Origin of the sequence: Pseudogracilibacillus sp. SO30301A (genome assembly GCF_037072025.1) — a bacterium.
Classification (GTDB): Bacteria; Bacillota; Bacilli; order Bacillales; family Amphibacillaceae; genus Pseudogracilibacillus.
This window is the reverse complement of record NZ_JAXHDD010000020.1, coordinates 1-57,671: the sequence shown is the minus strand read 5'-3', so window position 1 is coordinate 57,671 and position 57,671 is coordinate 1. Positions and strand designations below refer to the sequence as shown.

Below are 57,671 nucleotides of genomic sequence, written 5' to 3'. Positions count from 1 at the left end.
CTAGCTTTATTTATACAATTTGCGTTGCATATGTTTTTCTCCATTGTATGAGAATAGTGTATTTTTATCTTCTACAAAAGTTTCTATATGAACTGTTCTTCCCCATAATTCGTAAATATAAGAAAGAACATTTTCTAAATAAGGTATATCTAATTCAATACCTTCATAACTATGAACTAGATATAATTCACCATTCCGTAAATAATCTCCATCCTCTACATAAATATATGGGAATCCACCATTTACTCTTGCAGTAATAAGCTGCTCTCTAATTTCTTCATAGTCTTTATCAGTAATTCGATATGCATTTCCTTGTTTTTGAAATAAGTACATATCTTCTTGTTTAACAAGATCTTTCGTTAAATAATTGCGAATAAATGACGTATCTGATTCTATTTCTCTTACTTCAAATATCATCTTCCGACCAGAATTAGGTTTTACACCTATTTGTTTCATTTCTTCAGTCGGATTTTCATACCGTTTTTCAATGTCTTCAAAAATTTTTAAACCTAGATAGTATGGATTTATTTGTGTTCTAGATGGTTGCACGACACTAGCATTTAACTTTGCAAATTCAATTGTTTCATCAGGAGTTAAATTCATTTCTCGTAAAATTCGTTGATGCCAATAGGAAGCCCAGCCTTCATTCATTATTTTTGTCTCAAGCTGTGACCAAAAATATAGCATTTCTTCTCGCATCATTGTTAAAATATCACGTTGCCAGTCTTCTAAGTTTCGACTATACGCTTCAATAAATAAAAGTAAATCCTTTTCTGGCTTTGGAGGGATTTTTTTTTCGTTTTTTTGGATTATTTTTTCAGTAGATTGATTATCAAGTTCCCAGAGATCATCATAAGGCGTTTTTGGTCGGTTCAGTACAGTTTCCTCTGTATTTGGTGCAAGACCGGGCTTTAACCTCGCTCTCGTAATCGAAGGGTCTATATGTTCCTGAATGGATAAAACAGCATCTAGAAAATTTTCCACTTCATCTTTTCCATGAGTCATTTCATAATGAGCAATTCGTTCTGCAGTTGCTGACATACTGTCGACCATATCACGTCTTGTATTGGAAAAACGAACATTATTTTTAAAGAAATCACTATGTGCAAGTACATGGGCAATAATTAGTTTATTTTGAATTAAACTATTTGTGTCCAGTAAAAATGCATAACAAGGATTTGAGTTAATGACAAGCTCATAAATTTGACTGAGCCCCAAATCATAATGAAGTTTCATTTTGTGAAATTGTTTACCAAAACTCCAATGGGTAAATCTAGTAGGCATTCCATAAGCACCAAATGTATAAATGATATCGGCTGGACAAATTTCATATCGCATGGGAAAGAAATCCAGTCCAAACCCCTTTGCGATTTCAGTGATTTCTTCAATGGCATTGTGAAGTTCTTTCATTTCATCCAAAGGTATTCCTCCTTAGTAAAAAACTTAAGGCTCTCGCTAAATTAGCTGGCGAAAGCCTAAGTTGTTATCAACTTAAAAAAAGCGATCTTATGTGAATGATATCAATTAGCAGTAACTTCTTCTTTACGAAAGAAACTTTTTAAGGCATGGTATACATCCTGTTTTTCCTTTAAAATATAATGTCTGAACTTTGGGTTATCGATCCTACGATAGGCACTCATTAAAGTAGAATATCTTCTATAAGCATTTACCTCTCCATATCCGAACATATTTGCGACCTCCATTATTTCTTCAATAAGCGTTAAACAATTAGGATTATCTGATGTTAAGTTATCGCCATCTGAAAAATGAAAGGGGTAAATGTTATATCTACTCGGACTATATCGATCATCAATTAACTCTAATGCTTTTTCATAAGCTGAAGAACAAATTGTTCCACCGCTTTCGCCTTTATAGAAAAACTCTTCCTCCGTTACTTCTTTTGCTTTTGTATGATGGGCAATAAATGCAATTTCAACAGATTCATATTTGGTACGAAGAAATCTAGTCATCCAAAAGAAGAAACTTCTAGACATATGTTTTTCGAAATTTCCCATAGAGCCACTAGTATCCATCATCGCAAGTACAACGGCATTTGATTCATGTTTAATTTCTTCATTCCATGTTTTAAAACGTAAATCATCGTTTGAAATTGGTGCGATCGTTGCTTTCCCTTCTGTTGCGTTTCTTTTTAATGCTGATAATATCGTTCGTTTTTTATCGATATTCCCCATTAGTCCTTTTTTCCGTACATCATTAAACTCAATTTTACTTGTTTTAATTTCATTTGATTCTTTTTCTTTTAAATTTGGTAATTCCAATTCATTGAAAAGAATACCTTCAATTTCCGCAATAGAAACCTCAGCTTCATAATAATCAACGCCAGGTTCATCTCCGGCATTTTTACCTTTACCTGGTCCACTTCCTTGGCCAGAAGCTTGATCTGGGTCTTGAGCTACAACGTCTCCAATATTGCTGTCTCCATCTCCTTGACCAACGTGTTTAGATTTTTCATGATTATATCGTATTTTATACTCATCTAAAGAACGGATTGGTATTTTAATGATATCTCGACCGTCTGATGTAACAATGCTTTCTTCACTAATCAAATCTGGTAAGTTATTTTTAATCGCATCTTTTACTTTATCCATGTGACGTTGCTGGTCTTGATACCCTTTACGGTGGAGGGACCAGTTTTCTTGGGAGATGACAAAATTATCTTTTTCATCCATTTTTTTCTCCCTCCTACTATTAATAAGTTGTTATATTCTATGCATTGGGAATGAATTTATTGTCAATAAACATCTATCTACGAAAGTAAAAAGAAAAACAAGACTTCGTTACGAATCAGCCTTGTTTTTCTGTCATGTTACCGATTTAATAAACTTCCAACATACTGCAATAGTTCATTGGCCGAGACGGAGTTGTACCCATGTTCATCTATTAGTCTTGCAATTACTTCATTAATTTTCTTTAGCTGTGACTCATCAGGAGTTTTAGATGTTGTCGTTATTTTAACGACATCTTTTAGATCAGCAAATAATTTTTTCTGAATCGCTTCTTTTAATCGTTGATGGGAATTATAATCAAACTTTTTACCTTTTCTAGCAAAGACAGAAATTCGAATTAAAATTTCTTCACGGAAAGCTTTTTTAGCATTTTCTGAAATCCCAATTTGTTCTTCAATGGAACGCATTAATTTTTCATTTGGACTCATTTCTTCTCCGGTTAAAGGGTCCTTCAATTTATTGTTGTTACAGTATGCTTCAACATTATCGAGATAATTGTCCATCAATGTTTTTGCCGATTCTTCGTAGGAGTAGACGAATGCTTTTTGTACTTCCTTCTTGGCAATTTCATCGTATTCCTTTCTGGCTACAGCAATGTAATTTAAATATTCTTCCTTATCCTCCTGCGTAATAGAAGGGTGCTGATCCAATCCTTCTTTTAAAGAACGTAAAACATCAAGAGCATTTATTGATTTTACTTCTTTTCTGATGATAGCTGAAGAAATCCGATTAATAACATAACGAGGGTCAATACCGGTGAGCCCTTCATCTGGAAATTCATTTTTCAATTCGTCTACATTGATTTTATTCCCATCTTCAATATTTTCGCCGTCATATAAACGCATTTTTTTAATTAAGTCAATTCCTTGTTTTTTAGGTTTTTTCAGTCTAGTTAACACCGAAAAAATAGCTGCTACTTTTAATGCATGTGGGGCAATATGAATATCTTTCATGTCACTTTGTCGAATCATTTTTTTGTAAATGCGTTCTTCATCACTAACTTTTAAGTTATAAGGAATCGGCATCACAATTATTCTAGAGTGAAGAGCTTCATTTTTTTTATTGGAAATAAATGTTCGATATTCTGCTTCGTTCGTATGTGCAACGATAAGTTCATCTGCTGAAATGAGCGCAAATCTACCTGCTTTAAAGTTTCCTTCTTGGGTTAAAGATAATAAATGCCATAAAAATTTTTCGTCACATTTTAACATTTCTTGAAATTCCATCATTCCTCGATTTGCTTTATTTAATTCTCCGTCAAAACGATATGCTCTAGGGTCTGATTCTGAACCATATTCCGCTATTGTAGAAAAATCGATACTTCCAGTTAAATCGGCAATATCTTGAGATTTCGGATCTGATGGACTGAACGTTCCAATGCCAACTCGTTTGTCTTCTGAAAAGAAAATCCTTTCAACCATGACATCTTCAATTCGTCCATTATACTCTGTTTCTAAGCGCATCGTATTTAAAGGGGATAAACTTCCTTCAATTTTAATACCATATTCTTCATAAAAATCATCCCGCAAATGATTTGGAATGAGATGAAGCGGGTCTTCATGCATCGGGCAACCTTTAATTGCATAAACAGCACCTTCGTCCGTTCGTGTATAGTTTTCAAGGCCTCGTTTTAATAGTGTTACAATGGTTGACTTCCCACCACTTACCGGTCCCATCAGTAAAAGAATTCGTTTTTTTACATCAAGTCTTTTGGCCGCTGGATGCAAATATTCTTCTACTAGTTTTTCCATAGCATCTTCAAGTCCAAAAATTTCTTCGCCAAAAAAATTGTATGATTTCACACCATCTTTTTCAGTGATTCCGGCACTTTTAATCATATTGTAAACTCGTGAGTGTGCAGTTTGTGCAACCTCGGGCTGCTGTTTAACAATATCTAAATATTCAGCAAAAGTACCTTCCCATTTTAACCTCTCTTCTTCTTCACGGTGACTTTTTAGCTTATTTAAAATATCCATTTTTTAATCCCTCCACCCAATCGAGGTTTATACAGCTTATGCAAAAGGAAAGGTATTGATGCAAGTATGTAGCTTTCTTATAATCAATGAAAATAGTATTAATCTTCCTAAAATATAATTGTTTTGGTGGTCTTAGGGATGTACAATAAAATAAATAAACATTTTTAGGAGGTCAATGTGAAACTAAATTTTACAAAGATGCACGGTTGTGGGAATGATTTTATTATATTTGACAACCGCAAGACTATTTTGAAAAATAACAACCTACCCCAATTTATTAAAAGGATATGTGAAAGGAAATTTAACATTGGTGCAAATGGGGTCATGTTCGTGGAAAAATCCAAAACAGCTGATTTTACCTTACGTTATTTTAATGCCGATGGATCAGAAGGAGAGATGTGTGGAAATGGCGCTCGTTGTATTGCTCGGTTTGCATATGTAAACGGGATCGCTCAGAAAAATATGTTGTTTGATACGTTAGATGGTAAGTATAAAGCGAAAATTTTGGAGGATGGAGATGTAAAAATCTTTTTTCCCCCAATTGATATTAAAGATTTTTTGTTTAATCAAACATTGTTACTGGACAGAGAAGAGGTATTTTATCATTTCGGTTCTGTCGGTGTTCCTCATACAATTGTTCATGAAGAAAAAATATTCCAGATAAGTGATGAAAATTTTACTTCGTGGGCAAGTCGGATAAGAAACCATAAAAACTTTCCGAAAGGGACAAATGTAAATGTTGTTCAAATTGATAACAAACATCAAATTAGTGTGAGGACATATGAAAGAGGGGTGGAGGAGGAAACGATGGCGTGTGGATCAGGGGCAACTGCCTCGGCAATTATTTCTTCAGTTGTACATAAAACTAAATCACCTGTCCAAGTCCGAACAAGGGGAGGTGATCTGATGATTGATTTTACTATCGATCAAGATAGGATTGAACATATTTCACTAACCGGCAATGCGGTTATTGTTTATGAAGGGACGATTAACGAAAGTTTTTAAAAAAATACGAAATTATTGCGAGGAGTAGTGAATATGAAAGATAAATTTCAAGCTTACCGGTTTCCTATTATTTTATTAACATCTATTATTATAGGCTCTATTATTGGTTTAGTATTTGGTGAAAAAGCTAACGTCATTAAACCTTTTGGGGATATTTTTATTAATTTATTATTTATGGTAGTTATTCCTCTAGTCTTTTTTTCTATTTCATCAGCAATTGCTAATATGGATAGTATGAAAAGACTAGGGAAAATAATGGGCTCGATGATGACGGTTTTTATTTTGACAGGTATTATCGCATCCGTATTTATGTTACTGGCAATACTTATCTTTTCTCCAGGTGGAGGCGTTGATATTCCTTTAGAAACTCCGGACGATGTAGAAAGTGTTACATTATCAGAACAGCTCGTAAATACATTTACAGTACCAGAGTTTGTCGATTTATTTTCGAGGTCAAATATGCTTGCTTTAATAATTTTCTCCGTTCTTGTTGGTGTATCGACCGGATTAGTGGGGGAGCAGGGAAGGCCATTTGCTAAATTTTTATCCGGTGGTTCCGAAGTCTTTATGAAAGTGGTACAAATTATCATGTATTATGCTCCAATCGGATTAGGTGCTTATTTTGCCTCCCTAATCGGTGAATTTGGAACTGCGTTGATTGGCGATTATGCAAAAGCAATTATTATTTATTATCCTGTTTCCATCTTGTATTTCTTTATTGGATTTACATTATATGCTTTTATTGCTGGTGGAAAAGAAGGAATCATCCGTTTTTGGAAAAATATACTTGCTCCTGCGGCAACAGCACTAGGAACTGGAAGTAGTGTAGCAACGTTGCCAGTGAATTTACAGGCAGCGAAGCGAATCGGTGTGCCAAAGGATATTCGAGAGACAGTTTTACCACTTGGTGCAACTATTCATATGGACGGGTCTTGTTTATCTGCCATGTTAAAAATTGCTTTTGTATTTGGAGTATTTAATATGGACTTTTCAGGGATTGGCACATTCATTACAGCAATTGGAATTTGTTTATTATCCGGTATTGTAATGAGTGGAATTCCCGGTGGCGGTTTTATTGGCGAAATGATGATTGTAACTTTATATGGACTACCGATTCAAGCATTACCGATTATTTCAGCTATTGGTGTTGTTGTGGATCCGCCCGCTACGATGGTAAACTCAACTGGTGATACCGTGGCGAGTATGGTAGTGACGAGACATTTAGATGGGAAAGAATGGATAGAAGTAGCAGAAGTGGAATAAGGAGTGTTCAGGGAGGCTAGGATAGACCAATTTTTATAAAAAGCCGCATCTTAATAGTGCACATTCCCCACTAGTAAAAATGTATTGTCATAATAAGCGATCAGTTACGCTAAAATCGTAAGGGGGGATGTCACTAATTCATATAGCAATAGCAGGATGTACTTCAATGTATGGGATCTGAAAACATTATTTATAATCGAAATAACATGAATTATTAAAAATGTAGAATACACACTTAAATGTCTTATACCCTTTTGGTTGAGTATTTTTGACAAAGTTATGTCGAATATGTAAAAAATCAAAAGCTCGTTTGAACAATCTGTCATTATATGTTATGTTCATAATAAGGACTTGTAATATTTTGTTTCTTTACTTGATCTTAAAGATTTATAGATTAAAAGATATCTACCAATCTTTTGTCAAAGATCAGATATATTTGCGACAAATTGTCGCTAACAAAATTAATCGATGGAGGAGATTGATTCATGGCACTACCAAGGTATATTACGGACATTGATCAAATTACACAAATACCTGAATCAGAGCGTGAAAAATTAAAAGCGATTACAGACAAGTTTGTCTTTCGGGTAAATGATTATTATTTAGGTTTAATTGATTGGGAAGATCCAAATGATCCAATTAAGAAGCTAGTTATCCCAAATACAAATGAATTAGCAGATTACGGTCGCTGGGATGCTTCTGATGAAGATACAAACTATGTTGTTCCTGGTTGCCAACATAAGTATACGACTACTGCTCTGTTAGTTTGTTCTGAAGTATGTGGGGCATATTGCAGATATTGTTTTAGAAAACGCCTTTTTAGAAATGATGTTAAAGAAGCAATGATCGATGTGGATCCGGGAATTAAGTACATTAGTGAACACCCAGAAATCAATAATGTTTTACTCACTGGTGGAGACCCTCTCATTTTAGCTGCAAGAAGATTAGATATGATTTTCACACGTCTCCGTGAAATCGATCATGTTAAGATTATCCGCGTTGGCTCCAAATTACCTGTTTTTAACCCAATGCGCATTTATGAAGACCAAGAATTGCTCGATGTCATCCGCAAACACTCTACAAAAGATAAACGTATATATATAATGGCACATGTGAATCACCCGCGTGAAATAACAGAAGAAGCATATAAAGGATTCCAAGCATTACATGATGCTGGAGCAATTGTCGTTAACCAAACTCCGGTATTAAAAGGAATTAACGATGATCCGGATGTATTGGGAGAATTAATGGACAAACTATCATGGGCTGGAGTTACCCCTTATTATTTCTTTATCAATCGTCCAGTCAGAGGAAATGAAGATTTTGTATTAACGTTAGAAGAAGCTTATAATATTGTTGAAGGCGCTAAAGCAAAAACGTCTGGACTCGGAAAAAGAGTTCGACTGTCAATGAGCCATACAGCGGGTAAAGTAGAAATATTGGCGATTGAAGATGGAAAGGCATATTTAAAATTCCACCAGTCACGCGATGGAAACTACGGTAAATTTATGGTCTTAGATTGTCCAAAAGATGCAGCTTGGTTCGATGACTTACCAGGAAATGAACTGTACTGGGATCGACCAGAGAAAAAAGTTGAAGAAGTAGTGTCTGTAAATAAAATGAGTGATATGCCAGAGCGACGCAGACGTCGTCGGAAGAGCAGTTGAACAAAACCAATTAATTTTAATAAAGGAAATTAGGCATAGGAGAATCTAAACTATACAATCTTCAAATTTGTATTAGTTCGGATTCTCCTTTTTACTGCTTTTGAAAAATCGTATTGTTCTTTTTCGTGCGACATAACTCTGTATATTATTGAACGACTTGAAATCTTAACGAATGGCTATATGTAGGCGAACCTAGTCGGTATCTTCGAAGTCAACTATGCATTTTCCGTTGTTCTTTTTGTTTGATCGCCTCATTTAAATCTGATCTGTTTTTAAATAACATTTTTAGATATGCTATGATATATGGTGGAATGAAAGAATTTTTAGTAAAGGATTGATACATATGCTTGACCTACTGAAATCTCACATATCAATTAGAAAATACAAGAATATACCAATCTCTGATGAAAAATTTAAAGAGTTATTACATGCTGCTCAACATGCAGCGAGTTCTCATTTTGTCCAAGCTTACTCTGTTATTCAAGTAAAGGATCCTGCAAAAGTTGAAGCATTGGGTAAGCTTTCCAAGAATGAACGCCAATTTGAAACTGCGGCATTATCGTTGTTGTTCTGTGCTGATTTAAAGCGGGGACAAAAAGCAGTTCAATTACACGATAAAGATATTATTGGGGATACAGTGGAAGACTTTTTGGTTGCTGTAATTGATACCGCACTTTTAGCGCAAAACTTTGTAGTTGCCGCTGAATCAGAAGGCTATGGCATTTGTTATATTGGAGGAGTCCGAAATAATCCGAAAGAGATTAGTGAATTATTCAAGTTACCAGATTATGTCATACCTCTTTTTGGAATGACCGTCGGTGTTCCCGATCAAGAAAATGAGGTTAAACCAAGAATGCCGGTAGAGTCTATCATTCATATTGATCAATATGATGAGACAGAGCAAAATGAACAGCTCATTGCATATGATAAGGTTTTTAATGAATACTATAAACGCAGAACTAGAAATAAAAAGGATATGACCTGGACGGAGACAATGGCAGATTTCTGGCCGAACAAAAGACGAGCTCATATGAAAGAATTTATTCAGTCAAAAGGTTTTTTGCAAGAATGAAAACAAAAAGTATTTACTTTAGTATATGGTTAGTCCACAAAAAGGAAGTTTTCTAAAAAGGGGAATTCAAAAACACAATATATAGTAACTATTTTACTGTTTCAATACCATATATAGTATAAAAAATAAATGAATGACCTTTTTGGGAGTGAACCAGTATATAGTATTTTTACTATAATTCTTTTAGAATGGTTACATCTTCCTTCAGATCGGCACATTATTTCCAAAAATGGCACATCTTCCTTCAGATCGGCACATAATTTCCAAAAATGGCACATCTCGCTTCAGATCGGCACATAATTTCCGAAAACGGCACATCTTCCTTCAGATCGGCACATAATTTCCGAAAACGGCACATCTTCCTTCGGATCGGCACATAATTTCCGAAAACGGCACATTTTCCTTCAGATTGGCACATAATTTCCGAAAACGGCACATCTTCCTTCAGATTGGCACATGATTTTCGAAAACGGCACATCTCGCTTCAGATCGGCACATAATTTCCGAAAACGGCACATCTTCCTTCAGATCGGCACATAATTTCCAAAAATGGCACATCTCGCTTCGGATCGGCACATAATTTCCGAAAACGGCACATCTCGCTTCAGATCGGCACATAATTTCCGAAAACAGCACATCTTCATTTTTATAAATCAAATAAACTAAAGCTATTATTTGACCGATTTTTAGTAGACATAAGTCGGTGGAAACCTAAAATTTGAAAACTAAAGTCGGTCTTTTTAAGGTGGATTTATAACCTAATTAATAAGGTTATAATTTAAGTAAAGATAATGATAATGATTAATAGGTTTAGGCAAAATAGTAAACTTTTGTAATAATCTTTTATAAGAAAATTTAAAAAAGGGTTGCGGATTAAATTATATTCAATTATAATACGTTTAAGGAAAGCGCTTTACTTTACTTAACTTAAGAAAGAATGAGGGATAATATGAATAGGTTAAATTGGGGGGTATTGGGTGCAGCTAATATTGCTTATGATGAAGTTGTACCTGCAATACGTAGATCGAGTGTTGGGAACGTAATTGCTGTTGCTTCTCGTAACAAGGAAAAAGCTAAGCGCTTTAATGTTTCTAAAATATATGATACATATGAAGAGCTGCTTTTAGACGATCAAATAGATGCAGTATATATTCCATTGCCAAATGCACTTCATAAAAAATGGGCGATTAAAGCGATTGACGCAAATAAGCATGTATTAGTGGAAAAGCCCGCAACGATTTCCAAAAAAGACATGGAGGAAATCTATGAAGCCACTAAGCGAAATAATGTAGTTTTTATGGAAGCTTTTATGTATCAGTTTCACTCACAGCATGAATATGTAAAAGAATTAATGGCATTGGGAGTAATTGGCGATTATCAATATGTTAAAACTCATTTTTCTTTCCATCTTGATAACGAAAATGACATCAGGTTAAATCGTGAACTAGGTGGTGGGGCTTTATGGGATGTTGGTTGTTATGGAGTTCACGCTCTGACTCAAATTATTGGTATGAAGCCAACACAGGTATCAATGGTTGGTAAAGTAGATAACAAACATAATGTGGATACAACCTCAGTTTGTTTTTTTACGGATGAGAATAATCGATCTGCAGAGGTTAGCTCTTCATTTGAAGGTTCTTTTTTAGATCGTTACGAAATTTTTGGTGAAAAAGGGGCTATATTAGTTGAATCTGCGTTTAGACCTGATGTTTCGAAAGATGGTGCTGGAAAGGTGAAAGTTACTAATCTTGAAGGTCATGTAATCGAGAATAAATCATTTACGGATGACCAATATTTAAAGCAAATCGAACATTTCCAGAAATGTATTCTAAATAATCAGAATCCAGCGTATAAAGCTAAAGATTCTCTTGAAATAATTAATTATATTGAAAAATCTTACCAATCATTACATAATAGTTCTAAATCAGTAAATTTATAGTTATCATTAAACAAAATTTGAACTGTAACATGATGGGGAGATTAAAATGAAAGTAACAATATATGATGTAGCAAAGGAAGCTAATGTGTCTATTGCAACTGTCTCAAAAGTAATTAATAATAAAGGGCGGATCAGTGATAAAACGAGAAAAAAAGTTAAAACAGTGATGAAACAATTAAACTATCATCCTAATATTTTTGCTTCAGCATTAATGGGTAAACAAACAAAAACTGTCGGGTTATTAATTCCAGATATAGCCAACCCTTTTTTCTCAGAATTAGCAAGAAGTATAGAAAATCGAGGTCATGAAAAAGGTTATAATTTAGTTATTAGTAATACGAATTATGATAGTGTTAAAGAAGATCAATATTTATCTTTACTTAAACAAAAAAGTGTAGATGGATTTATTTTGGCATCCGGTTTTGAGAACCTTGATAAAGTTCAAGGATTAATGAAAGAAGATATTCCAGTGGTGATAGTAGCCCGAGATTTCCCAATGTTTTCCGTAAACGCCGTTGCACTTGATGATTTTATGGGTGGATATTTAGCAGCTGACCATTTAATAAAACTAGGTCATCAAAATATAGGAGTTATTGCCCGTGATTTATGGAGTAATCGTGAAAGATTAAGAGGTTTTAAACATGCATTAAAGGAGAAGGGGTTAGAGATAAATTCTAATTTTGAATATATAAAAGGATTAGATCACGTCCAGGCTGGAAAAAAATTAACACAGAAATATCTAACTAGTGAAGAATGCCCTTCTGCCATATTCGCCTGTAACGATTTACTAGCAGCTGGAGTTATTCAAATGGCGAAAGAACTAGGATTCAAAGTTCCTGAAGATTTATCCATTATTGGATTTGATAACACTGCTATTGCAACTATTATTGAACCACCTTTAACTACAATAGCTCAACCAATTGAAAGTATGGGAAAAGAAGTGATGGATCTGATGATATCAGTTATAAAAGGAGAAAAAACGGATAAGAGTCGAATAACACTTCTTCCTTCTTTAGTCAAAAGAAAGTCTACTGAAGCAATAAAAATAAAAGGTAAAAAATGAAAATTAAAAAAAATTCTTGATTCTTCTGAAAACTTATAATATAATACGTTTTAAGACTGAAAAAGATAAAGCGCTTAACTATAAAAGGAGGTGTTTTACCTGGTAAAAAGTAACTGTATAGTTGTTCAATCAGGAGGACCAACAGCTGTTATTAATAACTCGTTAGCAGGACTTATAGACAGTATTGAATATTCAAGATTCAAAGGAGAAGTTTATGGCGCTATTGGTGGGATTCAAGGTTTACTTGAAGAAAGATACATTAATTTAACTTCCTTAAAAGATGATGACAAGTTTCGATTAAGATGGACGCCAGGTGCAGCCCTTGGCACTTGTCGTCATAAAATAACATTTGATGAAGTTGAAAATATAATAAACAGTTTTAAAAAGCATTCCATCCACTATTTTTTCTATATTGGCGGAAACGGTTCCATGTATGTAGCGAATATTATTAATAATATTGCAATAAAAATGGGGTATTCTTTAATTGTAATTGGTATTCCAAAATCTATCGATAATGATTTATTGGGGACAGATCATTCACCTGGTTACGGAAGTGCAGCAAAATTTCTAGCAACATCTTTGTTAGATGTGAAAATGGATGTTGCCAGTTATAAGGGAGGCAGAAGAGTAACCATAATAGAAGCGATGGGTAGGCACACTGGATGGTTAGCCGCTGCTTGTTCGTTAGCTACCTTTCAACATGATGAAAGCCAAACATTTATTTATATTCCGGAATCATCGTTTTATCTAGAGAAATGTATTAATCAAATTAATGAATCATACAGAAATAAAATGGATACTTTTTTAATCATTTCTGAAGGGATTAAAAACGAGAATGGTCAAATAATCAATGAAAATGAAATAGAATATGATTCTTTAAATCGTCCCAAACTTGGTGGTGTATCAAATTATTTAAATCAAGTTATTGAAGCCGAAACAGGCATCCAAACACGATCGATAACTCCTAGCATATGGCAACGAAGTAGCATTTTATTATCATCAAAAACAGACGTGGAAGAAGCGTATGAGATAGGGAAAGCTGCGTGGGATTATGCAATGAAAGAATATTCAGGTGTAATGATTGGAATGGAGCGAGAAAAGGATTCAGATAATAACTATATAGTTGTTTATAAGGAGAAACAGTTAGAAGAGGTTGCAAGTAAGGAAAAGTTTGTTCCTTTAAAATGGTATGATGAAGTTAAGAATAGGATGACAGATGATTTTATAAGTTATGTTAAACCGTTAATTCAAGGAGAAATGATTGTTCCGATGACAAACGGTTTACCAAAATATAAATATGTCATTTAATTTTTAATCAAATAGTTAAGCGCTATACCTAATTATTTAACTGAGGATGAGAAAATTGTCTAATACTATAAATTGTGCAGTCCTAGGAACTGGAAGATTAGGTTATGTTCATGCTAAAAATCTAGTTGAACATATCCCTGGAGCTAATTTAAAAACAATAGTTACTTCTAGAATGGAAAGTGCTGAGAAGGCTGCAAAGGAGTTAGGGGTTGAAAACTGGACAAATGATGTACTAGATGTTTTGGAAGACGATGGGGTTGATGCTGTAGTTATTGTGACACCGACAAAAACACACGTAGATCTAATTAAACAAGCTGCAAAACACAAAAAACATATTTTTGTTGATAAACCAATAACTGAGACAGTAAAAGAAGCGGATGAAGTTATCCAGGAGGTTCAGCAAAATAAGGTTATTTGTCAAGTTGGTTTTATGAGAAGATTCGATCCTTCTTATCAAGAGGCAAAGAGAAGAATAGAAAATGGAGATATTGGTAGACCTGTTTATTTCAAAGGGCTAAGTAGAGATCCAGGGTCTCCCCCAGAATCATATATAAAAACTAGTGGAGGAATATTTATAGATTTATGTATACATGAATATGATATTGCTAGATTTTTACTAGATAGTGAAGTGAAATCCATTCAAACTTTCGGTGAAATTCATAAACATCCGTTCATGCTTAAATATGGAGACGTTGATCAATCACTGTCATATCTTCAATTTGAAAATGGAGCTTCTGCGGACATAGAAGGAAGTAGAAATTCATCTTTTGGATATGATATTCGTGGAGAAGTTGTTGGAACAGAAGGAATGATTCAAATTAGTTCTATTCAGTACCATAATAATATAATACTAACTAAAAATAAAACCTATTATGATAATATTCCTGATTTTCGGACAAAATTTGAAACTGCTTTCATAAAAGAGTTAGAGCATTTTGTAGAATGTGTTCAACATAACAGAAAACCAATTGTAAATGAAACAGATGGGAAGATAGCTTTACAAATTTCGGAAGCAGCAAAAAAGTCATTTCAATTAAAAGAAAGAATTTATATATAACATTAGGAGTTGAAATTAATGAAAACAGTTCGATTAACAATGTCTCAAGCGTTATTACAATTTCTAGATAATCAATACATTCATTTTGATGGAGATGAAAGAAAGTTTATAAAAGGTGTTTTCGGAATTTTTGGTCACGGCAATGTGACAGGTATGGGGGAGGCTTTAGAAAATCATACAGGTGATCTAACTTATTTACAAGGGAAAAATGAACAAGGAATGGTTCATAGTGCGACAGCTTATTCCAAACAAAAAAACCGACTAGAAATTTTTGCATGTACAACATCTATTGGTCCGGGTGCGTTAAACATGGTTACAGCGGCAGCAACTGCAACAGTTAATAGAATTCCAGTGCTTCTATTACCAGGAGATATTTTTGCAACACGTCAACCTGACCCAGTGTTACAACAAGTAGAAGATCCGAGAGACTATACAATTTCAGCAAATGATGCATTTAAACCTGTAAGTAAATATTGGGACAGAATTACACGTCCTGAGCAACTAATGACAGCAGCATTAAATGCAATGCGCGTATTAACTGATCCGGTTGATACTGGCGCTGTAACACTCGCATTACCGCAAGATGTTCAAGCGGAGGCATATGATTATCCAGTAGATTTTTTCAAAAAACGTATTCATTATATTGAAAGAAAAATTGCATCTGAAGATTCATTTGACCGTGCAGTTGAACTTATTTCGAAAAAGAAAAATCCAGTAATAATCGCTGGTGGTGGGGTTCATTATTCTATGGCAACAACAGAGCTTGCAAATTTTGCAGCAGATTTCAATATCCCAGTTGGAGAAACCCAAGCAGGAAAAAGTGCCTTATCTTGGAAGCATGAATTTAATATGGGAAGTATTGGAGCGACTGGTTCTTTAGCTTCAAACACTTTAGCAAAAGAAGCTGATCTTATTATCGCAGTTGGTTCAAGACTAACAGATTTTTCAACTTCTTCAAAAGTAGCTTTTGCCAACCCGGAAGTAGAATTTTTAAGTATTAATGTAAGCGGATTTGATGCAATGAAAATGGAGTCTCACATGCTTGTAGCTGATGCAAAAACAGCAATCCAAAAGTTATCGGAAAAATTAAAAGAAAGACATTATCAAAGTGCTCATAATCTTGATAGATTAAAAACATTAAAAGATGAGTGGACAGGAATAGTAGATCAATATTATTCACAAACAGTTGAAGGCGGATTATCTCAAACTCGAGTTCTCGGTGAAATTAATAATTTCATTGATGAAAGAGATATCATTACTTGTGCGGCAGGTAGTATGCCTGGTGATTTACACCGTTTATGGAGAAATACTGAACCAAAAACATACCATATGGAATATGGCTTTTCATGTATGGGTTATGAATTAGCAGGTGCACTTGGAATAAAAATGGCTGCTGATGAAGATCAAGAAGTTTATGCACTCGTTGGGGATGGAAGTTATTTAATGCTCCATACAGAACTTGTTACTAGTATTCAAGAAAACAAAAAAATAACAGTATTACTTCTTGATAACAACGGGTTCCAATGTATCCATAATCTTCAAGTTGGTCAAGGTAGTGATGGGTTTGGTAATGAATTCCGTTATCGTTCAACCGAAGATAATCGATTATCAGGAGAGTATTTAAATATTGACTTTGCCGCAAATGCTAGAAGTTTAGGAGCTAAAGGATATACTGCCCGAACTTTAGATGAATTACAAGAAGCATTAGAAAAGGCAAAAAACGAAACCGTATCTACTTTAATTGATATTAAAGTATTGCCAGGTACATGTACTGATGGATATGAATCATGGTGGCATTTAGGAGTAGCGGAAGTATCAACAAGTGAAAAAGTAGAAAAAGCACATAAAGAAATGGAGACTAAGAAAGCAGAAGCAAGAAAATATTAATAATATAATTGGAGGAATACGTTTTGTCTAAACTTTTAGTAAAACCAAAACAAACTAGAGATCAAGATGGTAATGTAATACGGATTACGCCTGAGTCAGCCGGTTGGGATTATGTAGGTTTTGAAGTGTACAAATTAAAAACAGGCGAAACCTTTGAAAAAAGTACAGGTGATCGTGAAATGGCTGTCGTTCTTTTATCAGGACGGGCGAATGCTCAAACTTCAGAAAAATCTTGGGATAATATTGGAGAGCGAATGAGCGTATTTGATGAAACACCTGCATATACCGTTTATATTCCGAATGATGATGAAGTAAAACTTAAAGCTTTAACAGATTTAGAGATTGCCGTTTGTACAGCTCCAGGAAAAGGAACGTATGAAGCAAGACTCGTTCGTCCAGAGGATGTCCATGTGGCTAAACGTGGTTCAGGTAGTATGGAAAGAGAAATCCATGGTGTTATTCCTGAAGAGGAGCCGGCTGATAGTTTATTCGTAATCGAAGTATTTACGCCAGCTGGAAACTGGTCAAGTTACCCACCACATAAACATGATCAAGATAACTATCCTGATGAAACGTATTTAGAAGAAACATATTATCATAAAATTAACCCGGCAGAAGGTGGATTTGCAGTTCAACGAGTTTATACAGATGATCGTGAACTCGGTGAAACTATTATCGTTAATGATGGCTGTTCTGTATTAGTCCCTAAAGGACATCACCCATGTTCAGCTCCTCCAGGTTATGAACTATATTATTTAAATGTAATGGCTGGACCAATTCGTAAATGGAGATTTACAAATGATAAAGACCATGAATGGTTGACGAAATAAAATCTCAAATAGAGGTTTTAGGTCAAGAGTTATTAAAAATAGTTTAGATATAGGACATCTATAGCTAAACCCCTTATTTCAAGTCAGGAGGGAACGGTATGGCAATAGCAAATCTTCCGTTTAAATTGGGGATTCACCCAATCAATTGGGTTGGAGAAGATGTTTTAGAACATGGTGATTTTTATACGTATGAACAAGTAATGAGTGAAATTTCGTCATTAGGTTTTACAGGAACAGAGGTTAGTAGAAAATTTCCGAAAGATCCAGTCGATTTGGAAAATGCGTTAAAAAAATACAATTTACAACTGACTACACAATGGAAATCTGTTTTCTTTTCAGATCCAACAAGGCATGAAGCGGAACTAGAATCATACCGAAAACATGTTGAATTTTTAAAATATTTTGATTGTAAAGTTGTAAGTACAGCAGAAATTGGTGGATCTATGCTAAATCAGGATCCGCGTAGAAAACAAGATGAAACATATGTTGAAAGATTAGATGACGATGGTTGGAAATACTTAGTCGAAGGTTTAAATAAAGCTGGTGAAATTTGTAAAGAAAACGGGATGGACCTAGTATACCATCACCATGCAGGCACAGTTGTTGAGCAACCAGAAGAAATTGATAGATTAATGGAAATGAGTGATCCAAACTTAGTTTCATTACTGTATGATACAGGCCATGGATATTACGGAGCTAACGATCCAGTTGAGCTACTTAGTAAATATTACGATCGAATAAAATATATACATTTAAAAGATATAAGAGAAAATGTCTTGAAGCAAGCCCGGGAAGAGATGTTTAGTATTCGACAATGTATACGGAGTGGGGTATTTACGGTTCCAGGCGCAGGATGTTTAGACTTTGAACCAGTGTTTAAAATCCTAATCGAAAAAGGTTATGACCGTTGGGCGTTAATTGAGGGGGAGCAAAACCCTCTTAAATATAACCCACATGAATATGCGAAGCAATCATTAGAGTACTTAGAAAATATCTTGAAGCAAATTGTTGATTAAAAGATAAACAAATTAAAACATAACAAGTAAGCGTTTTATTAAGAAAACTTTTGAACTTAAAGTTTAAGTTAAGCGCTTAAGTAATGGAGGGCAAAAAATGAAGGAAGAAATACGTTGTGCAGTCTTAGGTCTTGGTCGGCTTGGATATTGGCATGCTGAAAATATCGCATCAAAAGTCCAAGGTGCAAAACTTGATAAAGTAATCGATCCATTAAAAGGAAAAGCGGAACAAGTTGCACGGGATTTAAAAGTAGCTAGCTGGTCCGAGAACCCGAATGATGCTTTTGAAGATGAGAACATCGATGCAGTTATCATCGTTACACCAACGAGTACACATGCAGATATGATAAAAAAAGCTGCACAACATGGGAAACATGTTTTTGTTGAAAAACCTTTAACACAAAATATAGAAGAGGCGGACGAGGTAATTCAAGTTATTGAAGAAAATAATATTTGTTGCCAAGTTGGTTTCATGAGAAGATTTGATCCAGCATATGTGGAGGCGAAAAGAAGAATAGATGCTGGCGATATTGGAAAACCACTTTATTTTAAAGGGGTAAGTAGAGACGGTAATGTTCCACATGAAGAGTTTATTAAATATAGTGGCGGTATATTTTTAGACGTAGCAATTCACGATTATGACATTGCCCGATTCTTAATGAATGATGACGTTCATTCGATTCATTCAAGCGGAAATATTTTACTAGAGTCAAATCAGTTTATGGAAAATTATCATGATGTGGATCAAGGGATGTCCATAATTCGTTTTAAATCTGGTGCTGTAGGAGATATTGAAACGATGAGAGTAGCTCCTTATGGCTATGATATTCGGGGTGAAGTTGTTGGAACAGATGGTGCAATCCAAATCGGTTCCATGCGCCAAAATGATATTAAACTTTTTAAGACAAACGAAACTAGTCATGATCTAGTTCAAGATTTTCCGACGAGATTTAAGGATGCATATTTATTTGAAATGGTGCACTTTATTGAGGCAGTTCGTAACGATGAACAACCATTATGTACCGCAATAGATGGGAAAAAGGCACTTGATATTTCTATCGCGGCAACGAGATCGTTTAATAACGGGGAAACAGTGTTGTTGAAACATTAAACCGAATAAAATGATAAAAAAATCAGGAGGTTTATAGTATGACAACATCTAAAATAAATTGGGGGATTTTGAGTACTGCATCAATTGCACAAGAACAAATGATACCAGCAATCCTACAATCAAAAAATGCAAATGCACTTGCAATTGCAAGTCAAAATGGAAAAGAACGTATCGTAGCAGAAAAGTTTCAAATCCCTAGAGCTTATTGTACTTATGAATCATTATTAGAAGATTCTGATATCGACATAGTTTACGTCCCACTACCTAATAGCCTTCATTCAAAATGGGTAAAAGAAGTCGCAAAAGCTGGTAAACATGTATTGTGCGAAAAGCCAGCATCTTTAACAGAAAAAGAAACGATTGAAATGATAAAGGTATGTGAGGAACATAATGTAATATTTATGGAAGCGTTTATGTACCAATTTCACCCTCAACATAAAAGAGTACGCGATATTATTGCAACAGACGAAATAGGTGAAATAAAACTTATTCATTCAAGTTTTTCATTTTTATTAAATGAAATTGTAGGAAATTTCCGAATGAATCGAAACCTTGGTGGAGGTAGCATTTACGATGTTGGTTGTTACAGTATCCATGCGATTAGAACAATTACAAATAGTGAACCAAAATTTGTAAAAGCAATTTCTAAAAATTTAACAGGCTATGATGTAGATATCTCAGCAATAGTGGTGATGGAACTTGGTAACGGAGTACAAGCATATTTTGATTGTGCAATGGATATGCCAAGCCGCCATATGTATGAAGTTATAGGAACGGAAGGTACGATCACTGTCTCGAAAGCGTTTATAACTCAAACCGATGGCGAGGGAATTATAACTGTAACTAATAAAAATGGTTTAAAACGCGAAGAAATTATTTATGGTCACAGTTATACGCTTGGAGTTGAGCATTTTTCGGACTGTGTATTAACAAATAAGGAGCCAATTTATACAAAAGACAATACGATTAAAAATATGAGGGCAATAGAAGCTTGTATTAAATCATTAGATACAGGAAGTACAATTATTATTGATTAAAAAGGAATGTAAGATATGTAGTTAGGGGTGAGTTGGTATGATACTAGAATTAAAGGATATTAATAAGTCTTTCTCAGGGGTTCAAGTACTATATAACATTAATATTGATGTAAAGCCTGGTGAGGTTCATGTTCTTTTAGGTGAAAATGGTGCTGGAAAATCTACAATTATTAAAATTATCACTGGTGCCTATGAGAAAGATGTTGGAGAGTTGATATGGAAGGGGAAACCGCTCGCGGTAACTAAACCGAGTGACTCCATTGATGCAGGTATTGGAACAATCTATCAGGAGCTTAACTTAATACCTCAACTTTCAATTATGGAAAATATCTTTTTAGGACATGAAATGAAAAAAGGCAGTAAATTATCATTACTAGATCGTTCCGCAATGAGGAAAGAAGCTAAAGAGTTAATGGAACGGTTAGGACAAAATGTTAGCCCGGAAGAATTAGTACAAAATTTAGGGGTCGGACAACAACAATTAGTTGAAATTGCTAAAGCGCTATCGCTAAATTGTGAACTGATTATTATGGATGAACCGACATCAAGTTTAAGTGAACGTGAAGCTGAGCAATTATTAGCTACTATTGAAAGATTAAGAGAACAAGGAATGACGATTATATATATTTCACACCGTCTTGAAGAAATAAAACGGATTAGTGATCGAATTACAATCTTACGAGATGGACATAAAATCAAAACAGTTGAAACTAAAACTACTTCCATTGATGAAATGATTGCACTCATGGTAGGTCGTTCATTGGATAATAAATTCCCCAAAATTGATTTTAAAAAAGGGAAAGAAATATTAACTGTAAAAAATCTAAAATTAACGGAAGACTCACCGGAGATAAACTTCTCAGCTAATCAAGGTGAAATATTAGGAATATCGGGACTGGTTGGTGCAGGTCGGACGGAACTTGCTCGAGCAATATTTGGAGCAGACCCAATTGTATCGGGTGATGTATATATTGCAGGAGAAAAACAAAAGATTCGTCATCCAATCGATGCAATTAAGGCAGGCTTAGCATTTATTACAGAGGATAGAAAAGAAGAAGGCTTATTTCTTGATCAATCGTTAATTTTCAATAACACGATTGCCAAGATAAATAAAGTTAAGAAGAACGGTCTTATAAATATACAATCACAAAAAGACGTAACAGATAAATATGTTAAAGACTTAAGTATTAGACCTAATAACGTAAATCTTTTAGCAAGATATTTAAGCGGTGGAAATCAACAAAAAGTAGTAATAGCAAAATGGCTGTTTACAGATGCAAGAGTTTTTATTTTCGATGAACCAACTAGGGGAATTGATGTGGGCGCAAAAGTCGAAGTGTACAATTTAATGAACTATTTAGTTGAAAATGGCGCTGGTGTTATTGTTATTTCTTCGGAGTTACCCGAAATTCTCGGTATCTCAGATAGAATTCTCGTGATGAATGAAGGAAAAATTACAGCGGATATAAGCAGAGATGAAGCAGATCAAGAAGTAATTATGAAAGCTGCGACAGGAGGTTAAATAATAATGAAAGAACAAACTGAAGTCATTCAGCAAGGTGATGTGGAAGAAAAGAAAAAAAATAAATACGACTTTAAATATATTGTTAATAAATTTGGTGCTTTATTTGGTTTGATAATACTATCTATTACTCTTGCTATTTTATCACCAAGTTTCCTTAAATTAGACAACCTAATGAATATAGCTAGACAGTCATCCATTAACGCACTAATCTCAATGGGTATGTTATTACCAATTTTAACCGCTGGTATTGACTTATCTGTTGGATCAATACTAGCATTCTCTATCGTCGTAACAGGTGTTGTAACAGTGATGTGGGGCATGCCCCCAGTTTTAGGAATATTTGTTTGTTTATTAGTTGGTGCTCTAGCAGGTTTATTAAATGGATTGTTATTGACGAAATTAAGATTACCTCATCCGTTTATTTCAACATTGGGTACGATGAATGTTTTTCGAGGACTTGCATTAATCATTACTGGTGCTACACCAATCTTTGGATTTGCATATGTAATTAATTTTACAGGTCAAGCAAATGTAGGTTTTGTTCCTGTGAGTTTTATTTTAGTTATAGTTGTGAGTATTATTTTCCATATTTTCCTTACTAGAACAGCAACAGGAAGATATATTTATGCAATTGGTGGAAATAAAGAAGCTGCAAGACTTTCTGGAATCCCAGTAGACCGTGTACTAATTAAAGTCTATACAATAAGTGGATTAATGGCTGGTCTTGCTGGATTAGTTCTTATTGGAAGAACAAACGCAGCATCTCCAATAGCTGGATTAACATATGAATTGGATGCTATTGCCGCTGTAATCATTGGTGGTGCAAGCTTCTTCGGTGGGGTTGGAACAGTTTGGGGTACTTTAATTGGGGCGATGATTATTGCTGTATTACGTAATGGTCTTAACTTACTTGGTACATCTACTGATGTTCAAACAGTTGTCATTGGTATTGTAATTATTTTAGCTGTGTTCGTTGATGTTTTACGTAGACGCTCTAAAAAATAAAATTTAAAAATAAATATTTTCCATGTAATTAATTTTATACACTTGAAAGGGGAAGGAATTAATTTATGTAATTTACATGGATATTTTTATTTAATATTTTTGATAAATATACGAGGAGTGTTAAGATGAGGAAAAAAATGTTATTTGTTTTTATAACTGCACTGCTTATGTTGACTGCATGTTCATCAAATGATAGTTCTAGTTCAATTAATAATTCTAGTAATGAAGGAAATGAAAAAAAATCAACAGAAGAAACAAATGAAGAAGATTTGAAAATTGGTGTAGTTCTAATGACTTTAAGTTCTGAGTATTGGAAAATCCATATGGCTGGAGCTCAAGATGCAGCAAAGGAATTAGGTGTTGAAATTGAAATTCTTGGACCAGCGGAGGAAACCTTATATGAACAGCAAGTAAAAATGGTTGAAGACTTAATTTCCACTAAAGTAAATGGTCTCGTTGTTGCACCAAGTCTTCCCGAGGCGATGTTACCAGCGCTTCAAAAGGCACACAATGCCAATATTCCAGTAGTTTTGGCTGATGCAAATGTAAATGAATTTGAGGATAGGGTAAGTTTTATCGGAACAGAAAACTATGAAGCTGCATTTAAAGGTGGAGAGTATATTAGTGATCGATTAAATGATGGTGATAAAGTTCTGATCGTTCGCGGCCAAATGGGAGCAAAAGTTCATGATGAAAGAACTGAAGGTTTCCAAGCAGCTTTAGAAGGTAAGAACATTGAATTTATCGTTCAAGACGCTCAAAGTGATCGTGTAAAAGCGGTTAATATTGTCGAAAACGTTCTCACAGCAGATCCAGATATCAAAGCGGTATTCGCAACTTCTGACGAAATGGCTTTGGGTTCATTTAAAGGGTTAGAAAATAAAGATAGTACACATATTCCTTTAATTGGCTTTGATGGTACTCCAGATGGTCTGCAAGCAGTTGTAGATGGTCAAATGGTAGCTAATATAGCCCAAGATCCGTATAGAATGGGTTATTTAGGGGTGGAATCAGCTGTAAAAGCGATTAAAGGTGAGTCGGTAGAAAAACGTATTGATTCAGGTGCCGAGGTTTATACAAAAGACAATGTAGAGCAAAGAATTCATGAAGTAGAAGGTTATTTAAATAATTAATATTAACTATGGGGTGTGATTCATGCATTTATCGATATGTAGTTGGATTTTTGGGGATGAACCAATTGAAAGAGTTCTTAAATTCATCAAAAAAAGTGGTTATGATGCGATAGAACTTCAAGCAGCGATGGCACTTACTCATACAGAGAAAATTAAACAAATTGTAAACGATTTACAATTAAAAATTGATGGACTTACAGGTGATGCTGCTTGGCCGGATGAAACAAAAGACTTGGCTAATGGTAATCCGACCAATCGAAAAATTGCAGTTGAATATTTTAAAGAACAAATTAAAGTTTGTAACGAATTCGGTGGAAAATACATTGTAATTTGTCCATCCGCTGTTGGAAAGACGCACCTTATTGGCAAAGGAACGGAAGATTGGGATTGGGCAATTGATTCAGTGAAACAATTATGCGAAACAGCAAAATTGGAAAATGTTGAATTAATTATAGAACCAGTTAACCGTTATGAAAGTTCTATTTTAAATACAGCCGAAGATGCTTATCGTTTTGTAAATGAATTAAATCACCCGAGTGTGAAAATGCTTGTGGACACATATCATATGAATATTGAAGAAGTTGATATGCTTTACGCAATTGAAAATGTATCTGATAAATTAGGGGTCTTTCATCTTGCAGATAATAATCGGCAAGGTGTAGGATTTGGTCATATTGATTTTGAAGCAGTATTCTCAAAACTAAAGGAAATCAATTATGATGGGCCTCTTGTTCTTGAGTGTATGGCACCTGGAGCAAACCCGTTCGCAGCTAATAAGGAATCAATGGATGATTTATATCTTTACTGTGAACGTACAGTGCAAGTATTACAGGGAATGTTAAGTAATTAAATTATTTATAAGGAGAAAAAGTTATGTTATCAGCAATTTTTGAAGATGTAGGAAAGTTAACATTGAAAGAAGTAGATATACCAGAATTATCTAATGCTGATGAAGTGAAAATTAAGGTAGAGGTAGCAAGTATATGTGGATCTGATATTCATATTTTATCAGACCCTCCTACACACCCTGCAACTCCTGGTATTATTCAAGGACATGAATATATTGGTGAAGTTATTGAAATTGGTAATAATGTTCAAAATGTCGAAGTTGGCGATCGAGTAATTATTGACCCGACAACAGTTTGCGGACATTGTTATTACTGTCAAACAGGTATTCAAAATGTTTGTGAAAACTTTTCCACAATTGGAATTTTTAAAGATGGTGGCTGGGCTTCCTATAGTGTGGTTCCTTCTAAAAATGTCTATAAAATATCGAAGAAAGTACCAGTTGAAATAGCTGTTTTGGCTGAACCGCTTTCATGTGTAATTAATGGTAGTGAGAAGATCCAAACACAACCTGGTGACAATGTTGTAATTTTAGGAGCAGGTCCAATGGGACAACTGTTTACTCAAGTTCAAAAGGTGGCAGGTGCTGGTCAAATAATAACAGTTGATTTATCTGATTATCGTCTAGAACATGCGAAAAAGTCGGGATCAACACATATCATTAATCCGACTAAAGAGAATGTTGAACAATTAGTTCAAGATATAACCAAAGTTGGGGCAGATATTGTTATCGACTGTGTTGGTGTACTATTTGATCAAACAATAGAACTTGTTCGGAAAGGTGGTAAAGTTTTATTGGTTGGTATGAATGAAAATGCCAATCGTCCGATTAAACAGTGTGAAATAACTAAAAAAGAAATTACTGTTATGGGTACAATTATTCAAAAAAATCATTTTCCTAAAGTAATTAAAATTTTAGAAGCTAATATTTTAAACCTTGAAAGTCTTATTACTCATAGAACATCATTAAGAGATATTCATGAAGCAATTAAAACTATGAGAAAAGGTGAAGCAATTAAAATTATGGTTTATCCAGAAAAATAATACGAGGAGTGAAACAAATGAAAAAAAAATATTTTTTAACATTGTCTCTAGTAATTATTGCAGCTCTAATATTACTAGCTGGGTGTAGTAGTGGTTCAAGTAGTAACGAAAATGATGAATCAGCAGACGAGAGCACTGATAACGATAGTGACAAACCAACAATTGCGGTTGTTTTAAAAGGATCTGACGCTGAATATTTTAAATTGGCAGAAGCTGGAGCAAAACAAGCGTTTGAAGATTTTGATGTTAATGGAAAATTCCTTGCTGCATCTACGCAAACACAAGAGCAAGAATTAATCAATATTTTAGAAGATTTATTAACTGAAAACCCGGAAGCTTTAGTGTTAATGCCAAGTACTGGATCAGTTATACCAACGCTATCTAAATATAGTGATGCAGATATCCCAGTACTTCTCATTGATACAGATTTAGATTGGGAAAATAAAGTAACGTATATTGGAACAGATAATTATACTGCAGGTCAAAAAGCAGGTGAGTACTTAACTTCATTATTGTCTGAAGGTGAAGAAGTTGCAATTATTGAAGGGGTGTCAGGAGCTGCACAAAATGAAGCAAGAGTTTCTGGTGCTAAAGACCAACTTGAGGAACATGGTCTTAAAGTTGTTACAGTTCAAGCAGCTGATTTTGATAGAACAAAAGCTGTTAACGTTATGGAAAACATAATCACTGCACACCCAAATGTTAAAGGGGTCTTTACAGCGAATGACGAAATGGCTTTGGGAGCACTTCAGGCAATTAACACAAGCAACTTAGAAATTCCGGTAATTGGCATTGACGGTACGAGTGATGCGTTAAAATCGATTTCTCAAGGTGAATTAGATGCAGTAATTCAGCAATTACCGTATCAAATGGCATATATTGGAGTTGAAAATGCGATAAGAGCGATTAATGGTGAAACAGTTGATGAGAAGATTGACAGTGGGATTGATTTAATTACAAGTGAAAATGCACAAGAAAAATTAGATGAAGTAAATGATCAATTAAGTAAATAATTACTGAAGGGGATATTTGAACACATCTTGTAGTGTGTCAGATGTGTTCAAAATCCTTTATTCAACAAAGAGGTGTTTACTTTGAAAGAGGTAAGAATTGGATTAGTTGGTACAGGATGGATGGGGAAATCCCATTCAAAATCTTTTTTAAATGCTTTATATCATTTTGGTGAAGAATATGGAAAACCTGTATTTGAAATGGTTTCAGATATTACTGAAGAAAGTGCTTTAAAAGTAAAAAAACAATTCGGTTTTAAACGATATAGTAAAGATTGGCATGATGTAGTAACAGATAAAGATGTTGATTTAGTAGATATTACTACACCTAATGCTTTTCATTATGAAATTGCAAAGGAAGCTCTATTAAATAATAAACATGTATATTGCGAAAAACCTCTTAGTCTTTCAGCAGGACAGTCAAAAGAGTTAGCAAATTTAGCGAAAGAAAAAGGGCTTGTTAATTATGTAGGTTTTAATAATGTGATGAATCCAGCAACAAAATATATTAGAAGATTAGTTCAAGATGGAAAATTAGGTGAAATAACAAAAGTTTCTGGTACATATGACCAGGATGCTCTTCTGGATCAACAAATTCCAATCTCTTGGCGCCATCTAAAGAAAATCTCTGGTAGTGGCACTTTAGGAGATTTAGGCTCTCATTTATTTAGCGTCCTACAGTTTATTTTAGGAGATATGAAAGCAGTTAATGCTTTAACTCGAACTGTCATTAAAGAAAGACCTGTACGACTTAACTCTACAGAAACGAAAACGGTTGAAAATGATGATGTCGTTATATTATTATCACAATATGAAAATGGCGCAATCGGAACATTAAGTTCTAGTAGAATAGCAACAGGAAGAAAAAACCACTTAAGTTTTGAAATTCAAGGAACGAAAGGAACGGTTCATTATACTTTAGAAAACCTCAACGATGTTCATGTTTACTTTACTAAAGATGATAGTGTAGATAGAGGATTTAGAAGAGTACTACTTGGAAATGACCATGAAGGTTATAGTGCTTTTCAACCAGCACCTGGTATAGCAATTGGATTCAATGATTTTAAAACACTAGAAACGCATGAAGTACTATCAAGCATTACAAAAGGCACTTCTTATATTTGTGATTTTAACTTTGGTTTTAAAGTAGATCGAATTATTGAAGCAATTCTCGAGTCGTCAGAATTGAATAGTTGGGTATTTATATAAAAAAGTGGGGAATGCAATTTGAGTCAATGTAAAATAGGAACTGCTCCCGTTTCCTGGGGAATATGGTTTACAAAAGATGATAAACAGATGTCTTGGAAAAGATGTTTAGATGAAATGGCAATTGCAGGTTACACTGGTATGGAGTTAGGGCCGTGGGGGTTTATGCCAAATAAGGTGCAGAAATTGAAAAATGAACTAGATAAAAGAAATATTCAATTAATATCAACAACATTAATGGACGATCTAACTTGTCCTGATAATACGAATAATATGATAGCACAGCTGGATGAAATGGCATCATTACAGACTCAGTTTGAAGAGGCAAAATATGTCGTACTTATCGATGCTTGTTACACAGATTTATTTACAGGAGAACAAATCCGTAAAAAAGAATTAAATAAAGAAGAAAAAGACATATTTTATCAAAATATCGAAAAAATAAATAATCATGCAAAAAATAAATATGATTTAGAAGTTGTCTTTCATCCACATTCACAAACGCATATTGAAACAGAAGAACAAATTGAAGAATTCTTAAAAAGAACGACTATTAATCTTTGTTTTGATACTGGTCATCATGCCTATATGGACGGAGATGTTATCGAATTTATGAAAAAGCATTATAAAAGGATTTCATATATCCACTTGAAAAATTGTGATTCATCTGTTCTTGAAGCTGTAAGACAAAATGATTGGTCATTGGCAAAAGCGGTTCAAGAAGGTGTAATGGTAGAGCCAGATAAAGGGATTGTTGATATGAGCAAATTTGTTCAACTACTTAAGAAAACAAATTTTGATGGATGGATTATTGTAGAACAAGACATGTATCCAACTCCGTTTGAAAAGCCATTACCAATTGCGAAACGAACGAGAAATTACTTACGAGAAATAGGTATGGGTTGAATAGACATATTTAAAAAGGAGTGTGAAACCAATTGAAAAATACAACAATCGGTATCATTGGTGCAGGTAGAATTGGTAGACTGCACGCCGAAAATATCATTCACTTTTCAAATGTAAGACTTAAGTCAATTTCAGATATTTTTATTGACGATGTAATAGATTGGGCAAAAGAAATTAGAATTGAACAAGTCGTAACAAACTACGAATATATTATTAAGGATGAAGAAATCGATGCAGTTTTCGTTTGTTCTCCAACGAATACACATGCTGAAATCATTATAGAAGCGGCGAAAAATGGAAAACATATATTTTGTGAAAAACCGATTAGTTTTTCAATTGATGAAACAAAAGAAGTTTTAAATGCAGTTGAAAAAGCAGGTGTAAAATTTCAAGTTGGATTTAACCGTAGATTTGATCGTAACTTCCTACGAATCCATGAATCTGTTAAAAAGGGTGTCATTGGGAATCCGCATGTCATAAAAATTACATCAAGAGATCCTGAGCCACCACCAGTAGAATATATTAGGGGTTCGGGTGGTCTATTTTTCGATATGGCGATCCATGATTTTGATATGGCACGCTATCTTGCAAATAGTGAAGTAGTTGAAGTTTTTGCAGTAGGAGCAAATCTCGTTGATCCCGCAATTGGCGAGGTAGGCGATATTGATACTGCAATCACTACGTTAACCTTTGAAAATGGAGCAATAGGTGTCATCGATAATAGTAGAAAAGCAGTATATGGGTATGATCAACGTGTAGAAGTTTTTGGCGATAAAGGTAATCTTACTTGTGAAAATGACCGACCAACAACCGTTGAATTAAGCACGAGTGATGGTGTTCATAAAGATAAACTGAAACATTTCTTTTTAGAACGTTATAAAGATGCATATATAACAGAAACACAAGCATTTATTGATTCAATACAAAATGGTACTCCATTACTTTGTGATGGTAACGATGGATTACGAGCTGAAATAATTGCAAAAGCGGCAAAACAATCTTATCAAAAAGGTCGACCTATTAAAATAAATAATTGATCTAATAATACAAGATAAATTCGTTTATCTTGTTACTATTTGAAAATTCAGTAAAGCGCTTAACCAAAATTTTACTAAATATATTTTTAAGGAGGATTTTAAATGACTTTATCAACAGAAGAGTTAACAAAAAAGGCAACCCAAGCAAGACGTCAAATTATTGAAACAGTTCACTATGCAGGTGCAGGTCATGTTGGTGGACCGATGTCGGCTATCGATCTCTTAATTTATTTATATTTTAAAGAAATGAATATCGATCCATCAAATCCTAGAGGGGAAGATCGTGATCGCTTTGTTCTCTCAAAAGGACACTCAGCAATTGGATTATACTCTGTTTTGGCATTGAGAGGTTTTATGCCGGTTGAAGAATTAAAGACGTTTGATGCTCTAAATTCTCGACTTCAAGCTCACCCGGATATGAATACTTTACCAGGGCTTGATATGTCAACGGGCTCATTAGGGCAAGGAATTTCCGCAGCAGTTGGAATCGCTCTAGGAGCTAAATTACAAAAGAAATATTTCCGTACGTATTGCATTATTGGTGATGGTGAGTCACAAGAGGGGCAAGTTTGGGAAGCGGCAGACATAGCTCCAAAATATAAACTAGATAATTTAGTCGTTATTCTAGATTATAATAAACTCCAACAATTTGGATGGAATGCAGAAGAAGGGAATCGGAAAATCCCAGTCAATGAACCTCAAACAAGATGGGAAGCATTTGGATGGAATGTTATCACAATCGATGGACACAACTTCAATGAAATAGAAGCGGCATTTAAATTAGCAAAGGAAGTTAAAGGGAAGCCGACCATTATTATTGCCAATACAGTTAAAGGTAAAGGCGTAAGCTTTATGGAGAATGAATTCCTGTGGCATTCTCGTGTACCAACAGATGAAGAGTTACATGATGCATTAACAGAATTAAGTGTGGAGGGATAAAAATGGTTAGTTTATTGTCAGAAAAAAAAGAAACGATGAGAGATGTCTTCGGAGAAACGTTATTAGAACTATCAAAAGAAGATGAAAAAGTATATGTGGTGGATGGTGATCTTGCCAATTCCACAAAAATTGACGGAGTGGCGCTAAAAAATCCAGATAAATTTTTACAAATGGGTATTGCCGAACAAAATATGTTAAGTGTGTGCTCTGGACTTGCAACTACTGGTTTACAACCGTGGACTGTTACATTTGCAGCATTTATGTCAAAGCGCGCAATCGATCAAATACAAGTGCAAATTGCTCAACCGCGATTAAATGTGAAGATGTTTGGAGCTTATAGTGGTTTACTTACGGGATTAACTGGAAAAACACACCAAGCTTTAGAAGATATTGCGATATTCCGTTCTCTTGCTAATATGACAGTACTAGCACCAGCTGATAGTGTGGAAGTGAAAAAAATGATGGAATTTGCTCATACCTATGATGGACCTGTTTATGTACGTCTAGCTCGTGATCCATATCCAGTTATTTTTGATGAAGATTACGATTTCAAAATTGGAAAAGCAGTCTCATTAAAAGAAGGAACTGATCTAACTATTATCTCAACTGGAACTCAAACAAGTCGTGCTATTGAAGCTGCTGAGACATTGGAAAAAGAAGGATTATCGATCGCTGTACTTCATATGCCAACGATTAAGCCATTGGATAATGAGGCAATAGTTCAAGCTGCTGAAAAAACAGGCGTTATTGTAACTACTGAGGAACATAGCATTTATGGTGGTCTCGGTAGTGCCGTTGCAGAAGTTTTAGTAGAAGAAAAGCCAGTTCCAATGTTACGTGTAGGTGTAAAAGATCGAAATTCAGAATCTGCACCGAACGAAGAATTACTTGATAAATTTGAGATCGCCCCGAAACATATTATTACAACTGTTAAAGAAGCTTTAAGGAAAAAATAGTACACGAAAGGAAGTTTTTGTATGATCACGGATGTAAAAAAAGAAAAATTATTTATTGACGGTGAATGGATAGAAACTGAAGAAAAACAGAAAGTGTTTAATAAATATACAAGTGAGTTATATGCAGTTACATGTGTGGCAGATGAGAAGTTAGTAAATAAAGCTGTGGAAGCAGCTGTTGATGCACATAAGAATACTACTTTCTCTCCCGAAGCAAGATACAATGTATTAATGAAAGTTGCTTCCTTACTGAATGAGCGTAAAAAAGAATATGCAGAAATTATCGCCAAAGAAGGTGGAAAGCCGATTACTGATGCGTTAGTAGAAGTCAGCCGGTCGGCTTCTACTTTTCAAATTGCTGCTGATGAGACAAAGAAACTAGTCGGTGAAATTATTCCAAACTATAATACTGAGGGCCGTTTTCTCTACACGATTAAGAAACCAGTAGGAGTTGTGGCGGCGATTACACCATTTAATTTTCCGTTGAATTTGGTTGTGCATAAAGTTGCTCCGGCACTTGCTGCTGGAAATCCAGTCATTATTAAACCTGCTTCTGAAACACCTAGTCTTGCTATTCGTTTATGTGAATTACTCGAAGAAGCAGGAGTGCCAAAAGGATTCGTTCAATGTCTTATTGGGGGAGGCCGTACGGTTGGTGAACAACTTTTAAATGATGAGCGAATTGCACATTATACGTTCACTGGTTCCCCAGCAGTTGGAAAACATATTCAAAAAACAATTGGTTTGCGTAAAGCCACGCTTGAATTAGGTTCTAATTCTGCGACCATTGTCCACCATGATGCCGATATTGATAAAGCAGCTGAAAAGTTAGCAAAAATGGCTTTTGCTCATGCTGGTCAAATTTGTATTTCTGTACAACGAATATTCGTTCATGAAGATATAAAAAATGAGTTTATGGATAAATTTTTAGAAAAAGTTGATCAATTAAAAGTTGGCGATCCATTAAATCCGAAAACGAACGTTGGTCCAATGATTAATGAAAAAGAGGCGGAAAGAGTCGAACAATGGGTAGAAGAAGCAAAGGCAGATGGAGCGATTGTCTTAATAGGTGGAATTCGGACAAAAAACATTTTCCAGCCGACCGTTCTAACAAATGTGAAGAAAGGCATGAAAGTTTTAGATGAAGAGTTATTTGCTCCAGTTGTTTCTGTGACATTTTACAGCACTTTGGAAGAAGCTATTAATCTTGTAAATGACTCTAAATATGGTTTGCAAGCTGGTATTTATACTTCTGACATTAATCTTTCCTACCAGATTCCATATTTACTTGAGGTAGGTGGGGTCGTTATTAATGACACTTGTTGCTACCGAACAGATCAAATGCCATATGGTGGTGTAAAAGAAAGTGGAAATGGGAAAGAAGGACCTGCCTATGCAATTCAAGAATTAGTAGAAACGATTACCGTTGTGGTTAATTTAGAAGAGTAGTAAAGTAGAATGATTGAAAAAAGGGTGGTACGAAATGGTCACAAAACGAATTGCAGTTATTCCGGGAGATGGAATAGGACCAGAAGTTGTAAATGAAGGTATAAAAGTAATGCGGAAGGTTGCGGAGTTAGATGGTAACATCGCTTTTGAATTTACATCGTTTCCTTGGGGCTGTGAGTATTATTTAGAGCATGGAAAAATGATGGCTGATGATGGAATAGAACAACTAAGATCATTTGATGCTATTTATTTAGGAGCAGTCGGTTACCCTGGTGTCCCTGACCATATTTCATTATGGGATTTACTATTAATCATTCGTAAGCAATTTGATCAATATGTAAATTTACGCCCTATTAAACTATTGGGCGGAGCAAAATGTCCTATTGGCCATGGTACGAGTGAAAATATTGATATGCTTTTTATTCGGGAAAATAGTGAAGGTGAATATGCAGGTGCGGGTGAATGGTTATTTAAAGGAAAACCAGAAGAAGTGGTTCTTCAAACCGGAATATTTTCCCGTAAAGGTACAGAAAGAATTATCCGCCATGCATTTGAAATTGCAAAGCAAGAAAATAAAACATTAACGAGCGTAAGTAAAGCAAATGCGTTAAATTATTCCATGGTTTTTTGGGATGAAGTTTTTGAAGAGGTTGGCAAAGAATACCCAGAGGTTGAAACATATTCTTATCTAGTTGATGCCGCAGCTATGCATATGATTATAGATCCGGGAAGATTTGAAGTGGTCGTTACCTCCAATTTATTCGGAGATATTTTAACAGATGTCGGAGCTGCTCTTGCGGGTGGTATGGGACTTGCAGCTGGAGCTAATATTAATCCTGAACGAACATTTCCATCCATGTTTGAACCGGTACATGGTTCAGCTCCTGATATTGCTGGAAAAGGAATTGCAAATCCACTTGCAGCGATATGGTCTGTCAGTCAGATGTTTGACTTTTTCGGGCGTGAAGATCTTGGCAAGAAAATATTGGATACGATTGAAGAAATAATGGTTGAGGGGACTGTACTAACTCCAGATCTTGGTGGAATAGCCAAAACAAATGAGGTTGGAGATCGAATCATTCAATTAATAAAATTAAACTAATTCTACGTTTAAAACAAAGGAGTGTTACATGCCTTTAGTTTCGATGAGGGAAATGTTAAATAAGGTCTGAGATAATAAGTATGCTGCTTACAGTCTAATGTAAATAATTTAGGGTACGCACAAGCAATCCTGCGAGCTGTAGATGAAGAAAAAGCACCTGTCATTTTGGTGTTTCAGAAGATGCCGGAAGATATATGGGTGATATTAAAGTCGTAGGATCGATGGTAAAAGCACTAATAGAAGAGTATAAAACAACGGTTCCGGTTGCGATACATTTGGATCATAGCTCAAGTTATGAAAAATGCGCAGAAGCTATTCATGCAGGTTTTATTTCGGTGATGATCGATGGTTCCCATCTACCACTTGATGATAATATTGCATTAACGAAAAAAGTTGTGGAACTAGCGCATATTCGCGCATATTCACGGTATTTTCGTAGAAGCGGAACTTGGTCTAATTGGTGGGCAAGAAGTTGATCTGATTGTTGCCATCCCGTCTGAATGTGACCTAATAGTTAGAGAAACAAATGTCGCTTGTATCCTGGATTCCCGGATTGTGTAACGATAAACTTCGAAACCCCGCGTAAATACTGGAAAGTTCCATTGTTACAAATGTTTAAAGTATAACGGTGGATTCATGAACAAATTTACGATGAGACCTTGATATTACAGCATTTTCAAATTGAACTCGTTATAAATTCCGGGAACTTAGGTTGTATGGTACCTTCATTAGGTTCAGTGCGTGGGTCTTACAAAGGAGAGCCAAACTTAGGCTTTGATCGTATGGAAGAAGTACAGAAATTAACAGGGCTTCTCCTTATACTGCATGGCGGGACAGGAATACCGTTAAAAAATATTCAATGGGCGGTTTTCATTGGAAGTGCAAGAATAAACGTGAATACTGAGAATCAAATTGTTTAAACGAGGAAAATTAGAGAAGTATTGGCAGAAGATACAGAAGGGTACGACCCACCTAAAAATATGGGACCGGGTCGAGATGCAATCAAAGAAACAGTTAATGGCAAAATGGTTGAGTTTGGTTTTACACACAAGGCATAATGGCGTAGGATCTTCTTACGCCTTTCTCTATTAAAAAGTATGTTTAATCGGGGGTGTTACTTATCGCACAAATTTCACTAACATATAGCAGGCAAATTTCCTTAAAATCTCATATTAATTTTAATCTTGCGGTATTTTGTTTTTGGTTTTCCATTTATATTTATGTTCCATTATTTGGTGTGTATTTAGAAAATATTGGGTTTTCTTACTCTGCAATTGGGATTATACTAGGGGCTTATGGAGTTACTCAAATTGTATTCCGTCTTCCTTTAGGAATTTTATCAGATGTTTTACATAAAATTCGGAAGCATTTACTAATTGGTGGATTTATTTGTGCATTTTTGAGCTGCTTCATTCTTATTTATTTTGAAGCTTTTTTACTTGTATTATTCGCCAGATTGTTAGCTGGTATTACAGCTTCTATGTGGGTTATGGCGACCGTGCTATATTCTTATTATTTTACTCCAGATAAAGCCGCAAAAGCAATGGGAACAATGCAGTTTAATACAGTAACTACACAGTTAATCTGTATGGCTGTCAGTGGGTTTCTTATTCATTTATTTGGGTGGAATTTTCCGTTTTGGTTAGGGGCAATTACCTCTTTATTAGGAATTTATTTTGCTTGGAATATCAAAGAAGTTGACGTGAAAAATCAAGATAAGACAGAGTTAAATGTAAAAGAGTATCTAAAAAGTACAAATTCTATTTCTGGTTTAAAAATGGTTACCTTTTTGTCCCTTATTGCCCATGCCGTATTATTCATTACTATTTTTGGGTTTAGCCCTCTTATGGCTGTATCGATCGGAATCAGTGAACATAATTTTGTTTGGTTAATGTGTGCTTTTTTTATCCCTCATGCGTTAATATCTTTAGGATTAATGGTATTTAATTTAGACCCGAAATATAATCGTATGGTATTGGTGGTAAGTTTTATTTTTACTGCACTGTTTTTAATTTGTATCCCATTTGCAAACTCGCTCCTATCAATTAGTTTATACCATGCCGGATTGGGTCTTGCACTTGGCTTCATTTTTCCATTGTTATTAAGTGAAGTAGTCAAAATAAGCCCGAACGATTTAAAAATGTCTGCCATGGGATATTATCAGTCTTTTTATGCTCTTGGTATATTGATAGGACCAATTGTAGCTGGAGTTGTCGCTGAACAAGCAGGTTTAAAAGACGTATTTTTATATATAGCACTCATCACGTTTATTTCTGCATTAATTTTACTTTTTTGGAAACGAAATTAAGATCTACCTTGTGGGTTTACTTGTTTTATGTAATCTAGTCACTTATACATCTTGTAATACCAATGATGTATAGACTTTTGACACTGTCTTTTTTTCATGTTTTCTTTCGCATTCTTTTCCCTAAAAAAGTTAAAATGTTTTAGAAAAATAGCACTTTAGGAGGCAAACAAAATGAATAGATATGTATACATGCTCATAAGTTCATACATTATGGCTAGTTAGTCGCTTGCGGTGGTGGCACACTGTCGGATGATACAGCTGATGAAGGAACGAGCAAGCTACAGAAGAAGCAGACAACAGAGAAGCGACTGAAGAAGAGTTAACAAAGAAAAAACAACAGCAACTGATGACATCCTTATTGTAACTATGACGATGGAAAGTGGCAGAGAGGTGCAGATTGTGTTGTATCTAAATATTGTTCATAACACGGTAAATAATTTTAGTGGAAGACGGTTTTTATGACGGGTTAATTTTTCACCAAGTGATTCCGGGGTTCATGATCCAAAGTGGGGACTCGGAAGAATCAGGGATGGACGATCCCGTCTACGCAATTTCCGTGAAGAATGATGGTTTGTCCGTACAGAATGCGATTTATCGTAATAGAAACTCGGGAATTTATCCGTACAAACTAAAATTTAAACCGTAAAGCAAGGTGATTTAACCGTAAAAGGAAGTTCAACTTCTTATCCGTGTCGTACAACAAGGATTACAGCCTAAATTAAAAGTGTTTATTACACGGCAATAATAACTCCAGATCAAGCCCCACGATTCGCGTGAGGGAACAGAAACGGTAGTACCTTTACGTATGATAAAAAGTCCTCCTTTGCTATAATGACAAAGGTTTCGCAAGCCAATGTCAAGCAGAGGAGGACATCCACAAATGGATAAATCAAGTTTATCACATACAAAGTGAAATGGCATGTATCATATAGTATTTATACCTAAGTACAGACGCAGAACAATGTATGGAAAACTAAGGGAAGATGTTCGAGAAATAATAATCAGAAAGCTTTGTGAGTATAAAGGAATTGAAATAGTGGAGGGAAGTGTATCTATAGATGATGTACATTTATGTGTTAAAATCCCACCTAAATTAAGTGTATCGACATTTATGGACTATCTTTATGGAAATCTTTCTATAAATATTTGAAAGGGAAAAGTGCTTTAATGATATTTGACCGCCACCCAGAATATAAAAGAAAAGGGAATCGAAACTTTTGGGTGAGAGGATATTATGTTGATACAGTTGAAATGAAGAAGTGATCAAGAAGTATATAAAAAATAAAAATGATGCAGATATGATAGAGGATAAGTTGAAATAATCTAGCAAAGAAAGGCTTGCGAAACTACGCCTTTAAGGCGTTGCCAGTAACATGCTCTTATAGGGCTAAATCAAGCCACCTGTTGAACAGGTGGTATATGACATTGTGTTCCGCTACTGTACTTTTGTTTTGTGGAGAAAAAAAGAGAGCTGTTTAGCACGGCTCTCCATCTAATTCTATCTATTCAACTGCTCAAGAAACATTTTCATCAAACCAGGAAGATCAGGCCATGCATGTCCTGAAACTAGATTTCCATCTTCATGTAGTAGTTCATCAATATATTTGCTGCCAGCTGCCTCTACTTCAGGTTTGCAAGCGATATAAGCGGTCATTTCACGCCCTTTAATATGTTCAGGAACCATAGTTAAAACAAGACTTCCATGACAGACAGAGGCAATTGGTTTATTTGCTTCAAAAAAGTGACTTACGATTTTTGGTACATGTTCATTCATACGAATGTGTTCAGGTGAACGACCGCCAGGGATTATTAACCCATCATAATCATCTGGATTTACATCTGCAAAAGCAATGTGGGAATCAATTAGATAACCAGGTTTCTCCGTGTACGTTTCCCAATCTGTAAAATCATGAACGACAGTGTGGATTTTTCTTTTTTCAGAAGCTGCAATTGTTACGTCAATACCTTCTTCTAAACAACGATAATACGGATAATAAATCTCCAGCGATTCTACTGCATCACCAATTAAAATAAGTACTTTTTTCGCCATCAGAAATTCCTCCTTGAAAATTGATTTCAAAGTTTGTATGAATTAGGTTTGTCATATCTATTATTCTACAGGATAAATCCGATATTTCAACATGAGTGGTGAGTTAATTGAATTTTGATTTTACACTATATTATCCGTTCATTCTATATGAAACAGGCATATAGTATGATAGGAGGTGTTTTCATGTTTGAAATATACGATATTGCTGTCGTTCCTGTAATTACGGGACTTGTACAATTGTTTAAAATGGCTGGACTTAAAACAAAATATTCTCCCTTTCTTGCGGTTTTACTTGGAATCCTTTTTGGTGTATTCTATTTTAGTAGTAGTATAAAAGAAGGGGTTCTAGTTGGATTAGTACTTGGATTATCTGCAAGTGGTCTTTACAGTGGCAGTAAAAATGTGATGGAAAAAGAGAAAACAGATGAATAAAACAAAATGATGGCTTAAAACCTAACGAAATGAGGTGGGGATGAATGAGCAACACAAACAATATCATTTTATTTCCAACACTAAGAAATGAATTAGAAAAGGCGGAACGTGAGAGCTTTGAACTAATTCATCAACAAGATTATGAACAAGCGCTTGAAAAACTAAAATTTTTGCTAACGCATCAAATCTCTACCTATGAAATTCATATAAGTAAGTTAATTTGTTTAATTAAATTAAATCAGCTGACAGATGCAGAACAATTTTGTGAAAATCTATTGACAGATTATAATGATTCCCACTATTATGATTACTTAGATTATTATATTATGATATTATATGAAACTAATAAGTTTCCTTATATTATTGATCTAATTAATGCTGAGGAAAAAAGAAGTACAATACCAGATAACTTTAGAAAAAAGTTTAGGGACTTGTACCGGTTAGCTTATCAAATGAATAGTGCTCGCTCGGATGAATTAATTGCTGAACTTCATGGTGCAGTTAAAGAGGATAATCATCATAGACAATGGTATATAATTAATAAATGGAAAGAATTAAACATTGACCCACCAGAAATGTTTTTAAATTTATTAAAAGAAAAAGAAATTCATCCTGCAATCAAAACACAGATTATTGAATTACTAATAGATAGTAATTTTAAATCAAGCGTGATGGTGGAGAAATTTGGAGAAAATCATTCGATAGAACTAAAGAAATTGCAAAAAGTATCAGAACATCCTATTTATTTAAATACATTGCAGCAATTACAAAATCTTGAACAAGAAAATCCTACACTTTATATACAAGTGAAGGAACTACTCTATCAATTTAGTTATATTCAATATCCGAAATTTTACCCAACGAGTGACATAATAGATGTTAAAAATGCGCTAATTTTATTAGGAAATGAAAATTTATCACTACCATATGGAGAAATGACTAATAAAAATAAAGTGCATGACTATGTTGATTTGATCAAGCTATCGAATGAACTATATTTAACTATTTGCTTAGATTAGTAATAATGTATATTATTTGAATGGAATTACCATTATGTTATACTAAAATGGTTGAATAAAAACGAAATTAATAAACATGAATAGTAATGAAATATATAGTTTACAATTAGTTGGAGGGAATAAAATGGCAGTATCAGCAAATTGGGAGAAAAAAGAAGGAAATGAAGGAATCCTAACAATTAATGTCCCAGCAGATGAATTTGAACAAGCATTGGATCAAGCATTTAAAAAAGTAGTTAAAGATGTTACATTACCTGGATTCAGAAAAGGAAGAATTCCACGTAAAATCTTTGAAAATCGTTTTGGTGTTGAATCATTATATCAAGATGCTGTGGATATGGTTTTACCAACGGCCTATAATGATGCTATTAATCAAACGGGAATTTTCCCTGTCGATCAACCACAAATTGATATTGAAGAAATTGAGCGCGGAAAAGACCTTGTTTTTACTTGTGAAGTAACAGTAAAGCCAGAAGTAAAGCTAGGTGAATATAAAGGGCTAGAAGTAGAGGAAGAATCTGTTGAAGTAACTGAAGAAGATATTGAAAATGAGATGAAAGCTTTACAAGAAAGTCAAGCTGAACTTGTGTTGAAAGAAGAAGGTACAGTTGAAGAAGGAAACACAGTCGTAATTGATTTTGAAGGGTTCCTAGACGGTGAGGCTTTCGAAGGTGGAAAAGGAGAAAACCATCCATTAGAAATAGGATCTGGACAATTTATTCCAGGTTTTGAAGAGCAGTTAATCGGGAAAGAATCAGGTGAAGATACAGAAATAAATGTCACTTTCCCTGTTGATTACCATGCAGAAGACCTTGCCGGAAAAGAAGCGGTATTTAAGGTGAATATTCACGAAATAAAAGAAAAAGAAGTACCTGAACTAGATGATGATTTTGCAAAAGACGTAGATGAAGATGTTGAATCACTAGAAGAGTTAAAAGAAAAGAAAAAAGAAGAACTTCAAAAAGAGAAAGAGCAGCAAGCTGAAAACAAAAAGCGTGAACAGCTTATTGAAAAAGTGACTGAGAATGCTGAAATTGACATTCCGAAAGCGATGATTGAGACAGAACTTGACCAAATGATGAAAGAGTTTGAACAAAAGTTACAAATGCAAGGAATGACAATCGATAACTATTTCCAATTCTCCGGTCAATCTGAAGACGAATTAAAAGAGCAAATGAAAAATGATGCGGAATTGCGTGTGAAAACTAACCTAACGCTTGAGGCTATTCTTGAAGAAGAAAAATTGGAAGTTTCAGAAGAAGATATTGATCAAGAATTAGAAGAAATGGCATCACTATATAATATGGAAAAAGATCAAATCCTCGGCATGCTCGGTGGGAATGCAGACGTACTTAAAGAAGACCTGAAAATTAAAAAAGCAATTAACTTTATCGTAGACGAAAGCAAAGCAGTATAAACGTAATTTCCCGTTCAACGACATACCTTCTTTAGCCCATGCAATATGGATAGTTCGATGAAGACATGCAACAAAGCGAACGTAATCGAATTCTTACGCAAGAGAAATAGGAAACATGCTCGTTCTTAGTGGGAGACGTGAGTTGGTCGCTATAGTAAGACGGAGAAAAATAGAAATTCACGATGCTCGTGCTTTCGTACTCAGTACTTAAACTTAGGGCAATTAGCTTACAACCAGATAGAACAAGGTGCAAAACATACTGCACCTTGTTTTCACTTATTTAAATCCCTAAAGCGGCAAATAGAATTTCAATAACGATGTAAAATGAGAATATATTTATAAAAATTTAATAAAATGGAACAATAGAGGAACATAGCTAATAATGACAAAGAATCATAATACTCTCTTGATGATGTTCGAAAATAAAATCCTTTAGTTGTCGCAATATTCCAAGGGTGTATTATTTTATTTTCTAATTTTTATCTGATATGATTGCTTTAACGCTTTGAAAATTGATATAGAGAGTTAAACGTTTAGGGGTGAAAATATGTTTAAATTCAATGAAGAAAAAGGACAATTAAAGTGTTCATTTTGTGGAAAAGATCAAGAATCAGTTCGTAAATTGGTCGCTGGACCAGGTGTATATATATGTGATGAATGTATCGAGTTATGCACAGAAATTGTCGAAGAAGAAATTGGTATGGAAGAAGATGCAGAGGTTGAAGAAATTCCAACTCCAAAGGAAATTTGTGAAACACTCGACCACTATGTTATTGGTCAAGAAAAGGCAAAGAAAAATTTATCCGTAGCTGTATACAACCACTATAAACGAGTTAACTCACCTAAAAGCTCAGATGATGTCGAGTTATCCAAAAGTAATATTGCAATGATTGGACCAACGGGTAGTGGAAAAACACTTCTAGCACAGACACTTGCAAGAATTATAAATGTGCCGTTTGCAATAGCGGATGCAACTTCACTTACAGAAGCCGGTTATGTTGGAGAAGATGTTGAAAATATTTTATTGAAATTAATCCAAGCTGCTGATTATGATATAGACAAAGCAGAAAAAGGGATTATCTATATTGATGAAATTGACAAAGTTGCTAGAAAATCAGAGAACCCTTCAATCACAAGAGATGTTTCGGGGGAAGGTGTTCAGCAGGCACTTCTAAAAATATTGGAAGGAACAGTAGCAAGTGTTCCGCCTCAAGGAGGCCGTAAACATCCGCACCAAGAGTTCATCCAAATTGATACAACAAATATTCTTTTCATCGTAGGTGGAGCCTTTGACGGAATAGATCAAATTATTAAACGCAGACTTGGTAAAAAAGTAATTGGGTTTGGCGATCAAAATAAACATGAAGAATTAGAAATGGGCGAACTACTATCAAAAGTATTGCCAGAAGATTTGCTTAGTTACGGACTAATTCCAGAATTTATTGGTCGTTTGCCAGTAATTGCTAGTTTAGAGCCATTAGATGAAGAAGCGTTAATTGAAATTTTAACGACTCCAAAAAATGCATTGGTAAAACAATATCAAAAATTATTCCAAATGGATAACGTTGAATTAGAGTTTGAGGAAGACGCCTTGGTTGAAATTGCAAAAAATGCAATGGAACGTAAAACAGGAGCTCGTGGACTTCGCTCTATCATTGAAAATATCATGTTAGATATAATGTTTGAATTACCATCCCGTGAGGATATTGAAAAGTGTATCATCACGAAAGAAACAGTTATAAAAGAAAATATGCGGCCAAAACTGCTTTATACCGATGGGACAATCGAAGAAACAAAAAGCATCCCGAAGGAAAGTGCTTAAGATTTAAAGAAAAAAGTATAGGATTAGACTGACTAGCCTGAGTTCATGCCTCCCTGTAATCCATATAACAGGGTAATGCTGACCGTTACAGTCAGTCTTTTCTTGTTGTTAGTATTATTGTTTAGCTTATTTAGAAAAGGAAATACTATAAGAGGATGTTCAAAAAGTCCGGTAAAAATGACACTGCGAATTTCTTCGTTGGCTTGTTTCTCCGTCGCTCATGTATTTAAATGCATACATTCCGCTGACGGGAACTGCGCCACCTCGAACTTCTTGGTCCTTTTTATCCTCCTTTTTGAACACGCACTTTAAAGTAGATTTGACTCAGTTTTGGTAATGAGGCGAGAAATTCGAGGTATTGTAAGATCACACTTATGTTTATCTCGCCGTAAAGATTTCAGATCTAAATCTCTTACCGAACATCAGTCTTACTCATTTAAAGCTTGTTCATTTTTTGGAATAGGTGCAACATATCTTTTGACTTCGCCTTATGGATTGACAGTCAGTGAGCATCCTTTATTTGACACTTATCTCACTTTGTAGAGATGAGAATTTGTAATGCCAAGAGGATTAGTTAGTGCTTAAAAGATGTTTATAGTTGGAGGTACGTATTATGTCAGTTGAACCAGTTCAAGTGCCGTTACTTGCATTACGCGGCATACTCGTTTACCCATCTATGGTCTTACATTTAGATGTTGGTAGAAAGAAGTCAATCGCTTCTTTAGAAACAGCTATGATGGGTGATCAGGAAATTTTTCTAGTATCACAGAAGGAATCCGCAAATGAGGATCCAAAACCTGATGAGATATATCGAATTGGAACGTTAGCAAAAATAAATCAAATGCTTAAACTTCCAAATGGGACTATTCGCGTTTTAGTTGAAGGATTACATCGTGCCGAAATAATTCGTTATATAGAAGATGATAAAGAAGAATATAAAGTAGCAATTAATAAATTAGAGGATCTTTCAGAAGATTCTCATGAAATAGAAGCTTTAATGCGCCAGCTCGTATCTCAATTTGGCCAATATATAAAAGTGTCCCGAAAAATTACGAAGGAAACTTTGGCGACAGTATCGGATATTGATGAACCAAGCCGATTAGCTTTTATGATTGCCTCACATTTACCACTCAAAGTGAAAGAAAAACAGGATTTATTAGAAATAGACAATGTGAAAGAACGAATGCAGCATTTATTAACCATTATTACGAATGAAAAAAAAGTGCTTGATTTAGAGAGGAAAATTGGTAAACGTGTTCAAACTTCAATGGAACAAACACAAAAAGAATATTATCTACGTGAACAACTAAAAGCAATTCAGAAAGAGCTCGGAGAAGGGGATGGAAAACTTAGTGAGGTTGACCAACTTCGGGAAAAAATCATCGAACGCAAGATGCCGGAACGAGTGTCTGCAGTTGCGTTAAAGGAATTAGATCGCTTCGAAAAAATTCCACAAAGTTCAGCAGAAAGTTCAGTGATTAGAAATTATATAGATTGGCTTATTTCCTTACCTTGGCATGAAAAAACAGAAGATACGATTGAAATTGCACAAGCTGAAAAAATATTAGACGAAGATCATTATGGGTTAGATAAGGTAAAAGAACGGATTTTGGAATATTTAGCTGTGCAAAAATTAACCAATTCTATTAAAGGTCCTATTTTATGTTTAGTCGGGCCACCAGGTGTTGGAAAGACTTCACTTGCAAAATCAATTGCACGTGCGATTAGTCGTAAATTTGTCCGAATCTCCCTTGGTGGTGTGCGAGATGAAGCGGAAATTAGAGGACATAGGAGAACCTATATTGGTGCAATGCCGGGTCGGATTATTCAAGGGATGAAACGAGCAACTACAACTAATCCCGTTTTCTTACTTGATGAGATTGATAAAATGGCGAATGACTTTAGAGGAGATCCTGCCTCAGCAATGCTGGAGGTATTAGATCCGGAGCAAAACCATAATTTCAGTGACCATTTTATAGAAGAAACGTATGATTTATCGAATGTTCTATTTATTGCAACAGCCAATTATGTAAATAATATACCTGGTCCATTGTTAGACAGAATGGAGTTAATTTCAATTGCCGGATATACAGAAGTTGAAAAACTCCATATTGCAAAAAGACATCTTATCCCCAAACAGCTAAAAGAAAATGGATTAAAAAAAGGAAACTTGCAAATTCGTGATAATGCGTTATTGAAAGTGATTCGTGAATATACCCGTGAAGCAGGAGTTCGTGGTTTAGAACGAACAGTTGCTACATTATGTAGAAAAGCTGCTAAAATTATCGTTTCAGGAAAACAAAAAAGAGTTATTGTTACAGATAAAAGGGTAGAGGAATTACTAGGAAAGCCAATTTATCGCTACGGTCAAATGGAGCAAGAAGACCAAGTAGGTACCGCTACTGGTCTTGCATATACAGCAGTAGGCGGAGATACATTATCGATTGAGGTTTCCCATTATCCTGGTAAAGGGGAATTAATTCTAACAGGTAAACTTGGTGACGTAATGCGAGAATCCGCACAAGCTGCTTTTAGTTATATTCGTTCACGGGCGGATGAATTGAAAATTCCTGCAGACTTTCATAAACAGTATGATATCCATATTCACGTACCTGAAGGAGCTACGCCAAAAGATGGTCCTTCAGCTGGGATTACGATGGCAACTGCACTTGTTTCAGCATTGACAGGTCGTGCTGTGAAACGTGATGTAGGAATGACAGGTGAAATAACATTACGAGGTCATGTTTTACCGATTGGTGGATTAAAAGAAAAATCCTTAAGTGCTCATAGAGCAGGTATTACAACGATCATCATTCCTGCAGACAATGACAGAGATATTGAGGATATTCCTAAAAGTGTCCGTGATGATTTAACATTTATAAAAGTGAAAAATTTAGACGAAGTTCTAAAACACGCTCTTGTGGAGGAGTCTGCTGATGAAAGTAACAAAGGCCGAGATTGAAATTAGTGCTGTTTCTACAGCACAGTACCCAACAACGAATCTCCCAGAGATCGCCTTAGCTGGGAGGTCGAATGTTGGGAAATCTTCATTTATTAACCGGATTATCGGAAGGAAAAATCTTGTTCGAACATCATCAAAACCTGGTAAAACACGTACTTTAAATTTTTATACAATTAATGATTTGTTTTATTTTGTTGATGTACCGGGATATGGTTATGCGAAAGTATCAAAAAAAGAACGAGAAAAATGGGGTAGAATGATGGAAGAATATTTTGAAACACGCGAGCAGCTCCAACTCGTCGTGCTCATTGTTGATATTCGCCATCAACCTACTACCGAAGATTTGCAAATGTATGATTATATTAATTATTTTGAAATACCACTGCTTATTATAGCGACAAAGTTAGATAAGATCGCAAAAAATAAACGTGCTCATCATGTAAATCAAATAAAAAAAGCCTTCGGTGAAAATGATGCTATTACGATTATCCCGTTTTCATCGGAAACTAGTGAAAATAAAGATTTAGTTTGGAAAGAAATAATAAAATATATATAGAAAAATCCGCTTTTTTTCATTATGAAAAAAGCGGATTTTTCTTAAGGCTGCTTTTGTAAACTTGATTTTTAATTTCCATAAACTGCGACATAAGAGTCTACTTGTTATGTTATGTATCAACTCCATATCAGGGGCAACTCATATATTGCGAAACGGACTCAACATCTTGGAAAATGACTCGACATGTTCGCAATCGACTCGACATCTTGGAAAACGACTCAACATGTTCGCAATCGACTCGACATCTTGGAAAATGACTCGACATGTTCGCGACCGACTCGACATCTTGGAAAATGACTCAACATGTTCGCAATCGACTCAACATCTTGGAAAACGACTCGACATGTTTGCAATCGACTCGACATGTTCGCGATCGACTCGACATCTTGGAAAACGACTCGACATGTTTGCAATCGACTCGACATCTCGGAAAACGACTCGACATGTTCGCGATCGACTCGACATCTTAGAGTGCGAGTAATTCTTTACGTCGCAGTTTACTTCAACTACATATTAGATTCTACGAATGAACTTCCTTTCTATTTGTTTCGTTCTAAAGTGGAACGTTTTAGTTATGTGTCACGGGAGTATTTTTCTCCCATTAAGAGTAGAATTGCTTAAACGAGGCATCCTGTAGACATCATCAGCATTCTATTTTCTAACTCTTAATAAGTACACACCAATGACAATGAGTGCGACTGGCCAAAATGTTTCTAAAAACTCAACTACACCATAAATCCAATGAAACCACTCTGGCAATGTTACAGAGAATATTATTAACAAAGCTATACCAACTAATATAGCGGCCGGAATTAAACCAGATCCTGTTTTTAAATAGCGGATGAAAAAGGATACTCCGACAATAAGTGCATATGCAGACCAATGATCAAACCAAAAGTCATAATTTTCTAACCCGTGAAAATGAATTCCTAAACCTAGTAATAATACACCAGTAAATATATTGTTATATTCTTTTGCAGAATAGCTGTGAATTAAAAATGCTATTCCGATAATAATTAAGAAAGTAGGCCATGAATAAAAGTTATCAAATAAAGCTAAATCTAACTGTTTGACTAAAAAATAAATTCCAATTCCAATTAATACGTATGCAGAAAGTGCATGTTGCTTTTTCATCGATAATCCTCTCTTTTCCTGTATTAAATACAGTACTATCATAATATACGGATAAAAAATCAACAAGTATAATTTTAAAAAATGTATATACTATAAGAGGATGTTCAAAAAGTCCGGTAAAAAAGACACAGTGAATTTCGCACGAATGCTTGTTTCTCTGCTCCTTGAAAAAGGAAAGCACTATTTCTGCGTGCCAGATCTTTGCTCATGTATTTAAAAGCATACATTCCGCTGCCAAAGCTGCGCCGCCTCGAACTTCTTGCTCCTTTTTATCCTCCTTTTTGAACACGCATTATAACTGATTTAGTCATTTAGTTGAAGAAGTTTTTAAAATAATGTCAAAGTAAGTTCAAAACTTATACAAGAAATACTAGGCACATAATGTTATAATTAGATTAGAATAATTATTATCTTGATGAAATCAATGCTTAAAGGAGCATGAAACGTGTATATTTTACAAGTAGGCTTTAATTATAAAACAGCACCTGTAGAGATACGTGAAAAGCTTGCTTTTTCTGAAGAGTCCATAGAGGACGCAATGTTACAATTAAATACTAGAAAGAGCATTTTGGAAAATGTAATCATTTCTACATGTAATCGTACAGAAGTTTATGCTGTTGTTGATCAAATTCATACTGGTCGTTATTATATTAAACAATTTATATCCGATTGGTTTAATATACCGATGGATGAATTTGCTTCGTTTTTAGAAATTAATGAAAATGATGAAGCCATTGAGCATTTACTACGAGTGTCAGTTGGACTTCATTCAATGGTTCTTGGAGAGACACAAATTCTCGGGCAAATCAGAGACACGTTCCTGACTGCACAAAAGTTAAAAACTACAGGTACGATCTTTAATGAATTGTTTAAACGTGCGATAACTTTTGCTAAGCGTGCGCATAAAGAAACTGCAATTGGTGAACATGCCGTTTCTGTCAGTTATGCTGCAGTGGAACTTGCAAAAAAAATATTCGGTGATATTACTGATAAACATGTTGTTATCTATGGTGCGGGTGAAATGGGAGAACTTGCTGTTAAAAATCTCTACGGAGCGGATGTTGGGAGTATTACAGTAATAAATCGTACGCTTAAACGAGCAGAACAATTAGCGACACAGTTTAAAGCAACAGCAAAAACATCAGATGAATTAGAGACTGTTTTGCAAAAAGCAGATATTTTAATTAGTTCAACTGCTGCTAAAGATCCGATTCTTTCTAAGAAGGATTTTGAACCCATTCAAAAGGTTAGAAAAGGAAAACCTCTTTTTTTAGTAGATATTGCTGTTCCAAGAGATTTGGATGCGGATATTAGTGAACTTGATAGTGTTTTTCTTTATGATATAGATGATCTACAACATATTGTAGATCAGAACTTAGCTGAGCGACAAGAAGCTGCTAAAGTAATTGAAATGCAATTAGCAGATGAAATTTACGAATTTAAAGAATGGGTAACAACTCTTGGTGTTGTCCCGGTGATTCGTGCATTAAGGGAAAAAGCATTAGACATACAAAGTGAAACTTTTGCCAGTATTAAACGTAAAATTCCAGACCTTACAGAACGGGAACAAAAAGTGATTAGTAAACATACAAAAAGTATCGTTAACCAATTGTTAAAAGATCCAATTATTCAAGCTAAAGAAATGGCAGGCAATAAAAATTCTGAAGAACTGTTGTCCTTATTCGTAGATATATTTGGGATTGACGAAAAAGTGAAGAAGGAAGCGGAGAGAAAATCAAACAGAACAAAAGCCATTGTAAACGGAGCAAAGAACATTACAACTACATCTCCATTTGCAGATTAAGTTCATGTTCATGAGAAAGGGAAAATAAATGTTTGCTTCCAAATGGATATATGAATTAATGCTTTTAATTTACAGTATTAGTTTAATCGGTTATTTTATAGATTTTATTAAAAGCAATCGCAGAGTAAATAAACTATCGTTTTATTTACTCTGTATTGTCTGGGTAATTCAAACAATTGTTTTATATAACCAAACGTTTATTGACAAGAATTTTCCAATTTTATCTTTAAACGATGGTTTATTTTTTTATGCCTGGGTGTTAATTTTATTTTCTGTTTTATTAAATCATTTTTTCAACGTTCATTTTGTCGTTTTTTTCACTAATTTATTTAGCTTTTTCTTACTGCTATTATCCCTTTCGTTAAATGCACAAGCTGGTATTTATGAACAAGGTAGCGAATTTGTTCATGAAATTTTAATTATTCATATAACGCTTGCTTTAATTTCATATGTTTTTTTCACAATATCTTTTATGCTGGCTATGATGTATTTAATACAATATTATTTTTTAAAAGAGAAAAAAGGGTTACAATGGATGTGGCGATTTACAGATTTGGAAAAACTGGATGCTTATTCCTATTTTTCCGTGATCATCGGTGTCCCATTGTTATTGATTGGTCTTACATTTGGAGTTGTTTGGGCTTATGTAACATCCGTGGAATTTTATTGGTTTGATATTAAAACAATTGGATCTATTCTCGTCTTGTTCGTTTACATCATTTACTTGTTATTACGCATTCTAAAAGGATATAGAGGGAAACCAATTTCAATATATAATTCTGCGGCTTTTTTATGGCTTTTAATCAACTTTTTTCTGTTTTCTACGTTATCGGACTTTCATTTTTGACAAATTAGGAAAGCAAAATACCACTTGCATACTGGTGAAAGCGAAATATCACCCCACTCTCTCCTCTGCAAGGTTTTGTGGGAGATAAGTGCAACTGTATTTCCAGCTATAGAGCGATAAACTATTGTTTAAAGGAGGCATTTCATGCGAAAAGTTATTGTCGGTACGAGGGAAAGTAATTTAGCGGTTACTCAAACAAAATGGGTGATCAATGAACTGAAGAAAAAAGAAGTTCCTTATAATTTTGAGGTAAAGTATATATCTACAAAGGGAGATCGAAATCAACAAGTATCTTTGTCCAAGGTTGGTGGTGCAGGGATATTTATCCAAGATATTGAAGAGGCATTACACAAAAAAGAAATTGATTTTGCTGTACATAGTTTAAAAGATTTGCAAGCTCATTTGCCTGCTGAATTTGTTATTGGTGCTATACCGAAACGAGAAGATCATCGGGATGCATATATTGGGCGGGGGCAAAAAAATCTAGCCGATTTACCCGATGGAGCTGTAATTGGGACAAGTAGTGCGAGGCGTGCAGCACAAATTAAAGCCAAATTCCCTCATTTAAAGACTCGTTGGATTAGAGGAGCGGTTGATGCACGAATTAAGCAACTAGAAGAAGGGAAATTTGATGGGATTATTTTAGCAGTTGCCGGTTTAAAACGACTAGGAATAACAGATGTAATTACAGAATATTTACCTGCAAAGGAATTTACTCCTGCTGCAGGTCAAGGAGCATTAGCGATTGAGTGTCGAAATGATGATGTGGAAATAAAAAAGCTTTTAACAAAGATTAATGACCCAGAGTCAGAAATTGCGATAAAAACAGAACGAGAATTTGTTAATCGATTGGATCAAGAAGATAAAGCGCCAATCGGGGCTTATGCGCATGTAGAAAATGGTGAAATTATCCTTTATACATCTGTTGCATCGATAGATGGAGATAAAATAATAACTTGTACATCAAAAGGTGAATCGATTCAGGCGGTGGCTGAATATGCAGTGAACAATCTTATTAGTCAAGGTGCGAAAGAGATGATCCAAGCTGCAAAAGAGGAGCTCAGTAAGGAATGATACAATCTCTTCAGGGGAAAAAAATTCTAGTAACGAGAGAAGCATCACAAGCGAAACAATTTTCAGACTTAATAACAAATTCTGGTGGTGTTCCAATTGAAGTTCCATTACTATCGATTCGCTGCCTTGAACAAACGAATAATAATATAAACATCGATCAATTTACATGGATCTTTTTTACTAGCGCCCACGGTGTGAATTGTTTTTTTAACCAATTTTCAAATGAAAATTTTGAAGATATTAAATTTGCTACGGTAGGTCATAAAACAGAAAAGGCTTTAAAAAGTTTTGGATTTGAAGCGGAGTTTATACCGTCAACATATAACGCAGATGTTATGGCAAAAGAATTTTTTGAAACCTATCCAGATGTTAACGATGTTTTACTCGTTCGAGGAAATATTTCAAGGAAATTACTGGTGAAAGAATTGTCTGAACGAAACCTTGGATTTAATACGTGTGTTGTTTATGAAACAGCGTACAATTTAGAAATGAAAGATAAGTTGATTCGTGTGATTCAAGAAAAAAATATCGACCTGTTGACATTTACAAGCCCTTCAACAGTAAAAGCTTTTATGAAAATAATGGAAGATCACCCTAACATTCAAGATATATTTCTTATTCCTTGTGCCTGTATTGGAACGACTACGGAACAAACAGCAAAAAAGTTTGGATTTACAACGACAATAGTTCCAAATACATTTACGATTGAAAGTATGGTCGAAAGGATGAAAAACTATATTCATATGGAGGAGATATAATGGTAGATAACATAACATTTAGACGACACCGGAGACTACGTACATCGGAAGCAATGCGTGCATTGGTCAGAGAAACAAGTCTTTCAGCTGATGATTTTATCTATCCACTTTTTATTGTGGAAGGTGAAAATGTAAAAAATGAAGTAACATCAATGCCCGGGGTTTTTCAAATTTCTCTTGATTATTTGGAGACGGAAATAGAAGAATTGCATCAAGTCGGCATTCGGGCTGTCATGTTATTTGGTGTTCCAAACGAAAAGGATGAGGTTGGTACAGGTGCCTATATTGATGAGGGCATCGTTCAACAAGCGACGAAAAAAATAAAAGCAATTCATCCAGAAATGCTCGTTATTGCAGATACTTGTCTTTGTGAATATACTTCTCATGGTCATTGTGGCGTCATTCATGATGAAAATATTGATAATGATGAATCTCTAAAACTTCTTGCGGAAACAGCTGTCTCCCAGGCGAAAGCGGGTGCTGACATTATTGCGCCTTCCAATATGATGGATGGGTTTGTTATTGCGATAAGGCAAGCGCTTGATGCGGCAGGATTTACTACTATTCCGATCATGTCTTATGCTGTAAAATATGCGTCTTCTTTTTATGGTCCATTCCGAGATGCAGCAGATAGTACGCCACAATTTGGTGATAGAAAAACATACCAAATGGACCCAGCAAATCGCCGGGAGGCTTTAAAAGAAGCGGCTACGGATGTCGAAGAGGGAGCCGATATGCTGATCGTAAAGCCTGCACTTGCATATCTTGATATTGTAAGAGAAGTGAAAAATGCGACAAATATACCTATTGTAGCTTATAATGTCAGTGGGGAATATGCAATGGTTAAAGCAGCAGCTGGAAATGGGTGGATTGATGAGAAGTCCCTTGTAATGGAAATGTTTACGAGCATGAAACGAGCTGGAGCTGATTTAATCTTAACGTATTATGCCAAAGATGTAGCAACATGGTTAAAAAATAATTAAGGTTGGTGTTATTAGTTGAAAAATTTTACACATTCAATTGATGCGTATAAAGAAGCCGTGGATCTAATGCCTGGAGGTGTAAATTCACCTGTACGTGCATTTAAATCGGTTGGTCTTTCCCCAATTTTTATGGAATCTGGTACTGGTGCAATTTTAACAGACGTAGATGGAAATGAGTATATCGATTATGTCCTAAGTTGGGGACCTCTCATTTTAGGTCATGCTGATGATCAAGTCGTTGAAAGTTTAAAGAAAGTAGCAGAAAAGGGGACAAGTTTTGGAGCACCGACAACGTTAGAGAATAAGTTAGCTAAACTTGTCATTGACAGAGTCCCTTCATTGGAAATGATTAGAATGGTAAACTCAGGGACGGAAGCAACGATGAGTGCCTTACGTATAGCTAGAGGGTATACTAGTCGTAACAAAATTTTAAAATTTGAAGGAAATTATCACGGTCATGGAGATTCGCTTCTAATAAAGGCAGGTTCAGGTGTTGCAACATTAGGACTTCCTGATAGTCCAGGGGTGCCAGAATCTGTAGCGCAGCATACGATTACAGTTCCTTATAACGATAAAGAAAGTGTGACTTATGCTTTTGAACAGTTTGGAGAGGACATTGCTGGTGTAATAGTTGAGCCAGTTTCAGGAAATATGGGAGTAGTTCCACCACAAGATGGTTTCTTAGAACATTTACGTGCTATAACCGAAGAGTATGGTGCACTACTTATTTTTGACGAAGTTATGACAGGTTTTCGTGTCGGATATCACTGTGCCCAAGGACATTTTAATATTACACCTGATATTACTTGCTTAGGAAAAGTAATTGGTGGCGGTCTTCCTGTTGGTGCATATGGTGGGAAAAAGGAAATTATGGAACGTGTTGCACCAGCTGGTGATATTTATCAAGCAGGGACATTATCTGGAAACCCACTTGCAATGACTGCAGGTTATGAAACACTAAGTCAACTAAATGAAGAAACATATAAAGAGATTAATCGTAAGGTTGATACATTAGTTAACGGCTACAAAGAAGCAGCTGAAAAATATAATATTCCTTTACAAGTAAACCGTGTTGGTTCGATGGTAGGATTTTTCTTTACTGATCAACAGGTTATCAATTTTGAAACAGCACAAACATCTGATTTAGACAGTTTTGCAAAATATTACCGGGGAATGATCGAAGAAGGCGTATTTTTGCCACCTTCCCAATTTGAAGGATTGTTTTTATCAACGACACATACAGATGAACATATTGATAAAACGATACAAGCAGTAAATACTGTTTTTGCGAATTTATAAAAGTAGAACGAGCAGGATTATTTCTTGCTCGTTTTTGTTTGGCAGAAAATCAAAATCCGCTGAATTATTGTAGATTTCGCTGATTTTTTTCCTAAATCGCTTAATTATCTACCTTCCCCGCTGAATGTTTGACTGCACCGCCGTATTCATTAGAAAATCCGCTGAATACAAATTATTAATAGTGCGTGTTCCTCCATAAAATTTAGTTTGAAAGTCATATTAATTAAAGAAAAGACATATATTCTTATAACGTGAGAAGTTCGAAATGAAAGAAAGGGAGGAGTCATTTTGAAGCAAGATAAAGATATGATCGAATTCGATCTAAATGAAACGTTATACTTCGAAAGCGGACAAGAGATTAATGAAATGGTCTCCATTTCATTAGATCCAGATATTGCTGTGCAACCATACGACAGTTATGTTCAGATACGAGGCTTAATTATACTGCAAGGTGAATATAGAAAAGAACCCAATCCAACAGATCATAGTCAGAATGCTAATAATGCCAAGAATTATATTGAAAGTGTGTACGAGACGGATCAGGATCAAGCGAGTTTTTCCCACAGATTCCCTGTAGAAATCTCAGTTCCTTCTTATCGGGTTGATAATTTAAATAATATCTCTGTCATTGTAGACTCATTTGATTATGAACTACCAGATCAAAACCAATTAAAACTAACGGCATCTGTACATATAAAAGGAATAAAGTCAGATATTATCGATGATAAAAAGGAACAAGAGGAAAGTTTATCTCATTCTGAAGGGGTGGAAACGATGAATGAATCCGAAAAGTCTAAGCTTGAGGATGGAAATCAGGATGAGGAAATACATGCAAATGAAGCGGATCTGGAAGCAAAAGATGTTGTTGAAGAGAATCAGATCGAGGAAACAGATGAAATGGAGAAACAGGAAGAAGTAGAAAGCGCTATACAACAAGAAGAAATGAAAGTCGAAGAGGTTTTTAGCGATGCAGTAGCAGAGGAAGAAATTAAAGAAGTAAACGAAATTGATATACAACTAAATGAAGGGGAAAAAGACGAAGACGATGATGAAGTAAGAGATGTTCAATTTCTCACTGATTTATTTGGTAATGAAGAGGAAGAAACACATACAAAGATGAGAATTTATATTACTCAAGAAGAGGATACGATCGAATCAATTGCAAAACGATATGAAATATCAACATTACAACTGATTAAAGACAATAACCTTACAGAAGAAGGGTTGGAGGAAGGACAATTATTGCATATACCAAAAGTTCAAAAATAAAGTATTCCCCTTGATCTGAAAACCATTTCAAGGGGTGATTTTTTATTTACAGTTTTTTACTTAAAGCCATCGCAAGTAAAACATAATAAATATGCCGATAAAAATTCCTAATAGGATCAGGTCGAATGTTGTTGTAATAAATAAAGTTCGGATTAGTTGAAAAATTAGGATCGGCAAAATTGCTTTTTCTAATACACAGACACATTTATATAACCATGGGGGTAAGCGATAACGATAATTTTTCGACATCGTGAATCACCTCACTTATGCTTAATATATGTATGAAATGCTATCTAACGTGCTACAATAGAGTAAAAAGTTGCAAAAATGAATAAAAAATATTACACTACAATTAATTAAATAGTTATACGAGTGATGAGAGGGAAGAGTATAGAAATATATCTTTCAAAGAGAGGAAAGCATTTGGTGAAAGTTTTCCAGGATATTTTTTAGAAGGTCGCCCTTGATACTATTTCTTTGAACAATATATCTAACAGTAGAAGAAATCGGATCATACACGTTACGTATTATGAGTGTGCAAGTGTTATTTAGCTTGTAAAATTAGGTGGTACCACGGAAATGTAAACTTTTCGTCCTTATGTAAGGATGGAAGGTTTTTTTATTTGCCTTTTGTCAAAAGCTTTGTTGACTATTAATTCCACAGTCGAAGGAAACTGTGACGTAACGATTTATCACCGTTGGGGAAAAGTGACTCTACCTCCGCTCCGGAATGTGAGTCGATTAACATCATGTAGAGTCCAGATCTAAGAGGTCGAGTCGATCTGCAAGACGGGTAAGTTT

General features: G+C 34.9%; 48 protein-coding genes, 3 pseudogenes and 1 other annotated feature. Of the genes and pseudogenes, 44 read left to right on the top strand and 7 right to left on the bottom strand.

Features of this window, described 5'->3' with window-relative positions:
* Window positions 1-6: 6 nt before the first annotated feature.
* The 3 genes from SPD89_RS11430 to SPD89_RS11420 form a co-directional block, all read right to left on the bottom strand.
* A complete protein-coding gene (locus tag SPD89_RS11430; protein WP_336262091.1) occupies window positions 7-1,410 on the bottom strand; it encodes a SpoVR family protein in 1,404 nt (467 codons plus the stop codon).
* Between the two features lie 110 nt (window positions 1,411-1,520).
* A complete protein-coding gene (yhbH, locus tag SPD89_RS11425) occupies window positions 1,521-2,690 on the bottom strand; it encodes a sporulation protein YhbH (RefSeq protein ID WP_336262082.1) in 1,170 nt (389 codons plus the stop codon).
* A gap of 137 nt (window positions 2,691-2,827) precedes the next feature.
* Complete coding sequence (locus tag SPD89_RS11420; protein ID WP_336262081.1) at window positions 2,828-4,723, bottom strand: PrkA family serine protein kinase; 1,896 nt, start codon at window positions 4,721-4,723, stop codon at window positions 2,828-2,830.
* 177 nt (window positions 4,724-4,900) lie between these two features.
* On the opposite strand from SPD89_RS11420, the gene dapF reads away from it, so the two are divergent.
* The 4 genes from dapF (at window position 4,901) to nfsA (ending at window position 9,730) form a co-directional block, all read left to right on the top strand.
* On the top strand, window positions 4,901-5,728 hold the full coding sequence (gene dapF, locus SPD89_RS11415; protein ID WP_336262080.1) for a diaminopimelate epimerase: 828 nt from the start codon (window positions 4,901-4,903) through the stop codon (window positions 5,726-5,728).
* Window positions 5,729-5,761: 33 nt separating this feature from the next.
* Window positions 5,762-6,991: a dicarboxylate/amino acid:cation symporter gene (locus tag SPD89_RS11410; protein WP_336262079.1), complete on the top strand. Its 1,230-nt coding sequence runs from the start codon at window positions 5,762-5,764 to the stop codon at window positions 6,989-6,991.
* A 485-nt stretch (window positions 6,992-7,476) separates the two neighbouring features.
* Window positions 7,477-8,658 carry a KamA family radical SAM protein gene (locus tag SPD89_RS11405; protein WP_336262078.1) on the top strand — a complete coding sequence of 394 codons (1,182 nt, stop codon included), beginning with the start codon at window positions 7,477-7,479 and terminating at the stop codon, window positions 8,656-8,658.
* Window positions 8,659-9,001: 343 nt separating this feature from the next.
* Window positions 9,002-9,730 carry an oxygen-insensitive NADPH nitroreductase gene (gene nfsA, locus SPD89_RS11400; RefSeq protein ID WP_336262077.1) on the top strand — a complete coding sequence of 243 codons (729 nt, stop codon included), beginning with the start codon at window positions 9,002-9,004 and terminating at the stop codon, window positions 9,728-9,730.
* 244 nt (window positions 9,731-9,974) lie between these two features.
* Here nfsA and SPD89_RS11395 read toward each other — a convergent pair whose 3' ends face one another.
* Window positions 9,975-10,166 carry a hypothetical protein gene (locus SPD89_RS11395; RefSeq protein WP_336262076.1) on the bottom strand — a complete coding sequence of 64 codons (192 nt, stop codon included), beginning with the start codon at window positions 10,164-10,166 and terminating at the stop codon, window positions 9,975-9,977.
* A gap of 8 nt (window positions 10,167-10,174) precedes the next feature.
* Window positions 10,175-10,387 (bottom strand): hypothetical protein, encoded by a 213-nt coding sequence (locus SPD89_RS11390; RefSeq protein WP_336262075.1) that lies wholly within the window; start codon window positions 10,385-10,387, stop codon window positions 10,175-10,177.
* A 292-nt stretch (window positions 10,388-10,679) separates the two neighbouring features.
* On the opposite strand from SPD89_RS11390, the gene SPD89_RS11385 reads away from it, so the two are divergent.
* The 27 genes and pseudogenes from SPD89_RS11385 (at window position 10,680) to tnpA (ending at window position 38,766) form a co-directional block, all read left to right on the top strand.
* A complete protein-coding gene (locus SPD89_RS11385; RefSeq protein WP_336262074.1) occupies window positions 10,680-11,669 on the top strand; it encodes a Gfo/Idh/MocA family protein in 990 nt (329 codons plus the stop codon).
* Between the two features lie 46 nt (window positions 11,670-11,715).
* Complete coding sequence (locus SPD89_RS11380) at window positions 11,716-12,732, top strand: LacI family DNA-binding transcriptional regulator (protein ID WP_336262073.1); 1,017 nt, start codon at window positions 11,716-11,718, stop codon at window positions 12,730-12,732.
* Window positions 12,733-12,822: 90 nt separating this feature from the next.
* Window positions 12,823-14,040 carry a diphosphate--fructose-6-phosphate 1-phosphotransferase gene (locus SPD89_RS11375; protein ID WP_336262072.1) on the top strand — a complete coding sequence of 406 codons (1,218 nt, stop codon included), beginning with the start codon at window positions 12,823-12,825 and terminating at the stop codon, window positions 14,038-14,040.
* 55 nt (window positions 14,041-14,095) lie between these two features.
* Window positions 14,096-15,097, top strand: coding sequence for a Gfo/Idh/MocA family oxidoreductase (locus SPD89_RS11370; protein ID WP_336262071.1), 1,002 nt, complete (start codon window positions 14,096-14,098; stop codon window positions 15,095-15,097).
* Between the two features lie 18 nt (window positions 15,098-15,115).
* Window positions 15,116-16,984: a 3D-(3,5/4)-trihydroxycyclohexane-1,2-dione acylhydrolase (decyclizing) gene (gene iolD / locus SPD89_RS11365; RefSeq protein ID WP_336262070.1), complete on the top strand. Its 1,869-nt coding sequence runs from the start codon at window positions 15,116-15,118 to the stop codon at window positions 16,982-16,984.
* Between the two features lie 23 nt (window positions 16,985-17,007).
* Window positions 17,008-17,814, top strand: coding sequence for a 5-deoxy-glucuronate isomerase (gene iolB / locus SPD89_RS11360; RefSeq protein ID WP_336262069.1), 807 nt, complete (start codon window positions 17,008-17,010; stop codon window positions 17,812-17,814).
* A gap of 104 nt (window positions 17,815-17,918) precedes the next feature.
* Window positions 17,919-18,830, top strand: a complete 912-nt coding sequence (gene iolE, locus SPD89_RS11355; RefSeq protein WP_336262090.1) for a myo-inosose-2 dehydratase — start codon at window positions 17,919-17,921, stop codon at window positions 18,828-18,830.
* A 97-nt stretch (window positions 18,831-18,927) separates the two neighbouring features.
* Window positions 18,928-19,941 carry a Gfo/Idh/MocA family oxidoreductase gene (locus SPD89_RS11350; protein ID WP_336262068.1) on the top strand — a complete coding sequence of 338 codons (1,014 nt, stop codon included), beginning with the start codon at window positions 18,928-18,930 and terminating at the stop codon, window positions 19,939-19,941.
* Window positions 19,942-19,979: 38 nt separating this feature from the next.
* Window positions 19,980-20,978, top strand: a complete 999-nt coding sequence (locus tag SPD89_RS11345; protein WP_336262067.1) for a Gfo/Idh/MocA family protein — start codon at window positions 19,980-19,982, stop codon at window positions 20,976-20,978.
* Window positions 20,979-21,015: 37 nt separating this feature from the next.
* Window positions 21,016-22,500 carry a sugar ABC transporter ATP-binding protein gene (locus SPD89_RS11340; RefSeq protein ID WP_336262066.1) on the top strand — a complete coding sequence of 495 codons (1,485 nt, stop codon included), beginning with the start codon at window positions 21,016-21,018 and terminating at the stop codon, window positions 22,498-22,500.
* Between the two features lie 6 nt (window positions 22,501-22,506).
* On the top strand, window positions 22,507-23,508 hold the full coding sequence (locus SPD89_RS11335; protein WP_336262065.1) for an ABC transporter permease: 1,002 nt from the start codon (window positions 22,507-22,509) through the stop codon (window positions 23,506-23,508).
* A 125-nt stretch (window positions 23,509-23,633) separates the two neighbouring features.
* The gene (locus SPD89_RS11330) at window positions 23,634-24,641 is read left to right on the top strand and encodes a sugar ABC transporter substrate-binding protein (protein ID WP_336262064.1); all 1,008 of its coding nucleotides are present in this window, start codon (window positions 23,634-23,636) and stop codon (window positions 24,639-24,641) included.
* A 22-nt stretch (window positions 24,642-24,663) separates the two neighbouring features.
* A complete protein-coding gene (locus tag SPD89_RS11325) occupies window positions 24,664-25,491 on the top strand; it encodes a sugar phosphate isomerase/epimerase family protein (RefSeq protein WP_336262063.1) in 828 nt (275 codons plus the stop codon).
* Between the two features lie 23 nt (window positions 25,492-25,514).
* Entirely contained in the window at window positions 25,515-26,531 is a 1,017-nt protein-coding gene (locus SPD89_RS11320; RefSeq protein WP_336262062.1) for a zinc-dependent alcohol dehydrogenase, read from the top strand.
* 17 nt (window positions 26,532-26,548) lie between these two features.
* Window positions 26,549-27,544: a sugar ABC transporter substrate-binding protein gene (locus SPD89_RS11315; protein ID WP_336262061.1), complete on the top strand. Its 996-nt coding sequence runs from the start codon at window positions 26,549-26,551 to the stop codon at window positions 27,542-27,544.
* An 81-nt stretch (window positions 27,545-27,625) separates the two neighbouring features.
* Window positions 27,626-28,750: a Gfo/Idh/MocA family protein gene (locus SPD89_RS11310; RefSeq protein WP_442961135.1), complete on the top strand. Its 1,125-nt coding sequence runs from the start codon at window positions 27,626-27,628 to the stop codon at window positions 28,748-28,750.
* An 18-nt stretch (window positions 28,751-28,768) separates the two neighbouring features.
* Complete coding sequence (locus SPD89_RS11305; RefSeq protein ID WP_336262059.1) at window positions 28,769-29,653, top strand: sugar phosphate isomerase/epimerase family protein; 885 nt, start codon at window positions 28,769-28,771, stop codon at window positions 29,651-29,653.
* A 32-nt stretch (window positions 29,654-29,685) separates the two neighbouring features.
* Entirely contained in the window at window positions 29,686-30,690 is a 1,005-nt protein-coding gene (iolG, locus tag SPD89_RS11300) for an inositol 2-dehydrogenase (RefSeq protein ID WP_336262058.1), read from the top strand.
* Between the two features lie 102 nt (window positions 30,691-30,792).
* The gene (locus SPD89_RS11295) at window positions 30,793-31,629 is read left to right on the top strand and encodes a transketolase (protein WP_336262057.1); all 837 of its coding nucleotides are present in this window, start codon (window positions 30,793-30,795) and stop codon (window positions 31,627-31,629) included.
* A gap of 2 nt (window positions 31,630-31,631) precedes the next feature.
* Window positions 31,632-32,585, top strand: a complete 954-nt coding sequence (locus tag SPD89_RS11290) for a transketolase family protein (RefSeq protein ID WP_336262056.1) — start codon at window positions 31,632-31,634, stop codon at window positions 32,583-32,585.
* Window positions 32,586-32,606: 21 nt separating this feature from the next.
* Window positions 32,607-34,034, top strand: a complete 1,428-nt coding sequence (locus SPD89_RS11285) for an aldehyde dehydrogenase family protein (RefSeq protein ID WP_336262055.1) — start codon at window positions 32,607-32,609, stop codon at window positions 34,032-34,034.
* A 34-nt stretch (window positions 34,035-34,068) separates the two neighbouring features.
* Entirely contained in the window at window positions 34,069-35,136 is a 1,068-nt protein-coding gene (locus SPD89_RS11280; RefSeq protein ID WP_336262054.1) for a tartrate dehydrogenase, read from the top strand.
* A 28-nt stretch (window positions 35,137-35,164) separates the two neighbouring features.
* Window positions 35,165-35,676, top strand: a pseudogene (locus SPD89_RS11275) (class II fructose-bisphosphate aldolase); the annotation flags it as partial.
* Between the two features lie 119 nt (window positions 35,677-35,795).
* Window positions 35,796-36,053 (top strand): annotated as a pseudogene (locus tag SPD89_RS23065) (class II fructose-bisphosphate aldolase); the annotation flags it as partial.
* Window positions 36,054-36,247: 194 nt separating this feature from the next.
* The gene (locus SPD89_RS11265; protein WP_336262053.1) at window positions 36,248-37,444 is read left to right on the top strand and encodes an MFS transporter; all 1,197 of its coding nucleotides are present in this window, start codon (window positions 36,248-36,250) and stop codon (window positions 37,442-37,444) included.
* A 442-nt stretch (window positions 37,445-37,886) separates the two neighbouring features.
* Entirely contained in the window at window positions 37,887-38,090 is a 204-nt protein-coding gene (locus tag SPD89_RS23060) for a peptidylprolyl isomerase (protein ID WP_442961134.1), read from the top strand.
* 273 nt (window positions 38,091-38,363) lie between these two features.
* A pseudogene (gene tnpA, locus SPD89_RS11260) lies at window positions 38,364-38,766 on the top strand (IS200/IS605 family transposase).
* Between the two features lie 176 nt (window positions 38,767-38,942).
* Here tnpA and SPD89_RS11255 read toward each other — a convergent pair.
* The gene (locus SPD89_RS11255) at window positions 38,943-39,494 is read right to left on the bottom strand and encodes a DJ-1/PfpI family protein (RefSeq protein ID WP_336262052.1); all 552 of its coding nucleotides are present in this window, start codon (window positions 39,492-39,494) and stop codon (window positions 38,943-38,945) included.
* A gap of 183 nt (window positions 39,495-39,677) precedes the next feature.
* Here SPD89_RS11255 and SPD89_RS11250 point away from each other — a divergent pair, with 183 nt between their 5' ends.
* The 6 genes from SPD89_RS11250 to yihA all read left to right on the top strand — a co-directional run bounded on the left by SPD89_RS11250 (window position 39,678) and on the right by yihA (window position 47,702).
* The gene (locus SPD89_RS11250) at window positions 39,678-39,926 is read left to right on the top strand and encodes a hypothetical protein (protein WP_336262051.1); all 249 of its coding nucleotides are present in this window, start codon (window positions 39,678-39,680) and stop codon (window positions 39,924-39,926) included.
* A gap of 44 nt (window positions 39,927-39,970) precedes the next feature.
* Window positions 39,971-40,945 carry a tetratricopeptide repeat protein gene (locus SPD89_RS11245; RefSeq protein WP_336262050.1) on the top strand — a complete coding sequence of 325 codons (975 nt, stop codon included), beginning with the start codon at window positions 39,971-39,973 and terminating at the stop codon, window positions 40,943-40,945.
* Window positions 40,946-41,069: 124 nt separating this feature from the next.
* On the top strand, window positions 41,070-42,362 hold the full coding sequence (tig, locus tag SPD89_RS11240) for a trigger factor (protein WP_336262049.1): 1,293 nt from the start codon (window positions 41,070-41,072) through the stop codon (window positions 42,360-42,362).
* A 547-nt stretch (window positions 42,363-42,909) separates the two neighbouring features.
* Window positions 42,910-44,184: an ATP-dependent protease ATP-binding subunit ClpX gene (gene clpX / locus SPD89_RS11235; protein WP_336262048.1), complete on the top strand. Its 1,275-nt coding sequence runs from the start codon at window positions 42,910-42,912 to the stop codon at window positions 44,182-44,184.
* A gap of 613 nt (window positions 44,185-44,797) precedes the next feature.
* Window positions 44,798-47,146: an endopeptidase La gene (lon, locus tag SPD89_RS11230; RefSeq protein ID WP_336262047.1), complete on the top strand. Its 2,349-nt coding sequence runs from the start codon at window positions 44,798-44,800 to the stop codon at window positions 47,144-47,146.
* Window positions 47,121-47,702, top strand: coding sequence for a ribosome biogenesis GTP-binding protein YihA/YsxC (gene yihA, locus SPD89_RS11225; RefSeq protein ID WP_336262046.1), 582 nt, complete (start codon window positions 47,121-47,123; stop codon window positions 47,700-47,702). Before lon ends, yihA begins: the two co-directional genes overlap by 26 nt.
* 651 nt (window positions 47,703-48,353) lie before the next feature.
* On the opposite strand, the gene SPD89_RS11220 is transcribed toward yihA, so the two are convergent.
* The gene (locus SPD89_RS11220) at window positions 48,354-48,836 is read right to left on the bottom strand and encodes a LiaI-LiaF-like domain-containing protein (RefSeq protein WP_336262045.1); all 483 of its coding nucleotides are present in this window, start codon (window positions 48,834-48,836) and stop codon (window positions 48,354-48,356) included.
* A gap of 445 nt (window positions 48,837-49,281) precedes the next feature.
* Between SPD89_RS11220 and hemA the strand changes: the two genes are divergently transcribed.
* From hemA to spoVID, 7 genes are all read left to right on the top strand, one after another.
* Complete coding sequence (hemA, locus tag SPD89_RS11215) at window positions 49,282-50,640, top strand: glutamyl-tRNA reductase (RefSeq protein ID WP_336262044.1); 1,359 nt, start codon at window positions 49,282-49,284, stop codon at window positions 50,638-50,640.
* 28 nt (window positions 50,641-50,668) lie between these two features.
* Complete coding sequence (locus SPD89_RS11210; RefSeq protein WP_336262043.1) at window positions 50,669-51,487, top strand: cytochrome C assembly family protein; 819 nt, start codon at window positions 50,669-50,671, stop codon at window positions 51,485-51,487.
* Between the two features lie 144 nt (window positions 51,488-51,631).
* The gene (gene hemC, locus SPD89_RS11205; protein WP_336262042.1) at window positions 51,632-52,561 is read left to right on the top strand and encodes a hydroxymethylbilane synthase; all 930 of its coding nucleotides are present in this window, start codon (window positions 51,632-51,634) and stop codon (window positions 52,559-52,561) included.
* The gene (locus SPD89_RS11200) at window positions 52,558-53,319 is read left to right on the top strand and encodes a uroporphyrinogen-III synthase (RefSeq protein ID WP_336262041.1); all 762 of its coding nucleotides are present in this window, start codon (window positions 52,558-52,560) and stop codon (window positions 53,317-53,319) included. Before hemC ends, SPD89_RS11200 begins: the two co-directional genes overlap by 4 nt.
* A complete protein-coding gene (hemB, locus tag SPD89_RS11195) occupies window positions 53,319-54,302 on the top strand; it encodes a porphobilinogen synthase (RefSeq protein ID WP_336262040.1) in 984 nt (327 codons plus the stop codon). Before SPD89_RS11200 ends, hemB begins: the two co-directional genes overlap by 1 nt.
* Before the next feature lie 15 nt (window positions 54,303-54,317).
* Window positions 54,318-55,601: a glutamate-1-semialdehyde 2,1-aminomutase gene (gene hemL / locus SPD89_RS11190; protein WP_336262039.1), complete on the top strand. Its 1,284-nt coding sequence runs from the start codon at window positions 54,318-54,320 to the stop codon at window positions 55,599-55,601.
* A 288-nt stretch (window positions 55,602-55,889) separates the two neighbouring features.
* The gene (gene spoVID, locus SPD89_RS11185) at window positions 55,890-56,870 is read left to right on the top strand and encodes a stage VI sporulation protein D (RefSeq protein ID WP_336262038.1); all 981 of its coding nucleotides are present in this window, start codon (window positions 55,890-55,892) and stop codon (window positions 56,868-56,870) included.
* A gap of 366 nt (window positions 56,871-57,236) precedes the next feature.
* Window positions 57,237-57,471 (top strand) — a binding site (T-box leader).
* The last annotated feature ends 200 nt before the right edge of the window (window positions 57,472-57,671 follow it).

Excerpts from the sequence above, each read along its gene's own strand:
- SPD89_RS11430 (WP_336262091.1), bottom strand. The coding sequence starts at position 1,410 with ATGAAAGAACTTCACAATGCCATTGAAGAAATCACTGAAATCGCAAAG.
- yhbH (WP_336262082.1), bottom strand. The coding sequence starts at position 2,690 with ATGGATGAAAAAGATAATTTTGTCATCTCCCAAGAAAACTGGTCCCTC.
- SPD89_RS11420 (WP_336262081.1), bottom strand. The coding sequence starts at position 4,723 with ATGGATATTTTAAATAAGCTAAAAAGTCACCGTGAAGAAGAAGAGAGG.
- SPD89_RS11410 (WP_336262079.1), top strand. The coding sequence starts at position 5,762 with ATGAAAGATAAATTTCAAGCTTACCGGTTTCCTATTATTTTATTAACA.
- SPD89_RS11405 (WP_336262078.1), top strand. The coding sequence starts at position 7,477 with ATGGCACTACCAAGGTATATTACGGACATTGATCAAATTACACAAATA.
- nfsA (WP_336262077.1), top strand. The coding sequence starts at position 9,002 with ATGCTTGACCTACTGAAATCTCACATATCAATTAGAAAATACAAGAAT.
- SPD89_RS11385 (WP_336262074.1), top strand. The coding sequence starts at position 10,680 with ATGAATAGGTTAAATTGGGGGGTATTGGGTGCAGCTAATATTGCTTAT.
- SPD89_RS11380 (WP_336262073.1), top strand. The coding sequence starts at position 11,716 with ATGAAAGTAACAATATATGATGTAGCAAAGGAAGCTAATGTGTCTATT.
- iolD (WP_336262070.1), top strand. The coding sequence starts at position 15,116 with ATGAAAACAGTTCGATTAACAATGTCTCAAGCGTTATTACAATTTCTA.
- SPD89_RS11350 (WP_336262068.1), top strand. The coding sequence starts at position 18,928 with ATGAAGGAAGAAATACGTTGTGCAGTCTTAGGTCTTGGTCGGCTTGGA.
- SPD89_RS11345 (WP_336262067.1), top strand. The coding sequence starts at position 19,980 with ATGACAACATCTAAAATAAATTGGGGGATTTTGAGTACTGCATCAATT.
- SPD89_RS11340 (WP_336262066.1), top strand. The coding sequence starts at position 21,016 with ATGATACTAGAATTAAAGGATATTAATAAGTCTTTCTCAGGGGTTCAA.
- SPD89_RS11335 (WP_336262065.1), top strand. The coding sequence starts at position 22,507 with ATGAAAGAACAAACTGAAGTCATTCAGCAAGGTGATGTGGAAGAAAAG.
- SPD89_RS11330 (WP_336262064.1), top strand. The coding sequence starts at position 23,634 with ATGAGGAAAAAAATGTTATTTGTTTTTATAACTGCACTGCTTATGTTG.
- SPD89_RS11325 (WP_336262063.1), top strand. The coding sequence starts at position 24,664 with ATGCATTTATCGATATGTAGTTGGATTTTTGGGGATGAACCAATTGAA.
- SPD89_RS11320 (WP_336262062.1), top strand. The coding sequence starts at position 25,515 with ATGTTATCAGCAATTTTTGAAGATGTAGGAAAGTTAACATTGAAAGAA.
- SPD89_RS11315 (WP_336262061.1), top strand. The coding sequence starts at position 26,549 with ATGAAAAAAAAATATTTTTTAACATTGTCTCTAGTAATTATTGCAGCT.
- SPD89_RS11295 (WP_336262057.1), top strand. The coding sequence starts at position 30,793 with ATGACTTTATCAACAGAAGAGTTAACAAAAAAGGCAACCCAAGCAAGA.
- SPD89_RS11290 (WP_336262056.1), top strand. The coding sequence starts at position 31,632 with ATGGTTAGTTTATTGTCAGAAAAAAAAGAAACGATGAGAGATGTCTTC.
- SPD89_RS11285 (WP_336262055.1), top strand. The coding sequence starts at position 32,607 with ATGATCACGGATGTAAAAAAAGAAAAATTATTTATTGACGGTGAATGG.
- SPD89_RS11280 (WP_336262054.1), top strand. The coding sequence starts at position 34,069 with ATGGTCACAAAACGAATTGCAGTTATTCCGGGAGATGGAATAGGACCA.
- SPD89_RS11255 (WP_336262052.1), bottom strand. The coding sequence starts at position 39,494 with ATGGCGAAAAAAGTACTTATTTTAATTGGTGATGCAGTAGAATCGCTG.
- SPD89_RS11250 (WP_336262051.1), top strand. The coding sequence starts at position 39,678 with ATGTTTGAAATATACGATATTGCTGTCGTTCCTGTAATTACGGGACTT.
- SPD89_RS11245 (WP_336262050.1), top strand. The coding sequence starts at position 39,971 with ATGAGCAACACAAACAATATCATTTTATTTCCAACACTAAGAAATGAA.
- tig (WP_336262049.1), top strand. The coding sequence starts at position 41,070 with ATGGCAGTATCAGCAAATTGGGAGAAAAAAGAAGGAAATGAAGGAATC.
- clpX (WP_336262048.1), top strand. The coding sequence starts at position 42,910 with ATGTTTAAATTCAATGAAGAAAAAGGACAATTAAAGTGTTCATTTTGT.
- lon (WP_336262047.1), top strand. The coding sequence starts at position 44,798 with ATGTCAGTTGAACCAGTTCAAGTGCCGTTACTTGCATTACGCGGCATA.
- yihA (WP_336262046.1), top strand. The coding sequence starts at position 47,121 with ATGAAAGTAACAAAGGCCGAGATTGAAATTAGTGCTGTTTCTACAGCA.
- SPD89_RS11220 (WP_336262045.1), bottom strand. The coding sequence starts at position 48,836 with ATGAAAAAGCAACATGCACTTTCTGCATACGTATTAATTGGAATTGGA.
- SPD89_RS11210 (WP_336262043.1), top strand. The coding sequence starts at position 50,669 with ATGTTTGCTTCCAAATGGATATATGAATTAATGCTTTTAATTTACAGT.
- hemC (WP_336262042.1), top strand. The coding sequence starts at position 51,632 with ATGCGAAAAGTTATTGTCGGTACGAGGGAAAGTAATTTAGCGGTTACT.
- SPD89_RS11200 (WP_336262041.1), top strand. The coding sequence starts at position 52,558 with ATGATACAATCTCTTCAGGGGAAAAAAATTCTAGTAACGAGAGAAGCA.
- hemB (WP_336262040.1), top strand. The coding sequence starts at position 53,319 with ATGGTAGATAACATAACATTTAGACGACACCGGAGACTACGTACATCG.